The sequence below is a fragment of the Massilia sp. UYP11 genome (assembly GCF_050434805.1).
Taxonomy (GTDB): Bacteria; Pseudomonadota; Gammaproteobacteria; order Burkholderiales; family Burkholderiaceae_D; genus Telluria.
On sequence record NZ_JBNDJE010000018.1, the window covers coordinates 55,225 to 112,470 of the forward strand.

The window sequence follows — 57,246 nt, forward strand, 5'->3', positions numbered from 1 at the left end:
AGGCGCAGTGGGATTCGCTGGCGCTGGTCTCGACCATCGCCCTGGTCGACGACTGCTACAACGTCATGCTCGACGGCAGCGCGCTGGCCGCCTGCACCACGATCGCCGACATCGAGGCGCTGATCGCCCAGGCCGCGAAAGGCTGACCATGAACGCCGGACGTGAAGCGAAGGTCGCCGGCGCGCGCATCGCGGGCCTGGTGTCCTGCCTGCCGCGCGAACGGGTGGGCAACGCCGGCTTCGCCGAGCGCTTCGGCCAGGCCGCGGTCGACGAGGTGGTCAAGATGATCGGCGTGCAGTCGCGCCGCCGCGTCGCGCCCGGCGCCACCACGCGCGACCTGTGCCGCGTCGCCGGCGCCCGTCTGCTCGAGGGCCTCGGCTGGAGCCTCGACTCGGTCGACGCCGTGATCTTCGTGTCGCAGACCCCTGATTGGCGCCTGCCGGCCACCGCCTGCGCGCTGCAGGCCGACCTCGGGCTGCCGCCCGGCTGCATCGCCTTCGACGTCAACCTCGGCTGCTCCGGCTATCCGTACGGCCTGTGGCTGGCCCAGGGCATGGTCGCGGGCGGCGCCGCGCGGCGCGTGCTGCTGGCGGTGGGCGACACCGTCAGCCGCATCGTCGATCCGCAGGACCGCGCCACCGCCATGCTGTTCGGCGACGCCGGCACGGTGACCGCGATCGAGGCCGATCCGGACAGCCTGGCGCATTTCATCCTCGGCAGCGATGGCCGCGGCGCGGCCAACCTGATCGTGCCCCAGGGCGCATTCCGCGAGCACGTGGCGGGCGTCGATGCGCGCCTGGACGGGCGCGACCCGGCCGCCCTGTACATGGATGGCGGCGAGATCTTCAATTTCACGCTGCGCTCGGTGCCGCCGCTGGTGGCCCGCACCTTCGAACACGCGGGCATCGGGATGGAAGGGCACGACGCCTTCCTGTTCCACCAGGCCAATCTGTTCATGCTCAAGCACCTGGCGAAGAAGGCGAAGCTGGCGCCGGAAAAGGTGCCCTTCAATATCGACCGCTACGGCAATACCAGCTCGGCCTCGATCCCGCTCCTGATGACGACCGACCTGGCCGAGGCCCTGCGCAGCGGACCGCGGCGGCTGGCCATGTTCGGCTTCGGGGTCGGCTATTCCTGGGCTTCCGCCTCACTGGACGTGGGCCCGCTTGCGGTCTGCGAGACCATCGACACATGACGACTATTCCTGATACCGGCCTGGCCGGCACCTATCTCGTGACCGGCGCTTCGTCGGGCATCGGCCGCGCCACGGCCGAACTGCTGGCGCGCCGCGGGGCGCGCGTGATCGCGGCCGGACGCGACGCGGCCCGCCTGGATGCCACTGTCGCCGGCCTGGCAGGCAGCGGCCACGTGGCCGCCAGCGCCGCGCTGCAGGACGCCGACGGCGCCGCCGACTGGGTCAAGTTGCTGGTCGCGGACCACGGCCCCTTGCAGGGCGTGTTCCACGGCGCCGGCATCGAGGCGATCCGGCCGGTGCGCCTGCTGCGCCAGCAGCAGGTGGACGAGGTGATGGGGGGCTCGCTGTTCGCGGCGCTCGGCATCGCGCGCGCGCTGGCCGCACGCGGCGCCATGCCCGACGGCGCCTCGCTGGTGTTCATGTCCTCGGTCGCCGGCGCCGCCGGCCAGGCCGGCATGGCCGCCTATTCGGCGGCCAAGGCCGGCATCGAGGGCATGGTGCGCTCGCTGGCCTGCGAGTTCGCGCCGCGCAGGATCCGGGTCAATGCCATCGCCGCCGGCGCGGTGCGCACGCCGATGCATGAGCGCCTGGCGCGCGCCGGCACCGAGGCCTCGATGCAGGCCTACGAAGGCCAGCACCTGCTGGGCTTCGGCGAGCCGGGCGACGTGGCCGAGGCCGCCGCCTTCCTGCTGGGGCCGGGCAGCCGCTGGATCACCGGCACCGCCATGGTGGTCGATGGAGGCTACCTGTGTCGCTGAATCACGCATCCACGACAGCGCGCACGATCCTGGTGGGGGCGGGCGCCTTCGCCCGCGAACTCATCGACTGGTCGCTCGACGGCGCGCTGGAAGACGGCCGCGCCTTCACCGGCTTCCTCGACAGCAGCCCGGCCGCGCTGGACGGCTTCGGTTACGCGCTGGACTATCTCGGCGCGATCGACGACTTCGTCCCGCGCGAAGGCGACCGCCTGGTGATGGCGATCGGCGATCCGGCGGCCAAGGCGCGGCTGGCAAGCCTGCTCAAGGCGCGCGGCGCCCGGTTCGCGCGCCTGGTGCACCCGAGCGCCACCGTGGCGCGCAGCGCCGTGCTGGGCGAGGGCGTGGTGATCTGCCCGCAGGCGGTGGTGTCGAGCCATGCCCGGGTCGGCGACTTAGTCGCTGTCAATGCGCTCAGCGGCGTCGGCCACGACGTGGTGCTGGGCGCGTATTCGACCTTGAGCTGCCACGTTGACCTGACCGGCGCCGTGCAGGTGGGCGAGGGCTGTTTCTTCGGCAGCGGCGCGCGCGTGCTGCCCAAGGTCGCGATCGGCGCCGGGGCGCGCATCGGCGCCGGCGCCACCGTGATGCGCGACGTGCCCGAGCGCGCCGTGATGTACGTGATGCCCGCAAAGAAGCTCTGACATGGATTTCGACGCCCGATTGTTCCGCGAGCACTGGCACCTGCTCTGCCACCGCAACGAGCTGCCGCTGGCGGGCGACTACCTGCGCCTGCACACGCCGCTGGGCGAGCTGGTCGTCTTCAACGACGGCGGCGAGCTGGTCGCCTTCGACAACCTGTGCCCGCACCGCGGCGCGCGCATCTATCCCGACGCCGCCGGCAACCAGCCGCCCACCTGCCGCTATCACGGCTGGAGCTTCCATGGCGGCCGGGTCAGCGTGCCGCAGGCCGCGTCCTTCGCCGGCTGCGACCTGTCCACGGCGCGCCTGAACACGCTGCAGCTCGACTGGTGCGGCGACTTCCTGTTCGCCGCGGTCGCGCCGGCGCTGGCGCTGTACGACCAGCTGGGCGAGGCTGCCGGCCTGCTCGAGAACATCGGCTTCAATATCGCCGGCCGGCTCGATCTGAACACCTACGATTTCGGCTGCTACTGGGCGGTGGCGGTCGAGAACGCGCTCGAGCCCTACCATATCGGCATGGTCCATCCGGATACCCTGGGCACGCTCGGGCTGGAGGCCGGCGAGAACGTCTACCATGGCCGCAACTCGGTATGGCGCGCGCCGCTGGGCAATGCCCGCGTCGCCAGGCAGCTGCAGTCGTTCAGGCGCCATTTCGCCATCGACTACGCCTACGACGGCTACATTAGCATCTACCTGTTCCCGTTCACGATGATCTCGTCGACCTTCGGCTACTCGTATTCGCTGCAGCATTTCTTCCCGGCCGCGCACGGCGCCGAGACCACCCATTTCAGCAGCCGCCTGCTGGGCGCGCACCCGGCGAATCCGCGCTCGGCGCAGCTGCTGGCGCCGCTGTTCGCCTCGAGCGCCGAGATCAACCGCAAGGTGTTCGAAGAGGACCACCAGGTCTGCCGCCTGGTGCCGAAATCGAGCTGGAGTCCGGCGCCGCTGGCGTACGCCTCGGCGACCGAGGCAAAGATCGTCCATTTCCGCCAGTCGTGCCGCGACTGGCTGGCAGGGCTCTAGACTTCCTGCTCCCGCGCCGGCACGGCCGGCAGCAACAGCGCCAGCTCGGCCACGGTCCGGAACACGGCCGGGGTCAAGGCCTGGGCCGCGGCTTCGGCATTCGCGATCATGGCGTGGGTGCGCCCGACCGGCAAATGGCCGCGCAACTGCCAGCGCACGACATTCACCCCGGCGCGCGCCAATACTTCTTCGAGTTCCGGCTGCAGCCGGCGCAGGCGCGTCAGCGCGCGCGCATCCGGCGCGCACAGTTCGATCGCCACGCCCTGCGGCAGCGGTTCGACCTGGATCACCACCGGGGTGCCGTCGGCCAGTTCCAGCTCCAGGCGCAGGGCCGCGCGCGGGCGCCGGCGGCGTCCAGGCGGCTTGTCGGCGTCTTCCGCCAGCACCCCCAGGTGCTGGGCGGCCTGGCCGCCGGCATGCACCGTGAAGCGCCAGGCGTCCGGGTGGGCCAGCTGGTGCTCGGGGGCCCTCGCCACTTGCCCCTGCTGGGCCGCCGCCAGCATGGCCGGCGACAACTGGCCGGCGCTGGCCGCCAGCGCGCGGCTGGTCAGCTGGCTGCCGTGGTTGCGCACCTGGGCGCGCCAGCTGCGCGCGAGCTGCGCGGCGTCCTGCGGCGGATAGGCCAGCTGGCGTGCCAGCACTGCCTGGTCGGGACGCATGGCCGCGCCTTCGGCGCCGGCTTCGGCCGCCGCTGCCTGGCCATTGGCCGCGGCGGCGCCCGGCAGCGGCTGGGAAAACGGCAGCGGCGGTCCATCGCCGCCGAGCAGGGCGGCGGGCAGGGCGGCGGCCACGGCGCCGACCTGCAGCGCGGGCACGATGGGGGGAGGCAGGGCGGCGGGCAGGAGGGGCGGGATGGCCATGGCGGTCGTGGTCCAAAAAAGAAAAAGGCCAACCGCGCGGCTGGCCTTCTGGAATCTTGCCCGGGGTGAGGCCCGGGCGAGGTCCGGCTATGCGGTCATTACTGCAGCAGCGACATGACCATCGACGACATGCTGTTCGACTGCTTCAGCATGGCGGTCGACGCTTGCAGCAGCATCTGGTTGGAGGTCATGTTCGCGCTCTCGCTGGCGAAGTCGACGTCCATGATCTGACCGGTCGCGGCCTTGGTGTTGGTGCTGATGTTGGCCAAGTTGTTGTACACGTGTTCCAGGCGGTTTGCAGCGGCGCCCAGGCTCGAACGCACGGTGCTGACCGACGCCAGTGCGTCTTCCAGGGTCTGGATGGTGCTGTTGGCGTTCGTGGTCAGTTCGGTGCCGGTGGTAGCGGCGCTGTAGTTCGCCGACACGGCCGAGATGTCGGTGTCCAGGGTGCTCATCGCGGCGCTGAGGTCGACTTCCATGGTCTCGCTCGACGAAGCGCCGATCTGGAAGGTCATCGCCGATTCCACGGTGCCGCCGACCAGCAGCGTCTCGCCGCCGAAGGTGGTGTTCTTCAGAACATTGCTCAGTTCCAGGCCCAGTGCATCGTATTCCAGCTGCATGGCGTCCTTGTCGTCGTCGGTCGACGATGCATCGGCTGCCTGGGTTGCCAGATCCTTCATGCGGACCAGCATGTTCGACACTTCGTCCAGCGCGCCTTCGGCGGTCTGCAGCATCGAGGTCGAATTCTGGGTGTTACGCATTGCGACGGTCATGCCCGAGGTCTGCGCTTTCAGGCGCGAAGCGATCTGCAGGCCGGCGGCGTCGTCCATTGCCGAGTTGATGCGGTAGCCGGTCGACAGGCGGGTCATCGAGGTCGACAGGTTGCCCTGGGTCCTGGCGATCGAGTTCTGTGCGGACAGTGCAGCGTTGTTGGTGTGAAGGCTCAGCATGTTTAGCTCCTGGTAAGCAGGTAATTCGGTCAATCGGTCGGTGTTTTCGAGTGCGTCACTCGCTCTCACAGTAACAAGGCGACCAATTTCCCTGCGGCATTAAATTCTTTTTAGAAATTTTTTTGATGCCCGCTCCGGTCACGCCATCCCGTCCTGCCCGGCTGCGGCGGACGCCCCGGTATCGGCCAGGTCCTGCATCGTGATCTCGATCGGCGCCGCGTCCATCCCACGGCACCAGCGTTCCCACATGCGGCGCAGCGCCAGTTCGACGCCACCGCCAACGATGCCGGGGTAGCCGAGGATGGAATTGAGGAACCGCTCGCGCATTGTGCTGCGGATGGTCGCCAGCGCGGACAGGTTCTCGGCCAGCAGCTGGCCCAGCTTGACATAGGTCTCGGGGCTGTCGGTGACAAAGGTGTGCAGCCCCAGGTGGGTCATGTACGGCGCCGCAGCCTGGCTTGGATTGGTCTTGCCGACCGTGCCGAGGGTGGGCACGCCCATCCACAGCGCATGGCCGATGGTGGTCGAGCCGCTGTAGGGGAAGGGGCTCAGGCAGATGTCGACCTCATGGTGCTGGGCCAGATAGGCGCGGATGCCGCTGCGCTGGCGCATCAGCAGGCGCTCGCGTGGAATTCCCTCCCGGGCGAACCACTCGGTCAGCAGTTCATCGTTGCCGGCCACCAGGCCGCCGAGCAGCATCTTCGAGGTCGGCACTGCGCGCAGCAGCGAGGCCCAGAGTGCGATCACGCTAGGGCTGAGCTTGCTCGCGCGGTGGAAGCTGCCGAAGGTGAGGTAACCGTTGCTCAGCGCCGGCAGCGGGTTCACCGGTGGCGCGTCTGACGACGGCAGGAAGGGTGCGCCCAAGGGCAGCTTGACGATTTTCTCGGTAAACTGCTTGTCGTAACGCGTCCCAGGCACCATGAACCGGTCTTGCAGGATGTAGTCCATCGAGGCCAGGCCGGTGGTGCCGGCATAGCCCATCCATGTCGCCTGGACGGGAGCGGGTTTGCGCGCGAACAGGGGCAGGCGGTTCATGGCCGAATGGCCCGACAGGTCGATCAGGATATCGATGCCGTCCTTGCGGATCAGGTCTTCGGCGGTCGCATCGTCCATGTTCCAGATGACGCGCCAGGCATGGACATCGTTCTTGATCGCGTGCGTGATGGCGTCTTCGCGTGCGTTATTGTAATAGGCGTAGATCTGAAGCTGGGTGCTGTTCTTCAGTGCCGACAACGTCGGCGCCAGGAAGTTGGACACGGCGTGATTGTACAAGTCGGCCGAGACCAGTCCGACCCGCAGTACCCGCGCCGGATCCCGGTCGTTCGTGTGCGGCCGGCGCAATGCCTGCAAGCCGGGTTCCCAGCGTTCGCCGAAGGCGAGGTGCTCGCGCGTGAGCGCTTCTGCGTCGGTGCAGCAGTGGCTCAGGATGAACAGCAGGATGCTATGGTGCACCGCCGAAGGCGACACCTCGAGCAGCCGCCGCGCCGCTTGCAGGGCATGTTCCCATTCTCCGATCGTGAAGTGGCAATGCAGCAGGGTATTGAGGGCATTGCCGCTCTCAGGATTGCGCTCCAGCAATTGGCGCGCCACCCCGATGGCGTCCGGATAGCGTCGAAACTTTTGCAATACCGCGCGCAGCTCGTCGAGCAGGCTGTCGTCGCCGGGCGCGAGCGTGACGGCTTGTTCCAGCGTACGGATCGCTTCGTCGCCGTTGTCGAGTTGTTTGTGGCACAGCGCCAACTGGTGCAAGGCGCGGACGTGCTGCGGCTGAGCGGCGAGCACGCCCTCCAGGCAGGTGCGCGCCTCGATCAGGCGGTTGCCCTGGTAAAGCAGGCATGCCAGGTCGAAACGCGCGCCGGGCTCGTCCGGGGCCAGCGCCAGCACCCGCGCCATGATCTCGTCGACTTCGGCAGCGGCGCCGCGGGCGTTCATCACGCCGGCCAGGGTCAGCTGGATGGCGATGTCCTGTGGCGCCAGCTCGGCCGCGCGACGGGCGCTCGGCTCGGCCTCGTCCGCGCGGCCAAGGCGCAGCAAGGCGTCGGCCAGATGCTGGTGCAGGTCTGCCGCTTCCTGGAAGCGCAAGGCGACGCGGTAGCAGGCGACGGCTTCTTCATAACGGCGCAGGTCGAACAAGGCGCCGGCCAGCACTCCGTGCACCCCGCGCAACTTCGCATTGAGCTCCAGCGCCCGCTGCAATGCCTTGACGCCCTCCTCGAGTTGCAATTCCTTGAGCAAGGCAAGACCGAGCAGGGCGTTGGCGTTGGCATCGCGCGGATTGCGGCGCACGCCTTGACGGCGTTCGGCAATCCTGGCCGCGGCATCGGGTGGAATCATATTGTTCATGCATACAGGGCCGACGCAAATCGGCTTGCCTATGGGAAATAATGCTAATTGTAATTCGGTATGCCGGCACCATGCCTTGTTTGTTGCTGCATGGGAGCGTTTTTTTCGCCGCGCCGTCGTCGAGCGAACATGACTGCAGACACGAAGGCCAACGACCGGATCTGATGCCGTCATGCACGCCAGGGCGCCGCTTCCCCGGCGTGCAGGCGTGAGAGAAATCGAATCTGGTTCAACCATGCGCCAGGACATCGGTCGACTCGATACTATTTGGATAACACCAACTATCAAGGACAATCCGATGTCGACTGTCGTTACAGCAAACCCGGCATACCGCAGTGCGCCGGGCACGCTTCATACCATCCTGCTCGCGGGCAGCGTCTCGCTGTTCCTGGGCGCATTGCTGAGCGATCTCGCCTACTACAATACTTACCAGATTCAGTGGAGCAATTTTGCGTCCTGGCTGATCGCCGGGGCCGAGTTGCTCAGCGGACTCGCTCTGGTGTTTGCGCTGGTCAACCTGATCCGGGCGCCGCACAAAAAGGGCCATGTCCTGACCTACTTCCTGCTGCTCCTGGCCACCTGGGCGCTGGGGCTGTTCAACGCCTTCCAGCACGCCAAGGACGCCTGGGCCGTCATGCCGGCCGGCCTGGTGCTGTCGGCCATCGTCTTCGTCCTGGCCTGCCTCGCGGCCTGGGCCGGTCTCCAACCACGCGTGGGAGGTGCACCATGAAGCGATCGAGCACACTGGTATTGCTGGGCGTTAGCCTGCTCCTGGCTGGCTGCACCGAAGGCGAGGGCGCCAAGACGCTGTCGCTCGGTACCGACCCGAAACTGCCGGCGCCGCAACGCGGCATGTTGCCGAGCATGAAGATTGCCGAACCATCGCCATGGGGCGACCAGAAGCCGACCGTGCCGGAAGGCTTCAGCGTCACGGCCATCGCGACCGGCCTGCAAATCCCGCGCCAGACGCTGGTCTTGCCGAACGGGGACATCCTGGTGGCGGAAGGCCGCGGCGGCAATGCGGCCAAGCTCAAGCCGAAAGACGTGATCGCCGGCTACATCAAGGCCAAGGGCAATACCCAGGTCAAGGGCGGCAATCGCCTGACCCTGCTGCGCGATGCCGACGGCGACGGCCAGTACGAACTGAAAACCGTGTTCGCGGACAAACTGAACGCACCGTATGGCCTGGCGTTTGCCAACAACAAGATTTACGTGGCCAACCAGGATGAGCTGGTGAGCTTCGACTACCAGGAAGGCCAGACCGCGGCCGGCGGCGCGCCGACCTCGATCACCGAGCTGCCTTCCGCGATCAACCACCACTGGACGAAGGCGATGACCGTCAGCCCCGACGGACGTTACCTGTACGTCGGCATCGGCTCGAACAGCAATATCACCGAGCGCGGCATGGAAGCCGAAGTCGACCGCGCGATGGTATGGCAGATCGACGCCGCTGCCGGCACCTATAAACCGTATGCGACGGGCCTGCGCAATCCGACGGCGCTGGCGATCCATCCGGACACCGGGCAGCTGTGGTCGGTGGTCAACGAGCGCGATGAGCTGGGACCGGACCTGGTGCCGGATTACCTGACCTCGGTGCGCGAAGGCGGCTTCTATGGCTGGCCGTACGCCTACTGGGGCCCGAACGCCGATCCGCGGGTCATGCCGGGCGACCCGGAAAAGGTCAAGGCCACCATCAAGCCGGACTACAGCCTCGGCTCGCACGTCGCCGCCCTCGGCCTGCATTTCTCGTCGCCGGTGATGGGCGAGCAATTTGCCAACGGCGCCTTCGTTGGCGAGCACGGCAGCTGGAACCGGATTCCGCCGGTAGGCTACAAGGTGATCTTCGTGCCGTTCGCCAACGGCCGTCCGGCCGGCGAGCCGATCGACTTCGTCACGGGCTTCCGTGACGAGAACGGCAAGACGCGCGGCCGTCCGGTGGGCGTCACCGTCGATCCGCGCGGGGCCCTGATCGTCGCGGACGACCTGGCCAATACCGTGTGGCGGGTGAGCCGCAACCGTTGATGCCGTTGCCCGAGTGTGCGTAGTTCAACAGCCGCGTAATGAAAGCGGCTTGAGCGGCGCGCGCGCGGGCGCGCCGCGCAGGAACGTCAGCAGGTCATCGACGTAGTCCGCAGCTGAGCGCTTGACCCCTGAGCGCTCAGCTTTCTCATGCATCCGCACGGCATCCGAAGCGCGTCCAGATCGCGTCACAGATGCGGCGCAGCCAGGTTTGGCTTATCATTGCCGGTTCCCGACAGTATTCGTCGCCCGCACCGGCGGCGACCAGACTCTTCCAGCATGAGCACCACCTCGACCATTCCGGGCGCCGCCGCCCCTGTCCTGCCATCGCGCCGCCTGTCGGTCGCCCCCATGATGGATTGGACCGACCGCCACTGCCGCGTCTTCCACCGCCAGATTACCCGCCACACCTGGCTGTACACCGAGATGGTCACCACCGGCGCCCTGGTCTACGGCGACGTCGAGCGCCACCTGCGCTACGACGACGTCGAGCACCCGGTCGCTCTGCAGCTGGGCGGCAGCGATCCGGCCGACCTGGCCAAGAGCGCGAAGCTGGGCCAGCAATGGGGCTACGACGAAATCAACCTCAACTGCGGCTGCCCGTCCGAACGGGTGCAGAAGGGCGCGTTCGGCGCCTGCCTGATGAACGAGCCGCAGCTGGTGGCCGATTGCGTGAAGGCGATGCGCGATGCGGTGTCGATCGACGTGACGGTAAAACACCGCATCGGTATCGATTACGACGAGGAATATGGCTTCGTGCGCGATTTCGTCGGCACCATCGCCGCCGCCGGCTGCAAGACGTTCATCGTGCACGCCCGCAATGCCGTTCTGAAAGGGCTCTCGCCGAAGGAAAACCGCGAGATCCCGCCGCTGCGCTATGCGGTGGCCTATCAGCTCAAGCGGGAGTTCCCTGACCTCGAGATCCTGATCAACGGCGGCATCAAGAGCGACGACGAGATCGCGCTGCACCTGGAGCATGTCGACGGCGTGATGCTGGGCCGCGAGGCCTATCACAATCCCTGGACCATGGCCGACTGGGACCGGCGCTTTTATGGCGACCTCGATGCCGGCCGCCCGCGTTCGCGGGTCGAGGTGCTGGAAGCGATGATTCCGTATATCGAGGAGCAGCTGCGTCTGTACGGCCCGCTGGGCCTGAAGCTCAACAGCATCACGCGCCACATGCTGGGGCTGATGCAGGGCTTGCCGGGGGCGCGTTTATTCCGCCAGACCCTGTCCGACTCAAAAAAACTGGCGCTGGGCGACCCGCGCCTGCTACTCGACGCCGCCGCCAGGATGCCGGCCACGGCCTGAATCTATCCAAGCGTAACGAAAAGGCGTGCCTCGGCACGCCTTTTTCATTTCCTGTCGACAAATCGATACATCCGATTGTCAATACAACCACAGAAGTTTCAAAATTGCTTGCTGCGTGGAAATAGTCGTTCCATAATGCAGACCTGTTCCATATGTTGCACTGTATCAATCCTGTTGTTGTTCCGAAACAATTCGGTTGAGCAAGAGGTTTTCTGACTAGCCATATGAAATCTTGATTTATCCTGTCGGAAATACCTGAAGTCGTGGAGAAATAACGATTTCAGATGCGCTTCGCTGGGCGCTTGCCTCTCCGAGCGAGTTTCGATCAATAAGTTACAGGGAAAACACGAATGAATTTGAACAACATGAAGGTCGGTACCCGTCTGGCCCTCGGTTTCGCACTGATTCTGCTGCTGCTGGTGGCTGTTGCCGTAGTGGGTATCCTGCGCATGTCGCAGATCCAGCATCGCCTTGATCACGTGGTCAGCGTGAGTAATGTGTCGACCGGCCTCGTGATCGAGATGCGCAACAACGTCAACGATCGCCTGCAGTCGCTGCGCGTCCTGACCCTGATGGCCGACCCGGCCGACATGGAGCCAGAGATCGCCAAGTTCAAGGAGCAGACTGCCCAGTACAACGAAACCCAGCGCAAGCTGACTGCCCTGTTCGCATCGAACGGCAACGACCAGGAAAAAGCGCTGCTGGCCCAGATCAAGGAACACGAAGCCGCCGCCATGCCGGCGATCGCCCGCGCCACCGAACTCTATCTGGCCGCCAATGCCATGGACGCTACCCGCGTGATGGTGCGCGAAGTGCGCCCGGTGCAGCGCAAGTGGACCGACGCCCTGAACGCGCTGGCCGCCCAGGAAGAAAAACAGAACGCCCAGACCAAGGCCGAGGCCGAAGCGGCGTTCGCCAATGCCCGTAACTTCATGCTGGTCCTGCTGGCCCTGGCCGTGGTGCTGGGCGTGGCGGCGGCCGTCGTGATCACCCGCAGCCTGCTCAAGCAGCTCGGCGGCGAGCCTGGCTACACCGCCAGGATCGCCGGCAGCATCGCCAACGGCGACCTGTCGATCGCGATCGACACCAAGAGTTCGGACCGCGGTAGCCTGCTGGTCGAAATGAAGGAAATGCGTAATAGCCTGGTGGACATCGTGGGCCAGGTGCGCCGCGGCACCGAAACCATCGGCACCGCCTCGCGTGAAATCGCCGCCGGCAATATCGACCTGTCCTCGCGTACCGAACTGCAGGCCAGCTCGCTGGAAAAGACCGCCTCGGCGATGGAGCAGCTGACCTCGACCGTCAAGCAGAACGCCGACAACGCCCGTGAAGCGAATGCGCTGGCCGCCGCCGCGTCGGATGTGGCCCGCAAGGGCGGCGACGTGGTGTCGCAAGTGGTCGGCACCATGGGTGAAATCAATGGCTCTGCCAGCAAGATCGCCGACATCATCGGCGTGATCGATGGTATCGCTTTCCAGACCAACATCCTGGCGCTGAACGCCGCGGTCGAAGCGGCCCGCGCCGGCGAACAGGGCCGCGGCTTCGCGGTCGTGGCTTCCGAGGTGCGTAACCTGGCCCAGCGCTCGGCTGCGGCGGCAAAAGAGATCAAGACCCTGATCGACGATTCGGTCTCCAAGGTCGAGCGCGGCAGCAAGCTGGTCGGCCAGGCCGGCGTGACGATGGACGAAGTGGTATCGAGCGTCAAGCGCGTGACCGACATCATGAGCGAGATCGCCAACGCCAGCGCCGAACAGAGCGCCGGCATCGCCCAGGTCAACACCTCGATCATCGAGATGGATGGCATGACCCAGCAAAACGCCGCGCTGGTGGAAGAAGCCGCCGCGGCCGCCCAGAGCCTGCAGGACCAGGCCGGCGAACTGGCCCGCGTGGTCAGCATCTTCAAGCTGGAAGAGAGTGAGCAGTTCCAATTCGAGGCGCAGGCGCCCGTCGCGACCACCACCGCGGTGGTGGTCCGTCCGGCCGCGAAGCGTCCCGCACCGCCGGCGCCGAAAAAGCCGGCCGCCGCCAGCGCCGCGGTGAATCCGGAAGAGGCAGAAGTTGCGCCGAAGCCGAAAAAGGCAGCTGCCACCGTCGGCAACGACGAGTGGGAAGAATTCTAAGAACGCATTACCAAGCAATTTGCGCCGGCCAGTCGGGCGGCGTGTAGCGAAGCATCACGACATTCAACTCTTAAAAACCTTATCTGGGGAAACCATGAAAAACCTGTCCGCCAAGCTGTTCGTTGCACTGACCCTCACTGCTGCCGCCAGCGCCAGCTTCGCCGCCGAAACCCCGGCGTCGTTCGATCCGAAGAAGTGCACTATCGAATATCCGAAGTCGTCGCTGATGAACGAAGAGCAGGGCACGACCTCGGCCTCGTTCCTGGTCAACGCGGACGGCACCGTGGCGGAGTCGAAGATCGACAAGTCGAGCGGCTTCAAGAACCTAGACCGCGCACTGGTCAAGGGCCTGACCTCGTGCAAGTTCAAGCCGGGCACCAAGGATGGCGCACCGGCCCAGACCTGGACCAAGGTCGACTACGCCTTCAAGCTCGACTGATCCCTTCCCCCTTTGCACGGCCGGCTTCCATCGCCGGCCGTGTTTTTGCAGCGCCCGCTTTTCTCGCCTCCCGCCTCTCCCTGTTCCCTGTTCCCTGTTACAAGTTTGTAGCGGCATGTATCCGCTGTAAAGACTTCCTTCAGTTCATCTTTTTGGCGTCCCGTCTCGCTATAGTGGTTTCACACCAACCGAAACGGAGAGCACCATGAAAACCATTCTTGCCACCGCCGCCGCCATCCTGATCGGCAGCGCAGCATTCGCACCAGTGCAGGCCCAGGCCGCTCATCCGCGGGCCGACGTACTCGTCATCAAGAAGGCGCCGCCGGCGCCCCGCCGCGAAGCCGTGCCGGCCGCGCGCCGCGGCTTTGAATGGGTGTCGGGTTACTGGGACTGGAACGGCCGCCGTCATGAGTGGGTCGCCGGCCACTGGGAGCGTGTGCGTCCGGGCTATGCCTACCAGCGCGCGCAATGGCGCCAGGACCGCAGCGGCTGGCATCTCGACCGAGGCGGCTGGCAGCAGTCGCGCCAGGTGGCGGCCTACCGCGACCGCGATCGCGATGGCGTCCCCAACCGCCACGACGCCCGTCCGAACAATCCTTACCGCCATTGATGATGGCGAGCCTGGCGCGGCCCGGGCAGCGGCTCAGGAGGCGGCGAGATCGCCGCCGCACACCTGGTTGCGGCCCGAATGCTTGGCCTGGTAGAGCAGGGCGTCGGCCCGCTCCACCAGCGCAGTGGCGCTGCCCGCCGGCGCACCTGGGGCGCTGGTGTCGACGCCCACGCTGATCGTCACGATGCCGGCGCCATTGCCGGCATGCGCGATTGCGAGTGCCATCACCGCCTGGCGGATGCGCTCCGCCACCATCCTGGCGCCGGCCGGATCGGTATCCGGCAGCAGGGCCACGAATTCCTCGCCGCCATAGCGCGCGGCCAGGTCGGCCGGACGCACCAGGCAGTCCCTCAAGGTCTGCGCAACCTGGCGCAGGCAGGCGTCGCCGGCCACGTGGCCATAGGTGTCGTTGTAGCGCTTGAAGTAATCGACGTCGAACATCAGCAGCGACAATGGCGCGCCGCTCCTGGCCGCGCGCACGAATTCCATCTCCAGGGCTTCCTCGAAGCGGCGCCGGTTGGCGATGCCGGTCAGGCTGTCGTGGTCGGCCAGGACCGCCAGCGCGCGGTTATGTTCCTGCAGCAGTTCGCGCGCCTGCACCAGTTCGTGCTCGAGGTGGTCGCGGATCACGATCTGGCGCACCAGGCGCCGGCCGAAGTACAGCAGCAATGCAATGGCGACCGCCGTGAACACGGCCTGGCCAAGCACCGACTTCAGCCATTTTTCCAGGATGTCGTGTTTGCTCTGCGCGGTGGCGACGATCAGCGGATAGGTTTCCAGATGGCGGTAACTGTACAGCCTTTCGATGCCGTCGATCTTCGAGCGCAGCATGGCGGTACCGGCGGGGCCCGAGCTGCGATACATCTGGTGCACCGGACCGTTACTGATGTCGGTTCCGACCAGCTTCTCGTTGTGTGGCAGGCGGTAGATCAGGGTGCCGTCGTCGAGGGCCAGCATGATCACGCCGGACTGGCCGACGTCGAAGCTCTGGTACAGGCTCGAGAAATACGCGATGCGGATCGTGCCGAGCGCGACGCCGCCGAAGGTCCCGTCCGGATTGTTCAGACGGCGCGAGACCGGCAGCATCCATTCGCCGGTCGACCGGCTGCGCACCGGCTTGCCGACATGGACGAAGCGATCGGGATTCTTGACGTGGTACTGGAAGTATTCGCGGTCGTCGACCGTGTACAGCGGAAGGCGGTCTTCCGAGCTCATCAGCCAGTGGCCGTCGGGGCCGAACACGAACAGACCGTCCAATTCGTCGACCTCGGCCGCCATGTTCTTGAGATGCAATTGCAGGCGTGGGCGCCCCGCGCCCGTCATGCCATCGGTCTCGGCCCGCTCGACCACGCCCGCCAGCACCGTATCGACCACCCGCACCGCGCTTTCGGCCTGGGCCGCCAGCGCGTGCGACATATTGGTGGTGGCAACGGCCACCTCGGCCAGGCGCTCCTTGCGCGCGCGCCAGCCGTCCCACACCTGTAGTGCCGGCAGCAACAGGCACAGGGCGAGGATGAACAGTACGGCATTGCGTACGGCAGGGCGTTTCTCGGCGGTGAGGCGGGAGATTTCGGGATTGACGCGCTTGTTTGGCATGGATCGGGGAGTCGCCACTGGCTGCCGCGGTGTGGCGGCGAAAACGGCGACTGGAGTTTCTTTTGGAAAACTCATCAATTGTCGCACATCAGGCATCTTCCGGCGGGCCGGTCGTTGCATTTTGCGCCATTTCCCGTGGTCGACGCGAGATGCGGCAGGGTCGGGCGCTTTCCCGGCTGGCTTTCGTAAAACGGAAAAAAGCCACATGCCGGGCAGGTGGCCTTTGGTGGATCCCGGTGGGCGGCGGTAACAGAACCGCCGCCTTTATTTAGTCGGTCTTGGCCGGCGCCGGGCGCAGGCCCAGTTCGGTTTCGTACTTGATGATCTTGAGAACGCGCGAATTCGCGAAATATCGGGCGCAGTTGAGGGGTGAATAGAAGATGTCGGTCTTCCATTCGCCGGACAGCAGCTCCTTGCTGGTCGGATCGTCAGCCGGCTGCATGATCATGTCGGCCATGATGCGGTGCACGCCGTTCTTGTTCGGCCCCGATTCGTGCCACAGGGAGCTGTTCATCACGATGAAATCGCCCGGATGCAGCTCGGGCGTCACTTTGGGCCACCGGATCTCGAACGCCTCGGGGTTGATTTCACCCGCGTCGCCGAGATAGCCCAGCTTGTGCGAACCGGCGTGGAAGGTCATGCCGCCATTGTCTTCGTTGGCAATGCTCAGCGGGACGAACAGGCTGCACTTGTTCAGGTTGCCCAGGTGGTAGCAGCTGTCCTGGTGCAGGAACACCTTGCCCGAGCTGTGCGCATCCTTGATCACGAAGCGGTGATTGAACAGTGCCACGTTTTCGCCGAAGATCTGCTTGACGGTGTCGATAAACACCGGCTCGCGGTACATCCTGGCCAATGCCTCGGGCAGTTCCTCGGTCAGCGCCACCGGATTGGCGCGGTTGACGTTGCGGCCCTCGCTCAGCTTCCCGGCATGGAAATCCTGCCACACCTGCTGCCAGCGCGCGACGACCTGCTTGTCGATCGCCTGGCGCAGGATGAAGAAACCGGTTTCGGCATACACCTGCGGGTCGAACCGCTGCGCCGATACGTGCGCCAGTGCGCGTTCGACTCGTTCGATCGTGTTCATCGTGGCCTCAGATATAGCGGAACGCCAGTTCGTGATCCTCGACCCGCTTTTCCTTGTTGCACTTGGCGAGTACGTTGTAACGGATGGGGAACAGTTCACGTCCGGGCGACTCGAGGCTGTCGATGGTCTCGATGTCGAAGTCGCGCAGCAAGGCCTTCCAGCCATGTTCGGTGATGCGCCAGCAGTCTGGGATCGGCCCGTGGATGCGCCAGTTCAGGGGCGCCGAGATCAGGAGATGGCCACCATCCTTCAGGATGCGACGGATTTCCTTGACCGCCTCGAACGGGTTCAGCGTGTGTTCGATCACTTCCATGCAAACCACGCAATCGTAGGTGCTGTCGGCGATGAAGTCGTTGTGTTTGGTAATGTCGCCGACCAGGGTGGGCTTGTAGGTATCGACGATGTCGAAGGTGTCGACGGCGAAGTTCGTGAAGCTTTCCCGGACCAGCGAGCGTTCTTGCGGCCCGACCTCTAGCAGTCTTCCGCCGTGTGCCGACAGGCGGCGGGCGGTGGCGGTGACGAAGTCCGCCAGGTGCTGGCGGGCCAGCGAGAAGGTGTCGTTATCAAACTGGGAAGGGGTGGCCATAGGATTCGCTTTTCTTTAGAAATGCAACAGGGGACAGCCATGTCAACAGTGAGGATGGCGATCCAGGTAACAAGCCATGATAGCTGTTGCATTGCCTCGATGCAATGTCGAGCGCCGCGACTGTTGGGTTGTTGCGGAACGTCGGGTCGGAGTGTCAGTTTAACGGACCTGGGTTGCGCGAGCAGGCAACGGTGACTGGTCCCGAAACAGGTTGACAGTGACACGCATCGATATCGGATGCTCTGCTGTTCCAGAGACGTCCGATGATCTCGTTGAACCGCCCTGGGTTTTGTAGAGAGTGAAATGGACGCCTCCCGCCCGTAACGGACGAGGAGTCGAGGCGAGGTCAAGCCGGTGCGTCGGCAACCGGTCTGAATGAACAGTGTGAAGCGATCTGGTCGGGAGCCGCTCACCCGATCCGAGATTCAGGCTGTCGTGGTCCGCACGGACCTCGACGCCGCAATTGACGCCGCCAACCATGCCGCCGCTCGATAGCGCGCTGGCGGCGCCGTGCCCGGCGATCGCGCGGCCGACCGCCGACGACTATGACGCCTGGCAGGCCTGGGCCATCGACCTGCTGCACCAGTATGCTGAGTGCGCGTCGCGCCATGCGAAGACCGTGCAGGCCTGGCCGAAGTAGGGTACTGGCCGGCCCGCGGTCATTTCAACGGCCAGAACCAGATCGGCTTCGCCGCCCAGTAGCAGGCACGAGCGCAAGCCTGAAAGCTGCTCCCTGGCCGCTGCGCGATCAGGTCAATATGGCCGACCGGGCCGCCACCGATGCGGAAGAACGACGACGCCGTTGCGGTTGCCGATCCCGATGCGGGCTGCGTTCTCGTCGTGGTAGACCTCGGGCTTTCCCCAGACAACTTTCAGAATCTCCGAAAGCTTTGCCTGCCCTGGCTCGATATATTTCCCGGCCAGAGCGCCGCTCTTTGCCTTCATCCGTGCGCCAGGCAGCGGCACTCCCGCTCGCAGCAGCCCGTAGCTCATGCGGACCGCACACGTATTCATGTATGCGGGGTTGTTGCTCAAATCATCCCAGCCTATTTCGCTGTACAGCTCGTGGCGCGAGGAGTCAGCGGGGAAGTGCTGAAGCACTCGAAGAAAGCTGGGTCTCATGACTTGGCTCCGGATTTTTGGCATGGGTAGAGCTTGCTCACGACGGCAAGGGCCAGCTCGGCGGCGCTGCCCTTAAGTTGTTCTGGCGGCAGGCGCCTCATTTGACCGGCAGCTTCATAGCCAAGCTCATGTGCGACATGGTGTCCAGCCGGACACCACCGCACGCCAACCGTTCCGTCCAACACGCCATCCATGTAGCCCATTGCCCGCTCGCGGCGGATCGTAGCCAGATCGCTGTCGGGCAGGGGGCGCATATCGCGAACGAACTGCTCGCCGGTCATTGCGGGCACCGGCGGCGATGGCGGTAACGGCGTCGCGCTCGCTGTGGGCGCGGCCCACGCCAAAACGAATGCGCTGATCGCTCTTGCGGCGCCCCTGATTGGGGCTTTGGCTTTCTGTTGTCCCATCTGACCCCCTTTGTCGAACACCCATGTTCTCAGGGGTGTGCGCAATGCAAATTGGTAGAGGTCAACTATCGAGTGAATGAGGCGTTTGGCCAGGACGGGCGGCACACGGTCAATCCTGGGACGCTGGCTCCACAATATTCCGACGCTCGGACGGGCGCAGCAGCACGCGGTCAATTACTGCTGGCGAAACGCCCGAGTCGACCATCATCTGCTTGGCCGAAGCGTAGCCGATCAGCGGTAGGAGGATGAGGGGGACGTCGAAGCGGCTGGCGAGGCGCTGCTTCGTGAGCTGGACGCCGAGCCGGTAGTGCAGGAGCAGCCGAAGTTATAGACGCCCGTACGACCAGGCGCAACACGCAAAAAAGCCACCTCTAGGGTGGCTTCTTCGTTTCGGTTGTTGGAAAATTCCGATTTGCATTGGAAATTTCACTATCCGAAAAATCTAGACTCTTATAACCGCTTTAATCTAGACGAATTCTTGGGGTGGCTGATGGGGCTCGAACCCACGACAACAGGAATCACAATCCTGGACTCTACCAACTGAGCTACAGCCACCACTGACTTGCTTTTCTATCTCTGCATTGCCGAGACAGAACGAGATTATAAGGGCTTCTTCTGAAACTGGCAAATTTAAATGCGCACTCAGGATGCCGGGACGGGCGGCCAGCCTCTCGGCAGCGGCAGTTTCACCTCGTGCACCGGCGGATCGATGCCCAGCAGGCTGCGAAACGCCGCCGTCAGGGCGGTCGCGCTGGCGCTGGTGTAGCCGGTCAGGCTGGCGGGAAGGGGGGCGCAAGCGCCGCGCACGCGCAGCAGGCTCGCGCCGGCCAGCAGGCGTGCAAGCTGGCGCGCTACGGCGTCGCCGGTGTCGACCAGGGCCACGCCCGGGCGGCCGGCGTCGTTCAACACGCGCTCGATCGAGGCGCGCACCAGCGGGTAGTGGGTGCAGCCCAGCACCAGCGTGTCTGCTCCTTCAGCCAGCAGCGGCATGATGAAGCGTTTCAGCATCGCGCTGGTGGCGCTCGAATCGAGTTCGCCGAACTCGATCTGGTCGGCCAGGCCGACGCAGGGCTGCAGCAGGAACTCGGCGCCTGAATCGCGGTGGATCTGGTCGCGCAGCTGCAGGAACTTGGCGCCGCGCAGCGTGCGCTCGGTGGCCAGCACCCCCACCTTGCCGCTGCGGGTAAGGCTTGCCGCGGGCTTCAGGCCCGGTTCGACGCCGACGATGGGCATGCCGGGATGGCGTTCGCGCAGCTCGCGTACGGCGGCCACGGTGGCGGTGTTGCAGGCCACCACCAGCGCTTTCGCGCCTTGCGCGAGCAGGAAGTCGCCGATCGCCAGCACGCGCTCGACGACGATGTGTTCGGGTTTGTCGCCGTAGGGGGCGAAGCCGGTGTCGGCCAGGTAGAGCAGGCGTTCGTGCGGCAGCTGCGCCTGGATGTGGCGCAGCACCGAAAGGCCGCCGACGCCCGAGTCGAAGATGCCAATCGGAGCGTCGGGGAGAGTCATGATGGCGTGCGAATCAAGCGACGGTGATCGGCACGCCTTTCAGCGATTCGATCTTGGCCGACCATTCCTTCGGGCCGGTGTTGTGGACCGAGGTGCCGGTGGAGTCGACGGCGACGGTGACCGGCATGTCGGTCACGTCGAACTCGTAGATCGCTTCCATGCCCAGGTCTTCGAAACCGACCACCCTGGCCGACTTGATCGCTTTCGAGACCAGGTAGGCCGAGCCGCCGACCGCCATCAGGTAGGCCGACTTGTGCTTCTGGATCGATTCGATCGCCGCCGGGCCGCGCTCGGCCTTGCCGATCATCGAGATCAGGCCGGTCTTTTCCAGCATCATGTCGGTGAACTTGTCCATGCGGGTGGCGGTCGTCGGGCCGGCCGGGCCGACCACTTCGCTGCCGACCGGATCGACCGGCCCCACGTAATAGATCACGCGGTTGGTGAAGTCCACCGGCAGGCTCTCGCCCTTGGCCAGCATGTCCTGGATGCGCTTGTGCGCGGCGTCGCGGCCGGTCAGCATCTTGCCGTTAAGTAAGAGGGTCTGGCCCGGCTTCCACGATGCGACTTCTTCCTTCGTCAGGGTATTCAGGTCGACCCGCTTCGACTTCTCGGTGTCCGGCGTCCAGTTTACATCGGGCCAGGTCGACAGCGCCGGCGGTTCGATGTAGGCCGGGCCCGAGCCGTCCAGCACGAAGTGGGCGTGGCGGGTGGCGGCGCAGTTCGGGATCATCGCCACCGGCTTCGATGCCGCGTGGGTCGGGTACATATTGATCTTCACGTCCAGCACGGTGGTCAGGCCGCCCAGGCCCTGGGCGCCGATGCCCAGCGCATTGATCTTGTCGCACAGCTCGATGCGCAGCTCTTCGAGCTTGTTTTGCGGGCCGCGCTGGCGCAGCTCGAACATGTCGATGTCTTCCATCAGCGACTCCTTGGCCATCAGCATCGCCTTTTCGGCGGTGCCGCCGATGCCGATGCCGAGCATGCCCGGCGGGCACCAGCCGGCGCCCATCAGCGGCACGGTCTTGAGCACCCAGTCGACCAGCGAGTCGGACGGGTTGAGCATGACGAACTTGGTCTTGTTTTCCGAGCCGCCGCCCTTGGCCGCCAGCTTGACGTCGACCGTATCGCCCTCGACCAGTTCCATGTGGACCACGGCCGGGGTGTTGTCCTTGGTGTTCTTGCGCTCGAAGTGCGGGTCGGCCACGATCGAGGCGCGCAACTTGTTGTCGGCGAAGTTGTACGCGCGGCGCACGCCTTCGTTGACGGCGTCGGTCACCGAGCCGGTGAAGCCTTCGAAGCGCACGCCCATGCCCACCTTCAGGAACACGTTGACGATGCCGGTGTCCTGGCAGATCGGACGCTTGCCTTCGGCGCACATGCGCGAATTGGTCAGGATCTGGGCGATCGCATCCTTCGCGGCCGGGCTCTGCTCGGTCTCGTAGGCGCGTGCCAGGTGCTGGATATAGTCGGCCGGATGGTAGTAGCTGATGTACTGCAGTGCGGCCGCGACGGATTCGATCAGGTCTTCCTGGGTAATGACGGTTGCCATGGTGGGAAATCTCTCGTGATGGAGTGTCGGAGTATCGTTGTTGTTACTGCTTCAGTGCTTTTCGTTGTGCGTCATGGTGGTGATGCGGTCGGTCCACGAGATCGCCAGCGCCGACACCAGGAAGGCGACGTGGATCAGCGTCTGCCACATCAGGGTCTTCTCGTCGTAGTTGGCGGCGTTGATGAAGGTCTTGAGCAGGTGGATCGACGAGATGCCGATGATCGCCATCGCCAGCTTGGTCTTCAGGACCGACGCGTTCACGTGCGACAGCCATTCCGGCTGGTCAGGGTGGCCATCGAGGTGCATGCGCGAGACGAAGGTCTCGTAGCCGCCGACGATCACCATGATCAGGAGGTTCGAGATCATGACCACGTCGATCAGGCCGAGCACGACCAGCATGATGACGGTTTCGGTCAGGCGTTGCGGACGATTGCCGGACAGGCCGACGGCGTCAATGATATGGTTCAGCGAATCGACGTTGCCCATGGCGGCGCCGATCAGGTCAACGAGCTCGACCCAGAAGTGGAACACGTAAACGCATTGCGCCAGGATCAGGCCGAGGTAAAGCGGCAACTGCAGCCAGCGGCTGGAGAAGATCAGATTACTCAGTGGGGACAGCTTGCGGACTTGCTTGCTTGGTTCAAGGGCGGACATTGGGATGGAACTCCAGGGGGATGCGAAAAAAATTTCAGCTCAGCATTTTACACCGGAGCCTGTCGATACGGTGGGGCGCGCGCCGGCAAGGGCGGCACTTGCACGCTTTGCAACGGCTGGCGGTAGAATAAGGATGAATAAAAGGCGGACAAGCGCGGTCAATACCGATCCGCCAGGAGCCACTCTCGCCTGCCGGGACAGGCTCCAAGGGGTTTCCATGTAAGGGCTCAGTAAGCGAGCCCCCCTATGGTATCTGGCATAACCTACTACATTTAAAATGGAGACGAGCATGGCCGAGAACGAGACCACCCAAGAGCAAACCCAGGGCCTGCAGGAACACCGCGTGTTCCAGCCGCCGAAGGCGTTTGCCGACAAGGCCGCCATCAGTGGCATGGCCGCCTACGAAAAGCTGCGCGCCGAAGCAGCCAGCGACTACGAAGGTTTCTGGGCGCGCCTGGCGCGCGAACACCTTGACTGGCACAAGCCTTTCACCTCCACCCTCGACGAATCGAACGCGCCGTTCTACAAATGGTTCGCCGACGGCCAGCTGAACGCCTCGTACAACTGCCTCGACCGCAACCTCGAAAACGGCAACGCCGACAAGACCGCCATCATCTTCGAGGCCGACGACGGCTCGTCTACCCGCGTCACCTATCGCGAGCTGCACGAGCGCGTCTGCAAATTCGCCAACGCGCTCAAGTCGCGCGGCATCAAGAAGGGCGACCGCGTCGTCATCTACATGTCGATGTCGATCGAAGGCGTCACTGCGATGCAGGCCTGCGCCCGCATCGGCGCCACCCACTCGGTGGTGTTCGGCGGCTTTTCCGCCAAGTCGCTGCAGGAGCGCATCATCGACGCCGGCGCCGTGGCCGTCATCACGGCCGACGAACAGCAGCGCGGTGGCAAGGCGCTGCCGCTCAAGGCGATCGTCGACGAAGCGCTGAGCCTGGGCGGCTGCGACACCGTCAAGGACGTCATCGTCTACAAGCGCACCGGCGGCAACATCAACTTCAAGGAAGGCCGCGACATCTGGCTGCACGAGCTGGTGCAGGACCAGTCGGCCGAATGCGCGCCGGAATGGGTCGATGCCGAGCATCCGCTGTTCATCCTCTACACATCCGGCTCGACCGGCACCCCGAAAGGCGTGCAGCACTCGACCGGCGGCTACCTGCTGTGGGCCGCGCTGACGATGAAGTGGACCTTCGACCTCAAGCCCGAAGACGTCTACTGGTGCACCGCCGACATCGGCTGGATCACCGGCCACACCTATATCGCCTACGGCCCGCTGGCCGTCGGCGGCACGCAGGTGGTGTTCGAAGGCGTGCCGACCTTCCCGAACGCCGCCCGCTTCTGGCAGACCGTCGAGAAGCACAAGGTCAGCATCTTCTACACGGCGCCGACCGCAATCCGTTCGCTGATCAAGGCGTCGGACCTGGACGAGAAGGTGCATCCGAAGAACTTCGACCTGTCCAGCCTGCGCCTGCTCGGCTCGGTCGGCGAGCCGATCAACCCGGAAGCCTGGATGTGGTACTACCGCAATGTGGGCCAGGAACGGTGCCCGATCGTGGACACTTTCTGGCAGACCGAGACCGGCGGCCACATGATCACGCCCCTGCCGGGTGCGACCCCGATGGTGCCGGGTTCCTGCACCTTGCCGCTGCCGGGCATCATGGCCGCGATCGTGGACGAGGCCGGCGCCGACGTGCCGGACGGGCAGGGCGGCATCCTGGTCGTCAAGCGCCCATGGCCGTCGATGATCCGCACGATCTGGAACAATCCGGATCGCTTCCGCACCAGCTACTTCCCAGAAGAACTGGGCGGCAAATACTACCTGGCCGGCGACGGCGCGATCCGCAACAAGGACACGACCAACTTCACCATTACCGGCCGCATCGACGACGTGCTGAACGTGTCGGGTCACCGCATGGGCACGATGGAGATCGAATCGGCGCTGGTGGCCAACCCGATCGTGGCCGAAGCGGCGGTGGTGGGCAAGCCGGACGAGACCACGGGCGAGTCGATCTGCGCCTTCGTCGTGCTCAAGCAGGCGCGCCCGACCGGCGAGGAAGCGAAGAAGCTGGCCAACGAGCTGCGCGCCTGGGTGGGCAAGGAGATCGGTCCCATCGCCAAGCCGAAGGAGATCCGCTTCGGCGACAACCTGCCGAAGACCCGCTCCGGCAAGATCATGCGCCGCCTGCTGCGCGTGCTGGCCAAGGGCGAGAACATCACGCAAGACGTCTCGACGCTCGAGAATCCGGCCATTCTCGAGCAGTTGAAGGAATCGGCTTGAGCTACAATGCCTGAGCAACCTGCCTGCGCCAGCCCACAAGGCTGACGCAAGGCTTGCCCGCCTACTCGGGAGAGGGGCGGGCATTTTTTTTGAAGGGTCCCCCGGGAGGGTTGGCGACTGCAGTGGCGACGTGCGCCATCGTAGGGTGGACGGCCGTCCACGCGTTCAGCAAGGTATCCTCCTTGCGGTCCTTGTACTGCTGGGAATACTTGCTATAATAGGCGGCTTCGTGGGGTTCCCACGTTGACCCATCAGGAGAGATGGATGAGTGGTTTAAGTCGCACGCCTGGAAAGCGTGTGTAGGTTCATAGCCTACCGGGGGTTCGAATCCCCCTCTCTCCGCCAGGAATACCGAAAAGCCCCTATATCGGGGCTTTTTTATTTCTGCCTACCCCTATTTCTACCCACAGCGGCAGGAGTCGGGTCAGGTCTAACATCAAGGTCAGACATTCAGGGGCGGTCTGATATTCAGACACGGCGCCAGCTTTAACCAGGTCGGAGCGACGCGAGCGATAGGACCGGCTAGGGTCATATCATCATCTGAAGCTGTATGCATAGGCTCGCTAACGTTGTCGAGTTCGTTACCGAATGTCACCTCACCCTTTTCCGGATCCCTGTCCGCTGGGGAAAGTCCAGCTCAGTAGTGTCTACTGAAGTCGTAGCGCGTGGATCATCTGCTCGACGTTGGCGATCATCACATTCTCCAGTCCGACCTCGTAATACTTGACGCGCTGATCGTCTCCGTCAGCGCGCATGAACTCCAGCTTGGCCTTCGGAATGGTTTTCCCATCGAACAGGTCTACATGAGCAGGGGAGAGGACAGGTCTGCAAGCTTCGATAACGCCAGCGTACGGTGCTCACACCGCTCAGCGGTGTGGCCACTCCCTGTCGATGCGGTAGCGCTCCCTTGGCTGCACGACGCCCCACTGCGCCGAGGTGACTTCGATCCAACCTCGATGCGCAGAGTCCTGAGACTCGCCCTTGGTGCCGTCGATCTGCAGATAAACGTCGGTTGCCACGCGCTCCTCCTTGCTAGTGAAGGACGCAATTGTCATGGTGCACGTCGCCCGGTACGTTGACGTCGACTAAGTGACAACCAATCAATGGCAGCCGATCGCCTTCAAAAAGCGCTGTTCGACGAAGCATCACCGCATATTGCCCATAAATAATTGTCAACGACTGACTTTGTGAGTTGTCAATTTGTATTTGAACAGCGCTGAACATGGTAATGTGGGAAGCATATGCCCATCTGCCTGAACATTCTTCACCCTAGCGTTGCTCCGCGGACCATCTGAGCTGCTCGCGCCCCTACGGACATGAATAAATTCCCGAGAAAATCGCGACCCACGATCGGTGATGATTCATTTTCTGTGCCGCATGTGCCGATCGCTGCCGCCAACCAGTCGACCAGGCTGCTGCTCGTGGACGACGAGCCGCGCATGCTCGCGTCGCTGCACGAGTTGCTCAGCCAGCGTCATTTCGACATCGATACGGCAAGCACCGGCACCGACGCACTGGCATCCCTGTCCAGCACCCGGTATGACCTGGTCTTGCTCGACCTTAGCCTGGAAGACATGGATGGCCACCAAGTCATGGATTTCATCAACCACCACTGCATCGAAACCGACGTCGTCGTCATCAGTGGCAACGTCCAGATCGACGCCGCCATCGGGGCGATGCGGCGCGGCGCCCACGACTTTCTGCGCAAGCCATTCAGCCAGCAGGACTTGTTCAAGAGCATCGATCACGTGCTGACCCTGCGCCGGCTCCGGCAGGCCAACCGCGACATGGCGCATCGGCTGGAGATGTCCGAGCGCACCTACCGCTACATGGTCGATACGTCTCCGGATCTCATCTATATGGTCGAACCGGATGGACGATTCACGTTCGTCAATGAACGGGCCTGCCAGATGCTGGGCTACGATCGGCGCGAACTGATTGGCCAGCATTATTCGGTGCTGGTGCACGAGGAGGATTTCGCCAGGGCGCGCTATGCCTTCAACGAGCGGCGCTCCGGCGACCGGGCGTCGCGTGACGTCGAACTGCGCATGACTTACCGGCCCGGCGCGGCCCGGGTGGACAGCGTCGACGCATCGATCACCGTATCGCTCAACGCGGTCGGCATGCATCTCGATCACGTGGAGCCGGGCGGCTCGAGATATATCGGCACCTATGGCATCGCCCGCGATATCACGGCGCGCAAGCAGGCGGAGGCCATCATCCTTCATCAGGCCTACCATGACGTCCTGACCAACCTGCCCAACCGCCTGCTGTTCAAGGACCGTCTCGGACAGGCGATCCTGCAGTCCCGGCGCAACCAGACCGAGCTGGCGACCATGTTCATCGATCTCGATCGCTTCAAGCTCGTCAACGACACGTTCGGTCACGACAAGGGCGATGAACTGCTGCTGCAAGTGACGGCGCGCCTCAAGGGCTGCCTGCGCAAGGGCGACACGCTCGCGCGCCAGGGAGGCGACGAATTCACCGTCGTTCTTCCCGACCTGCACACCCGGGACGACGCGCGCGTGGTCGCCGACAAATTCCTGGAATGCCTGAATGCGCCGTTCGACCTGGGGGGGAGGGCGGCGACGATCTCCGCATCGATCGGCATCGCGGTCTTTCCCCATGATGGTGAAACGATCGATGAACTGCTGCGCCGCGCCGATGTCGCCATGTACACCATCAAAACGCGGGGCAAGAATGGCCAGGCGTTTTATGCCGACACGATGGAGCAGGGCGCCGGGTCCTGATCGGCACGCATCGGAAATCCACGCGACCAGATCGACGTGCGCGCAGGCGTCGCGCACACCCTCCCTGGCATGCATCCAGACACGGTACGCCGCTGACAGGACGCCGTGATCCAGGGTCTGCCAGGTTGCCGGTCTTGCGAATGAACCGCGATGCAAACGCCGGTTTCGGCGACCGTGGCGGCCGGCGTCCGGGCGCCGTGGCTGCGCCGCCGGTTCTTCCCCGATGCCGATACGATCGCGTACAATGCCCCTTCCCTCACTACAAAACACTCCAATGGAATGGCTACTTGACCCGAATATATGGGTCGGCTTGCTCACACTCGTCGTGCTCGAAATCGTCCTGGGCATCGACAACCTGATCTTCATCGCCATCCTGGCGGACAAACTTCCCCCGCACCAGCGCGACAAGGCACGGCTCCTCGGCCTGTCCCTCGCCATGATCATGCGCCTTGGCCTGCTGACGATGATTTCGTGGCTGGTCACGCTCACCGCACCCTTGTTCTCCGTCGGCACCCTGTCGTTCTCGGGGCGCGACCTGATCCTGCTGATCGGCGGTATCTTCCTGCTGGCCAAGGCGACCATCGAACTGCACGAGCGGGTCGAAGGCAAATCGCACGTCCAGAGCGGCAAGCGCGCATACGCGAGCTTCGCCGCCGTGGTGGCGCAGATCATCGTGCTCGACGCCGTGTTCTCGCTCGACGCCGTGATCACCGCGGTCGGCATGGTCGAACAACTCAGCGTCATGATGGCCGCCGTGATCATTTCGATGGGCGTCATGCTGTTCGCGTCGAAGCCGCTGACGCGCTTCGTCAACGCCCATCCGACCGTCGTCGTGCTGTGCCTGTCCTTCCTGCTGATGATCGGCTTGAGCCTGATCGCCGAAGGCCTGGGCTTCCACATTCCGAAGGGCTACCTGTACGCCGCGATCGGCTTCTCGGTGGTGATCGAGTTTCTCAACCAGCTGGCGCGCCGCAACTTCATCAAGCAAGAGGCGCACATCCCGCTGCGCGACCGCACCGCCGACGCCGTGCTGCGCCTCTTGGGCAGCAAGCGCGGGGCCGACCATCACGACGAACCGGAAGCCGAGGCGCAGGCAACCGAGGAACCGACGTTCGAGGCCGAGGAGCGCAACATGGTCAGCGGCGTGTTGAGCCTGTCGCAGCGCTCGGTGCGCTCGATCATGACCAACCGCTCGGAGATCTCGTGGATCAATATCGAGAATGACGCCGACACCATCCGCGCCCAGCTGCTGGCCACGCCGCACGGTTTCTTCCCGGTGTGCCGCGGCCAGCTCGACGAAGTGATCGGCGTGGCGCGCGCCAAGGACCTGATCGCCGACCTGACCCTGTCGGGCGCGATCGACCAGGGCCATATCCGCGCGCCGATCATCATGTCCGACGCCAGCGGCGTGCTGAGGGTGATGGACCGCCTCAAGCGCTCGCATGGCCAGCTGGTGATCATCGCCGACGAATACGGCACCCTGCAGGGCCTGGTGACGCCGATCGACATCCTGGAAGCGATTGCCGGCGAATTCCCCGACGAAGACGAGCAGCCGGTGGTGCAGGCGCTCGGGCCGGGCCGCTGGCGCGTCGACGGCACCGCCGACCTGCACTACCTGGAACAGGTGCTCGAGGTGGACGCCCTGGTGGGCGAGACCGACGACTACACCTCGCTGGCGGGCCTGATGCTGGAACGCTTCGGCACCCTGCCGAAGGTGGGCGACGCGGTCGAGATCGAAGGCTTCCGGTTCGAGGTGGCGCAGGTGCTGGAGCGGCGCATCGCCACCGTGATCGTGAGCCGGGTCGAGGACGAATACGCCCAGCCGCTCGACAAGGCCTGAGCGAACGACTTTCCCCGGTTGGAGGTTGACATGAAACAGCTGCAACGCGGCGAGCGCCTGCCGCTGGCGCAGTTGGCGCCCGACGGCGTCCTGCAGGCCGGCCTGTCGGCGCAGGGCCTGGCGCTGGACTTTGCCTGCTTCGCGCTCGACGCCGGCGGCAAGCTGGCCGACGAGCGCTACATGACCTTCTTCAATCAGCCGGCGACGCCGTGCGGCGCCGTGGCGCAAACCAGCGTCGGCCCTGATGCCGGGGGCTTTTCCTTTCGCCTTGCCAGCCTGCCGGCATGGGTCGAACGGCTCAGCATCGTGGCCAGCACCGACGGCGCGCCGATGTCGCAGTTGCAGGCGGGGCGCCTGCGCCTGGTGAGCGCGCAGGGCGAGATCGCGCGCTTCGACTTCGCCGGCCGCGACTTCACCGGCGAAAGGGCGGTCATGCTGGGCGAGCTGTATCGCAAGGACGGCGGCTGGCGCTTCATGGCGGTCGGCCAGGGCTTCAACGGCGGCCTGGACGCCCTGGTGCGGCATGTCGGCGGCGCGGTGGCCGATGAAACGCCGCCGCCTGCATCACCGGCTCCTGTCCCTGTTGCGGCCCCTGTTTCGGCCCCGGCATCCGCCGCGCCGCGCGCCGCCGCTGTCGACCTGGAAAAGCGCGTCGCGCAATCGGCGCCGCAGCTGGTCAACCTGGTCAAGTCGGCGGCGGTGTCGCTCGAGAAGGCCGGCCTGGCGCAGCACCGGGCCAAGGTCTGCCTGGTGCTGGACATCTCGGGTTCGATGAGCGCCTTGTACCGCAAGGGCCTGGTGCAGCAGTTCGCCGAGCGCATCCTGGCGCTGGGCTGCCGCTTCGACGACGACGGCGAGATCGACGTCTTCCTGTTCGGCCGCAACGTGCACCGCGGCGCGCCGATGGGCCTGTCGAACTGGTCGAACTATATCGAGCGCATCATCGACAAGCATCCGCTCGAAGGCGACACCCGCTACGGCGCCGCGCTCGAGGCGGTGCGCCGGCATTACTTCCCGGACGGCGGGGGCGGCGAGCGCAAGGCTCCGCTCAAGGCCGAGGTGCCGGTGTACGTGATGTTCGTGACCGATGGCTCGACCTCGGACAAGCCGCTGACCGAGCGCCAGCTGCGCTGGGCCAGCCGCGAGCCGATCTTCTGGCAGTTCATGGGCATCGGCAAGGGCCGCAAGTCGCGCGCCAAGGCCCTGGCCAACTTCGCCGACTCGGACTTTCCATTCCTGGAAAAGCTGGACGAACTCGATGGCCGCCTGATCGACAATGCCGACTTTTTTTCGGTAGCCTCGCCCGACGAACATTCCGACGGCGCGCTGTACGATCTCCTGATGAACGAATACCCGCAATGGGTCATCGAAGCGCGCCAGCGCGGTCTGATCGCCTGATCGTATCATTCCGGCATCGCTCGGCGAGGCGCTGGCATGACGAAATTCCAGCGGTGCCGCCTGGTGCATGCCCGCATGGGCGAGTAGCCATGCCTGGTGCATGTCAGCGTAAAGCCAGCTGAACGATAAACACAGGGGGAAATACCGCTCTTTTCATCGATTTGGCCCGCTCCGGCGCACGTTATTCTCTATGCAATATCAGGGCGACATTTCCCTGATCAATATACCAACAGGGGGAATGCCGTGTTTGAAGGAATCATCCAGCTCAGCCCCATGGGCGTCGGGCTGACCATGGCGGGGTCGTACATCATGACCGTCTTCGCCAGTGAGCTGTATCTGCACCGCTCGCGCAGCCACCGCGCCGTGACCTTTCATCCGGTCCTGTGCCAGCTGTTTCGCATGTGGATCTGGCTGACGACCTACGGCGTCACCGCCAAGACCTGGGTCGCGGTGCACCGCAAGCACCATGCCAAGTGCGATACCGTGGAAGATCCGCACAGCCCGCGCATCCATGGCCTGTGGACGATCCTGGGCAAGGGCACGCTGCTGTACCGCAAGGCGGCGCGCGACGCCGACCTGGTCAAGGCCTATGGCGTCGGCATCAGGGAAGACTGGATGGACGAGCACCTGTATACCAGGCACCGCTTCCGTGGCGCGCTGGTGTTCCTGGCGCTCGAACTGCTGGTGTTCGGCCCCGTGACCGGCTTCATGATCTGGCTGTTCCAGCTGTCGATCCTGCCGTTCTGGGCGTCGGGCTTCATCAACGGCATCTTCCACGTGGTCGGCTACCGCAATTTCGACACCAAGGAAGATTCGCGCAACTTCTTCCCGATCGGGATCCTCTTCGGCGGCGCCGAACTGCACAACAACCACCACGCCAACCCGGCCTCGGCCAAGCTGTCGATGAAGTGGTGGGAGTTCGATTCCGGCTACCTGGTGCTGCGCGCGCTGGCCTTCCTGCGCCTGGCCAGGATCAACCACGTCGGCCGCCTGCCTGCCGGCGACCAGTCGCGTGCCCGCCGCCATGCGGCCGGTTCGGCGGGGCAGTGAAGCCGGCGGCGATGCCCTGAGTTCTCCGCCGTGCCGGGCGGCGGGCGCTGAGGTTTGCATGGTAGACTGCGGCCGCATCTTCAATCGCGACCGTCGGCGTGTACCGCAGGTTCTCGCCGCATACACTCCCTGCCCATGCCGAGCACGCCCGTCCATCCCTTCCTGACGTTCCCCGGCCAGATGGCCACGCTGATCCGCGAGAAGGACTGGTCGACCACCCCGTTCGGTCCGATCGACACCTGGTCGACGGCGCTGCGCTCGGCGGTCAGCATCTGCCTCGGCTCGCGCTTTCCCATGGTGCTGTATTGGGGCGAAACGCGCGCCCTGATCTACAACGACGCCTGGGCGCCGGTGCCGGGACAGAAACATCCCTGGGCCCTCGGCCGGCCGGGCGTGGAAGTGTGGGCCGAGATCTGGGACATCATCGGTCCCATGTTCGACCACGTGATGGATACCGGCGAGGCGACGTGGTCCGAAGACCAATTGCTGCCGCTGAACCGCTACGGCTACGTCGAGGAGTGCTATTTTTACTACAGCTACTCGCCGGTCCGGGGCGAGGACGGCACGGTGGAAGGCATCTTCACCGCCGTCACCGAGACCACCGACCGGGTGCTGGCCGAGCGGCGCGAGCGCCTGCTGCGCGAGATCGCCGAGCGCGCGGCCCAGGCGCGCCATGCCGCCGAGGCGTGCCGCGCCGCCCTCGATACCCTGGCGGGCATGCCCGAGGAGGCGCCGTTCGCGCTGATGTACCTGTTCGACGCCGCATCCGGCACGTTGCGCCTGGCGGCCGGCGCCGGCGGCATCGTGCGGCCGGAACTCGCGCCCGCGGAGGCCGCGATCGGCGACGACGCCCCCTGGCCGTTCGCCGCCGCCTTGCGCGACGGCGCGCCGGCGCCGGTGGCCGGCCTGGCGCGGCTCGACCCGCCGCTGGCGGGCACGCCATGGCCCGAGCCGGTCGACGAGGCGCTCGTGGTGCCGGTGCCGAGCACCCGGCGCGACGCCCCGTTCGGCTTCCTGGTGGTGGCACTGAGCCCGCGCCGGCGCATGAACCGCGCCTACGGCACGCTGTTCGAGCGGGTCGCCGGGCACCTGGCGACCGCCGTGACGAATATCGAAGCCTACGCCGCCGAAAAGCGGCGCGCCGAGCAGCTGGCCGAGATCGACCGCGCCAAGACCGTGTTCTTCTCGAACGCCAGCCACGAACTGCGCACGCCCCTCACCCTGATGCTCGGGCCGCTCGGCGACATGCTCGAGACGGCCGAGCGTGACCTGCGCGAGCAGCTGACACTGGTCGCGCGCAACGGCCAGCGCCTGCTGCGCCTGGTGAACGGCCTGCTCGATTTCAGCCGCATCGAGGCCGGCCGCGACGACGCCCGCTTCGTCCCGACCGACCTCGCCGCGCTCTCGGCCGACCTGGCCAGCTCGTTCCGTTCGGCCTGCATGCGCGCGGGCCTGGCGCTGGTGGTCGATTGTCCGCCCTTGCCGGCGCCGGTGCACGTCGACCAGGGCATGTGGGAAAAGATCGTCCTGAACCTGCTGTCGAACGCGTTCAAGTTCACGCTCGAAGGCGCGATCCGGGTGACGGTGCGCGCCGCCGGGGGCCAGGCCGAGCTCGAGGTGGCCGATAGCGGCGTCGGCATCGCGCCGGCCGAACTGCCGAAGATCTTCGAACGTTTCCACCGGGTCGACGGCCAGCGCGGGCGCTCGGTCGAGGGCACCGGCATCGGCCTGTCGCTGGTGCGCGAGCTGGTGCGCCTGCACGGCGGCACGATCGACGCGGCCAGCCGCGAAGGGCAGGGCAGCAGCTTCGTCGTGCGCCTGCCGTTCGGGGTCGCCCACCTGCCTTCCGAAAAACTGTCGGTCGCCGCGCGCGGCGCGGCGCGCAGCAGCGCCTTCGTCGAGGAAGCGCTCGGATGGGTCGACGGCGCCGCCGCGCACGACGCCGCGGCGCAGCCCGGCGCCGAGGGCGCGCGCATCCTGCTCGCCGACGACAATGCCGACATGCGCGGCTACGTGTCGCGCATCCTGGTGCAGGCCGGATACCAGGTGCAGGCGGTGACCAACGGCGTCGCGGCCCTGGCCGCGGTGCGCGCCGGAGCGCTGCCCGAACTGGTGCTGAGCGACGTGATGATGCCCGACATGGATGGCTTCGCCCTGCTGCAGGCGCTGCGCGCCGAGCCGGGCGCCGACGGCCTGGTCGTGATTCTGCTGTCCGCGCGCGCCGGCGAGGAAGCGCGCGTGGAAGGCCTGGATGCCGGCGCCGACGACTACATGGTCAAGCCGTTCAGTGCGCGCGAGCTGGTTGCGCGCGTGGGCGGGGCGATCGCGCTGGCGCGCGTCCGGCGCGAGGCGGCCGCGCGCGAGCAGGCGCTGCAGACCGAGATCGAGACCGAGCGCGGTCGCGCCGCCCTGCGCGAGAGCCAGGCCCACCTGGCCACGCTGTTCGAGCAAGAGGCCGCGGGCATTGCCGAAGCCGGCATGGACGGGCGCCTGGTGCGCGTCAACGACCGCTATTGCGCGCTGGCCGGCTATCCGCGCGCGCGGCTGATCGGCATGGCAATGACCGACCTGCTGTGCCCCGACGACGTCGCCGAGGAGCGCGCCTTGCTGCACCGGCTGCGCGACACGGGTGCGCCCTTCATGGTCGAGAACCGCTACCTGCGCGCCGACGGCCGCATGACCTGGGCCAGCAAGGCGGTGTCGCTGGTGCGGGCCGGCGCCGCCAGCGAAGCGACCGGCATCGTCGCCGTCGTGCTCGACATCGCCGACCGCAAGCTGGTGGAACGGCTGCAGGATGCGGACCGCCGCAAGGACGAATTCCTGGCGATGCTGGCGCACGAGCTGCGCAATCCGCTGGCGCCGATCGGCGCGGCGGCGCAACTGCTGCAGATGATGAAGCCGGACGAGAGCCGCGTGCGCGAGACCAGCCGCATCATCGGGCGCCAGGTGGCGCACATGACGCACCTGATCGACGACCTGCTCGACGTGTCGCGCGTCACCCGCGGCCTGGTGGAACTCGACGACACCTTGCTCGACGTGCGCCAGATCGTCGCCGACGCGGTGGAGCAGGTGACGCCGCTGGTCGAGGCGCGCCGGCACCGGCTGGTGCTGTCGCTGGCGCCCGCGCCGACGCGGGTCGTGGGCGACAGGAAGCGCCTGGTGCAGGTGTTCGTCAACATCCTCGCCAACGCGGCCAAGTACAGCGACGATGGCGGGCGCATCGAGTTGATCACCAGCCTGGAAGGCGCCAGGGTCAAGGTGCAGGTCGTCGACGACGGCATCGGCATGACGCCCGAACTCGTGGCCAGGGCGTTCGATCTGTTCAGCCAGGGCGAGCGCACGTCCGACCGCTCCATGGGCGGGCTCGGGCTGGGCCTGGCCCTGGTCAAAAGCCTGGTCGAACTGCATGGCGGCGCGGTCGAAGCCGCAAGCGCCGGCCCCGGAGCCGGCAGCACCTTCACGATCCGCCCGCCGCGCGCGGCGGCGCAGGCCGGTCTTGACGAGCCGGCGCCGGCGCCGGCCCTGTCCGCCGGCGCGCCGCAACGCATCCTGATCGTCGACGACAATGCCGATGCGGCCGCGATGCTGGGCATGCTGCTCGAGGCGTCCGGGCACGAGGTCGCGATCGAGCATGATTGGCGCGGGGCGCTCGCGCGTGCGGGCGAATGGGCGCCCGGCGTCTGCCTGCTCGACATCGGCTTGCCCGGGATGGACGGCTACGGCCTGGCGCGCGAGCTGCGCGCGCGGCCGAACACCGCGGGCAGCCTGATCGTCGCGGTCACGGGGTATGGCCAGGAACAGGACCGACGGCGCTCGGAAGCCGCCGGTTTCGACCATCACCTGGTCAAGCCGGTCGACATGGCCCGCCTGGGCGCGCTGCTGGCCGCGCGCTGACTGCGTCCGAGCGTGCGCCCGAGCCGGCGCTGAGCCGCTGCCGAAGCCGCGGCGCTGCAGAGCCGCCGGTTGCCGGGTGGCCTGGGCCAACGCATGGGATACCGCAGGCACGAACAGAACGAACAGGAACGCCAGGAGCACGGCCCAGCCATACGGCGTTCGGGTTGTCCGGAGCCTGTGCATGTGAAAATTATTGCCTTGCCGATGCGGCGGCGTGCACGGGTGGGCAATTGGCCTGCCGCCCCGATCCTGCTACCATTGGCTGTCATTTCCCAAGGAGCGCGCGCGTGTAATACCTCATCGATGCCATTTTTTCTCGGTCTTCCCGGCATGGCTGCGGAAGTGTCCAGGCATCCTTGGAGTCTTGCATATGACGCATCCCATTCTGGCGCTCGACGGCGTTTCCCTGTCTCTGCCCGACGGCAGAATCCTGTTTTCAGACCTGCATCATCAGTTCGACCTGCGCCACACCGGCCTGGTGGGACGCAATGGCGTGGGCAAGTCGATGCTGGCGCGCGTGCTGGCCGGCGAGCTGGCGCCCACGAGCGGACGCTGCCTGCGCAGCGGGCGCGTGTCCTTTCTCTCGCAGCAGGCCGGCAGTGGCGGGGCGGACTCGGTGGCCGGGCTGGCTGGCGTCGCGCCGATCACGCACGCGCTGGCGCGCATCGAGGCCGGCAGCGTGGACCCGCATGATTTCGATGCCGTGGGCGAGCACTGGGACATCGCCGCCCGCCTGCGCCAGGCATGCCAGGCGCATGGCCTGCCGCACCTCGACCCCGACACGCCGGTGGCCGCGCTCAGCGGCGGCGAGGCGATGCGGGTGGCGCTGATCGGCGCCACGCTGTTCGATCCCGACTTCCTGATTCTCGACGAGCCGAGCAACCACCTCGATGCAGCGGGCCGCGCGGCGCTGGTGCAGCAGCTGCAGGCATGGCCCAAAGGCCTGCTGGTGATCAGCCACGACCGCGCGCTGCTGGACGCGATGGACTGCATCGTCGAGCTGTCCAGCGAGGGCCTGCGCAGTTACGGCGGCAACTACGCGTTCTACGAGGAGGCGCGCCGCCACGAGCAGGGAGCGGCGCAGGGCGCGCTCGATCATGCGCGCCAGGAATGGCGCCGCGACGAAGCCGCGCGCCGCGCGCAGCGCGAACGCCAGGACCGGCGCCAGGCGCGAGGCAACCGCGACGCCAGGCAGGCCAACCAGGCCGCGATCCTGCTCGGCCGCGGCAAGGACCGCAGCGAGGGCAGCGCCGGCCGCCTGCGCCAGCAACACGAGGCCGCGCGTGCGGAGCAGGCCGGGCGCGTGCGCGACGCCTTTGATCGGGTCGCCGCCGACGCCGCCGTGCGCATCCACGCGGCGGCAGTCGACGGCGCGGGCCAGCGCCGCGTGGCGCGCCTGGAACAGGTCGTGCTGCCCTGGGTGGCCGCGCCGCTGGAGCGCATCAGCGTGAGCCTGACGGGGCGCCAGCGGGTGGGCCTGGTCGGCCCGAACGGCAGCGGCAAGTCGACCCTGCTCAAGGTACTGGCAGGACGGCTCGATCCGCTTGCGGGCGAGCGTCGCCTGCCGGCGCACGTCGCCTGGCTGGACCAGCAGCTGGGCAGCCTTGATCCGCGCCGTTCGACGCTCGACCAACTGCTGGACGTGAACCGCAGCGCCGGGCAGGACATGCTGCGCACCTGGCTGGTCCAGCTGGGCCTGGATGCGTGCGCGATCACCCGGCCGGCCGGCCTGCTGAGCGGCGGCGAGCGCCTGAAGGCGGCCCTGGCCTGCGCGCTGTATGCCGACACGCCGCCGGCGCTGCTGCTGCTGGATGAGCCGAGCAACCACCTCGACCTGGCGTCGCTGGCGGCGCTGGAGGCGATGCTCAGCGGATACCAGGGCGCACTGGTGGTGGTGTCGCACGACCGCGTGTTCCTGGAGCGCATCGGGCTGACCCACCGCTTGTGCGCGCTGGACGGCGGCTGGCGCCTCGAGGAATGCTGAATCGGCCGCGATTGCTATAATCGTGGGTTGGCACACCACCTGAAGAACACCATGTTGCGCACCCTTGTGATTTCCCCGAACTGGATCGGCGACGCCGTGATGGCCCAGCCGCTGCTGCGCCGGCTCAAGGAGCTGGCGCCGGGGAGGCCGATCGACGTGCTGGCCCCGACCTGGGTGGCGCCGGTCTGGCGCGCGATGGCGGAAGTCGACACCGTGATCGAGTCGCCGTTCAAGCACGGTGCGCTGCAGTGGAAGGAGCGCAAGGCCTTCGCCAGGATGCTCGAGGCGCGCGGCTATGCCGACTCCTATGTGCTGCCCAATACCCTGAAATTCGCGCTCATCCCCTGGCTGGCCGGAATCCCGAAACGGGTTGGCTACAAGGGCGAGATGCGCTACGGCCTGGTCAACGTGATGCACCACGACGACAAACAGGCGCCGCGCCCGATGGCCCAGTTCTACCAGGCGCTGGCCGACGCGCCGGTACGACACCTGCCGCGCCCGGAACGCCTGCCGGAACCGGTCATGACGGTCGCCGCGGGCGAAGCCGAGGCTGCGATCGCGCGCCTCCAGCTGCCGGCCGGCGTCTTCGTCGCCTTCGCGCCGGGCGCCGAATTCGGCCCGGCCAAGCGCTGGCCGGCGACTTATTTCGCCGAACTGGCCCGGACCATCCTGGCCAACCGCCCGGACGCGCAGATCCTGCTGCTCGGTTCCCCCAAGGACCGCGCGGTATGCGACGAGATCACGGCCATCGTGCCGCAGGCGCACAACCTGGCCGGCTCGACGTCGCTGAGCGAAGCGATCGCATTGATCTCGGCCGCCGCCGCGGTGGTCACCAACGATTCGGGCCTGATGCACATCGGCGCCGCCCTGGGGCGGCCGCTGGTGGCGATCTATGGCCCCACCGACCCGCGCCACACGCCGCCGCTGTCCCAGCTGGCGCAGATCCTGTGGCTGCACATCGAATGCTCGCCCTGCCAGCAGCGCGAATGCCCGCTGGGGCACCAGAACTGCATGAAGCAGATTCTTCCAGCTGACGTGTGGCAGCCATTGCAACCCATGCTTGCCGGCGCCTAAACCAAGGCAGGAGCGGCGGCACAACGATATTGAAGAGGACTTAATTATGATTCTGGTTACCGGCGCAGCAGGCTTCATCGGCGCGAACCTCGTGCACGCGCTGTCGCAGCGCGAGCCGTTCAGCGTCTTCGCCGTCGACAATATGTCGCGTCCCGAGAAGTTCCACAACATCGTCGACGCCGAGATCGCCGACTATGCCGACAAGGAAGACTTCCTGGTGCGCCTGAAGGCGGGCGAATTCGACAACAAGTTCACCGCCGTGCTGCACCAGGGCGCCTGCTCCAACACGATGGAGACCGACGGCCGCTACATGATGAAGAACAATTACGACTACACGGTCGCCCTGTTCGAATTCTGCCAGCGCCAGGGCATCCCCTTCATCTATGCCTCGTCGGCCGCCGTCTACGGCGCCGGCACCGTGTTCCGCGAGGAGCGCCCGCTCGAACGTCCGCTCAACGTCTACGGCTACTCGAAATTCCTGTTCGACCAGTACCTGCGCCGCTACTGGCAGGCCAAGGGCCAGGACGCCGGCAGCCAGGTGGTCGGCCTGCGCTACTTCAACGTCTACGGTCCGCTCGAAGGGCACAAGGGTACGATGGCGTCGGTGCCGTTCCACCAGTATCACCAGTTCCTCAAGGACGGCAAGGTCAGGCTGTTCGGCGCCAACGAAGGCTATCAGGCCGGCGCCCAGATGCGCGATTTCATCTACGTGGAAGACGTGGTCAAGGTCAACCTGTTCTTCCTCGATCACCCGGACAAGCGCGGCATCTTCAACCTCGGCACCGGCCGCGCGCAGCCGTTCAACGACCTCGCGGTGGCCACCGTCAACGCCCTGGCCAATGAAGGCAAGCCGGCGCTGTCGCTGCAGCAGATCATCGACGGGGGCCTGCTCGAATACCTGCCGTTCCCCGACAAGCTCAAGGGCAAGTACCAGAGCTTCACCCAGGCCGACATCGCGGCGCTGCGCGCGGCCGGCTACGACGAGCCGTTCACCGATGTGGCGAGCGGCGTGGCGAAGTACATGGACTGGCTGCGCGCGCAGCCGGCGCGCTGAGCCCTTTTCAAAAGGCAGCCGCGAGCCGCGCCACAAGCTCGACGCCGATCCAGCCCAGCCGCGCCACCTGCCCACCGAACCCGGCGTGGGCTACCGGCTCCGGCTGGGGCAGTGAGTGTGTGGAGGGCTCAGCGCGCCAGTCCGTGGCCGCCAACCGGTTCGGTCTCGAACCGTTCGGCGAAGCCGGCGATCAGCGGCCGGCCTTTGGCGATGGCGGCCTGCACCGACGGCAGCGACAGCGAAGCCTTGTGGCTGGCCTGGTCTTTCCAGGTCTCGGTGATCCAGATCGCGTCGGCATCCTGCGCGTCTTTCGCGATCACGTAGGCCAGGCAGCCGGGCATGCCGGCGGTGCCGTCCAGCAGGAGGGCGATGAGTGCGTCGCGCTGGCCCGGCTGGGCGCGCATTTTTCCAATCAAACCGTACATCCTGGGCTGCTCCATATCGATGGTGGTGGTGGCGGGGCCGGCGTACGCGCCGGACAGCGGCGTGACGGCCAATGGGGTGATGGCCAATGGTGTAATCGCCAACCCTGCGATCGCCGTGCGGCGGGATACCGGCATATGCTTTCTCCTGGCGTCATTGCAGAGTGACCGACAGTATAAGGCCCTGTTGGTTTAAGATGGTTTTTTTCACCACACTGTCACGGAACTTCGATGCGACTTCATCCCCTCGCCCTGGCCGCCGGCGCCGCCATCCTCGCCTTGTCACAAGCGGCGCACGCCCAGCAACCGTCCGCCATATCGGAAACCGCGCTGCGCGCGCACATGTCGTTCCTGGCCGATGACCTGCTCGAGGGCCGCGGCACCGGCCAGCGCGGCGGCGACCTGACGGTGCGCTACCTCGAGACCCAGGCCGCCCTGATCGGCCTGAAGCCAATCCCCGGCGGCGGCTATCGCCAGAAGGTCGAGATCGAGGGCAGCAAGCTGCTCGAGGGCAGCGCGGTCTTCAGCGCCGGCGGCAAGACCATCGAGCCGGAACTCGGCAAGGGCATCGTGATGGGCACCAGGAGCGGAAAAGAGAACGTGGCGTTCGACGCGCCGCTGGTCTTCGTCGGCTACGGCGCCGCCGCGCCCGAGGAAAACTGGGACGACTACAAGGGTCTGGACGCCAAGGGCAAGATCCTGGTCATGATGGTCGACGATCCCCAGCCCACCGCCGAAGAACCGAACCGCTTCGCCGGCAAGGCCTATACCTGGTACGGCCGCTGGGTCTATAAATACGAGGAAGCCGCGCGCCGCGGCGCCGCCGGCGTGCTGTTGATCCATACCACGCGGTCGGCCTCGTACCCGTGGAGCGTGCCGGCCAACGGCTTCGGCAACGAGCGCTTCGGCCTCAAGGGCAACGGCAACCCGATGGAAGGCTGGCTGCACGAAGACACCGCGCGCGAACTGTTCGCCGCCGGCGGCCATGACCTCGACCAGCTGCGCGCCCAGGCCGAGCGGCGCGATTTCCGCCCGGTCGACCTGAAGGTGGCCGCGAAGGTCGCGCTGCGCTCGACCATCCGTCCGGTGGACCAGTTCAACGTGGTCGGCATCGTGCCCGGCAGCGACCCGAAGCTGAAGGAGCAGGCCGTCATTTATTCTTCGCACTGGGATCACTTGGGCGTGGCAGAAGCGAAACCGGGCGCCGACCCCAAGGCCGACCGCATCTACAACGGCGCGATCGACAACGCCTCGGGCACCGCCGCGCTGCTGGCGATGGCGGCCGAAGCCGTCAAGAAGCCGGCCAAGCGCACCCAGATCTTCCTGTGGCCGGCGGCCGAAGAGCAGGGCCTGCTGGGCGCCGCCGCCTACGTCGCCAAGCCGGTGTGGCCGCTGGCGCAGACCGCCGCCGACCTGAACCTGGACAGCCTGAACTTCGTGGGCCGCACCAGGGACATCGGCGTGGCCGGCGCCGAGCGCAGCTCGCTGTACGAGACCTCGCGGCAGGTGGCGAAGTCGATGGGCCTGAAGATCGCGCCGGCCGTTCCCGACCTGTCGGGGTCCTTCTTCCGCGCCGACCACTTCGCCTTCGCGAAGGCGGGCGTCCCGGCCTTCAACGTCGGTTCGGCCGTGTTCTCGGGCGACGGCCACTTCGAGTTCGAGCAAAACCAGCAAGCATCGAGCGCCCGGATGAAGGACTTCAAGAACCATTACCACCAGGTCACCGACGAATACGTCCCGGAATGGGACCTGTCGGGCATGGTGCAGCAGGCCCAGTTCACGCTCAACCTCGGCTACGCCGTCGCCAACGCGCCGGCCATGCCGACCTGGAACAAGGGCGAAGCCTTCGGCAGCGTGAAGCGCTGAATTGAAGCGCTGAATGTGAAGCGCTGAGCTAGGCCGCCGCGGCGCCGCCGACTGCCGCCAGGATCCGTTCCAGCTCGGCCATGTCGAGCGGCTTGACCAGGTGATGGTCGAAACCGGCGCGGCGGCTGGCTTCGCGATCCTCGGCCTGGCCATAGCCGGTGACCGCCACCAGCAGCGCGCCGGCGCTGGCCGGCTGCGCGCGCAGGCGGCGCGCCAGTTCGAGTCCGTCCATGCCGGGCAGGCCGATGTCGAGCAGGCAGGCGTCGGGTGCGAACGCCTCGGCGCGCGCCAGCGCCGCGAACGGGTCGTGCTCGAGCGCGACTTCGTGGCCGGCGGCGCCGACGTACAGCGCCAGCACCTGGGCCGCGTCGACGTTGTCGTCCACCACCAGCACCCTCAGCGCGCGCGCCGCTTCCACCCGCGCCGCGCCAGGGCCGGCGCCAGGCGCGCCGGCGTTGCGCCCGGCGCAGCGCGGCAGGGTCACCGTGAAGGTGCTGCCCTGGCCCTGGCCGGCACTCTGCACCGCCACGCTGCCGCCGTGCAGCAGGACCAGGCTGCGCACCAGCGCCAGCCCGATGCCCAGGCCGCCCTGGGTGCGGTCCGGCGTGCGCTCGCCCTGCACGAACATCTCGAAGGCGCGCTCCAGCTCGTGCGGCAGCATGCCGATGCCGTTGTCGGCGACGACGATGCGCAGTGTCGTTTCATCGAGTTCGAGCGCCACCGCGATGCGCCCGCCGGCGGCGGTGAACTTGACCGCGTTGTGCAGCAGGTTGCCGACCACCTGCACCAGGCGCTTGCGGTCGCCCATCACCCAGGCCGGCGCCGGCAGCAGCGCGGTCTCCAGGTGGTGCCGCTTCTGGCGCAGCGGCTCGCCCACCTGTTCCAGCGCCTCGAGCACCACCTCGTTGACGTCGATGCGGACCTTCGACAGCGCCACCAGGCCGCGCGTGACGCGCGAGACGTCCAGCAGGTCGTCGACCAGGCCGGCCATGTGGCGCGCCTGGCGCGCGATGATGCCGCTGATCTGGCGCGTGCGCGCCGGATCCAGGCCGTCCCGGCCCAGCAGCTGGGCGCCCGAGGCGATCGGCGCCAGGGGATTTCTCAGTTCGTGCGCCAGCATGGCCAGGAATTCGTTCTTGCGGCGGTCGGCCTCGCGCAAGCCTTCCTCGGCGTTGACGCGGTCGGTGACGTCCTGGATGGTGCCGCGCAAGGCCGTCACGCGGCCGTCGGCGTCGAGCACCGCTTCGCAGTGCAGGTCGATCCAGATGCGGTGGCCGTCGGCGTGCAGCACCTGCATCTGCAGGCGGCCATTGCCGCCGTCGCGCTCCAGCTCGCGCAGCAGGGCGTCAAGCCGATCCCATGAGTCCTCGGGCAGCAGGGTGCCGCGCTGCTGCGCGAATGGCGGCAGCGCGCGCCCGCTGATGTAAGTCACCGATTCCGAGGTCTCGATCGCGCCGGTGGCCAGCGTCAGGTGCCAGGTGCCGAAGCGCGCCATCCGGTGCGCGTCGCGCAGCTCGGCCTCCTTGACCGCCAGCGCCTGCGCGCGCTCGCCCAGCAGGCGCGAGGCGGCGCCGATCGCCTCGGCCACCTCGGCCGTCTCCTTGACGTAGGCATGGGCGAAGCGCGGGGGATCCTCGCCCTTGCCCAGTGCCACCGCCGGCGCCGTCAGGCCCTGGACCGCGCTGGCCAGCCGGCCGCCGATCTGCCACGCCAGCCACAGGCCGATCGCGAACAGCAGGGTGATGCCGGTCAGGAGCGCCGCCAGCGGCTCGAACATGGCCTCGTTCAGGTTCGCGCGCGGCACGCCGATCGCCACGTGCCAGCCGGTGGCGCGCGAGCGCGAGTAGAAGGTCAGCAGGGTCGTTCCTTCCTGCGAGACCGAGGGCACGATGCCTTCGGGTGCGCTCAGGATGGCGCGGTACAGGGGATCGGTGACGCGCTTGCCGACGAACAGCTCCGGGCTGAGGTTGCGCGCGAAGATGGTGCCGGCGGCGTCGATCACCGAGGCGCGCGCGCCGTCCGCCACCGCCTTGGGCGACAGCATGTCGTCGAAGTAGTCGGGCTGCACGCCGACGCTCAGCACGTAGGCGATGCGGCCGTCGACCAGCACCGGAACGTTGACGCTGACGGTGGGGCGCTTACCTACCGCGCTGGTGAACGCGTTCGAAATCGAGGGTTTGCCGCTGGCGAACACGCTCTCGAGCTGCTGCGCGCGTCCGACCGGGAGCCCGGCGCCATAGGGAAGGCTGGTGTTGAAGATCTGCTGCCCGCTGCGGTCGCGCAGGACGGCGCCCATGCCGGGGCCGGCCAGCCGCAGGGCTTTGCGCGCCTGGCGGTGCGCGCGCGCGAAATCGGCGCTTTGCAGCGCGTCGAGGGTCGACAGGGTCTGGGCGATTGCCTGCGCCTGCAGCAGCTTGCTGTCGACCGTGTGCACCAGCGCGCGCACGGTCTGCATGGTATTGCGCTCGTACTGGGCGCGGCTCTTGCGGTATTGATCGATGAACAACAGCGAGGCGCCGACCACGCCCGGCAGCAGGGTCGCCAGGACGAGCCAGAGCAGGTAGGCCCGCAGCGGCCTGCGGGTCATGATGGAGGAGGCGCCAATCACATTGCTTTCCGGAAGTTTTGAACTGGCGATTCTACGCGCAATCTTCCCCGGGCACACTGGCCGGCGCGGTCGCTCATGGCCGGCGCACGATGGCGCGCAATCGTCGCGCGGTAGCGGCGGCTCAGGGACGGCTGCGGCTGAACAGTGTCTTGTAGTAGATCACCGTCGCGTGCCAGCGGCCGTTCGGGGTGCAGGCGTATTCGGGCAGCTCGCCGACCCGCTGGTAGCCGGTCTTGCGGTACAGCGCTTCGGCCTCGGACCCGGCCGCCGTGTCGAGGTAGAGCAGGCCGCGGCGCAGCGCCAGCGCCTCGATCTCGAGCGCCTGCATCAGGGCGGTGCCGATGCCCCGGCGGCGCTCGGTGCAATGCACCAGCACCTTCTGCACCTCGGCGCGGTTGTTGCCGTTCGGTTTCAGGCACAGCGCGAGCTGGGCGCTGCCGACCAGGTTGCCGTCGCGCTCGGCCGCGAGCAGCACGCGCCGCCCGGCGCCGACCTCGTCCGCCACGGCCTGCCAATAGGCGTCGAGCTGGTCCTGGTCGAGTCCGTTAAGAAAGCCCAGCGAATGGCCATCGGCGACGGCGTCGAGCAGCAGCGTGGCCAGTTGCGGCTTGCGCTCGGCGATGGCGCGCGGGTCGAGTCGGCGGATGATCATGATGGCTCCTGGTTGGGTAGGTGGCGCACCGGATCGCAGTGCGGAGAAATTTTATTTCCGAAGCACAATTTATGCCAACTGGTATGGCACTGAGTTGGAAAGCCTGTTCAAAATCGTTGCTATCACGCCATAGTTAAACCTAAATTAGAACGAATTTCACGGGTATTGACACTTGTCCATCGACAGCCGCAAGCGGCGTCAGTAACGTATTTCCGTTGAGAAATTTATTGACGCAGCAACCATTGGACGGGAAACGATATGGAAACGAGCAACGAGAACGAAGTGCTGTCTTTCCGCCTCGGAAAGGAAGAGTACGCGATCAGCATCCTGAAGGTGCAGGAAATCCGCGGCTACGAAGCGCCCACGCGGCTGGCCAGCGCGCCGGCGCACCTGAAAGGCATCATCAACCTGCGCGGCGCCATTGTTCCGATCGTCGACATGCGCCTGAAGTTCGGCATCGGCGCCGCGGTGTATGACGCGTTCACCGTCGTGATCATCCTCAACATCGAGCACCACGTGATCGGCATGGTGGTCGACAGCGTCTCGGACGTGGTCACCCTGAGCCCGGAGCAGATCCGGCCCGCCCCCGAGATGCAGGCCACGCTGGACGGCAACTGCCTGCTTGGCCTGGGCACCGTGGACGAGCGGATGCTGATCCTGCTCGATATCGACAAACTGATGCAGTCCGACGAGCTCGGGCTGGTGGCAGAGCTGCCGCGCGCTGCCTGAAAGGGAACCGACATGACACTTGCACACCTGAATATCGGAAAACGGCTCGCCCTGGGCTATGGCGTGATCTGTGCCATGCTGGTGGTGATGATCGTGATGAGTAATGCAATGCTGGGCCGGATCAATGCCGGCACCGACGAGATCGTCAACGGCCGGATGCCGCGCATCGAGCTCACCAACAGGATGCAGATGGAGGTCAGCGATATCGCGATCGCCGTGCGCAATATGATGCTGAGCAGCGACGCGGCCGACCATGCGCGCCAGGTGGATGTCATCATAACGTCGCGCAAGGCAATCGACGAAATCCTGGCCCAGATGAAGGATGCGCTGACCAACCCGAAAGCGGTCGAGCTGCTCGAACAGATGAACAAGGAAGTCGTGTCATACAAGGCGGGCCAGGATGCAATGATCAAGCATATCGCCGCCGGCGACATGGAGGCGGCGCACGCGCTGCTGGCGGACGACTTGCGTCCGCTGGTGCGGCGGCTCAAGCAGGCGACCGGCGAACAGATCGCGCTGCAGAACGAGATCGCCACCCAGGCGGCGCGCGATGCCGATGCCACCTACCGCAGCACCAGCATGCTGATGTGGGGCCTGGGCGGCGCCGCGCTGGCGCTGGCGGCCCTGGTGGCGTGGCGGATCACCCGTTCCATCACCGAGCCCCTGGGCCGTGCGCTCCAGATTGCCAATACCGTGGCCGCGGGCGACCTGACCAGCCGCATCGAGGTCACCGCGCGCGACGAGACCGGCCAGCTGCTGCAGGCCCTGAAGAGCATGAACGAGAGCCTGGCGCGCACCGTCGGCGCCGTGCGCGTCGGCACCGACACCATCGCGGTGGCCGCCGGCCAGGTGGCGGTGGGCAGCCAGGACCTGTCGGGCCGCACCGAGCAGCAGGCATCGGCGCTGGAAGAAGCGGCGTCCTCGATGGAAGAGCTGACGTCGACCGTGCGCCAGAACGCCGACAATGCGCGCCAGGCCAATGTGCTGGCCACGGCCGCATCGAACGTGGCGGCCCGCGGCGGCGCCGTGATCGAGCAGGTGGTGGGCACCATGGACGCGATCAACGCTTCATCAAGCAAGATCAATGACATCATCGGCGTCATCGACGGCATCGCCTTCCAGACCAATATCCTGGCGCTCAACGCGGCGGTCGAAGCGGCCAGGGCCGGCGAGCAGGGCCGGGGCTTTGCCGTGGTGGCGAGCGAGGTGCGCAACCTGGCCCAGCGCTCGGCAGCGGCCGCCAAGGAGATCAAACAGCTCATCGGCGACTCGAGCGACAAGGTGGCCGGCGGCAGCCGCCTGGTGGCCGAAGCCGGCGCCACGATGGCGGAGATCGTCGACAGCGTGCGCCGCGTGACCGACATCATGGGCGAGATCAGTTCCGCCAGCCACGAGCAGACCGAGGGCATCGAGCAGATCAACGGGGTGGTGGCGCAGATGGACGAGGGCACGCAGCAGAACGCGGCCCTGGTCGAGGAGGCGGCGGCCGCGGCGGCGGCGCTGCGCGAGCAGTCGACCTTGCTGGCGCAGGCCGTGTCGGTGTTCCGGATCGACGGCGCGCAGATGCTGGCGGCGTCGAGCGCCGCGGTGGACGCGTCGCCGGCGGGCGCGGGGCCGGTGGTGGCGCCGGTGGCGCCGCCGGCGCGGCCGGTACTGGCCGCAGGCAAGCCACGTGCGCGCCCGGCTGCGGCGACATCGACGGCGAAGGCGACGGAGGCGGCGGGGGAGTGGGAAGCGTTCTGAGGCCGGAGGATTGACAGCCGCGACGGCAAGCCTGGCTTGCCGTTTTGCTGTTTTGATATGAATCATTACTAAAAACCTTGCATATCGTCCAGAAAATAGCTCGATCAGGCGGATATCCCCGATTCGTTAGCGTGCACACATCGTCATAGCAAGAACTTGAACGTACTCTAATTTCCATTTGGAAATATCTATTAATAGAATGGAAATGAGGAGTACGACCATGAAGTTAGCAAACCTGGGTATCGGCAAGCGCCTGGCGCTGGGTTTCGGCGCCGTCAGCCTGATGCTGGTGCTGATCAGCGCCCTGAGCAATGCCTCCATCCTGCGCCTGAACAACGGCACCAGGGAGATCGTCGAACACCGCATCCCGGCCATCGAGATGAGCAACCGGATCGATGCCCAGATCAGCATCATCGCCATCGCCGTGCGCAATATGATGCTCAACGACGATCCGGTCGACCGCCGGCTGCAGGTCGGGGCGATCGAGGACGCGCGCAAGGTGATGACCACCACCCTGGTCGAGATCGAGCCGACCCTGCTGGCGCATGCCGCCTCGATCGGCATCCTGCGCCGCATGGAAACGGCCAGCGCCAGCTATCTGGCCGGCGCCGACGAGCTGGTCAAGCTGATCCAGGCCGGCGAGGACGCGCAGGCCAGGGCTTATCTGCTCAACGAGCTGCGTCCGCGCCTGGGCGCCCTGAAAGAGGCCATCGGCGCCGAGCTGGCGCTGCAGAAACAGTTCAGCGAGGCGGCGGCGCAGGATGCGGCCGCGACCTACGGCAGCACCATCCGCCAGACCTGGGGCCTGGGCCTGTTCGCGCTGGCGCTGGCTGCGGGCATCGCCCTGTGGATCACGCGGTCGATCACCCGGCCGGTGGCGCGCGCGCTGGAAGTGGCCAATACCGTGGCCGCGGGCGACCTCACCAGCCGCATCGAGGTCACCACGCGCGACGAAATGGGTCAGCTGCTGCAGGCCCTGAAGACCATGAACGAAAGCCTGGCGCGCACCGTCGGCGCCGTGCGCGCCGGCACCGACACCATCGCGGTCGCCGCCGAGCAGGTCGCCGCCGGCAGCCTGGACTTGTCGAGCCGTACCGAACAGCAGGCGTCGGCGCTGGAAGAAACCGCGTCATCGATGGAAGAGCTGACCTCGACCGTGCGCCAGAACGCCGACAACGCGCGCCAGGCCAGCATGCTGGCCGCATCCGCGTCCGGCGTGGCCGCGCGCGGCGGCGACGTCATCCATCAGGTGGTCGGCACGATGGACGAGATCCAGGCGTCTTCGAGCAAGATCGGCGACATCATCGGCGTCATCGACGGCATCGCTTTCCAGACCAATCTCCTGGCGCTGAACGCCGCGGTCGAAGCGGCCAGGGCCGGCGAGCAGGGCCGGGGCTTTGCCGTGGTGGCGAGCGAGGTGCGCAACCTGGCCCAGCGCTCGGCGGCGGCGGCCAAGGAAATCAAGGGGCTCATCGGCGACTCGAGCGACAAGGTGGCCAATGGCAGCCGGCTGGTGGCCGAGGCCGGCGCCACGATGGACGAGATCGTCGACAGCGTGCGCCGGGTGACGGACATCATGGCCGAGATCAGCGCGGCGAGCCGGGAGCAGACCGACGGCATCGAACAGATCAACGGGGCGGTGGCGCAGATGGACGAAGGCACGCAGCAGAACGCGGCCCTGGTCGAGGAAACCGCCGCCGCATCGAATGCGATGCAGGAGCAGGCGGCGCGGCTGGCGCAGGCAGTGGCGGTATTCCGGATCGCCGCCGCCCCGGCTGCCGCAGCGCCGAGGGCGGCCGTGCGGGCGCCGGCGTCGCGCCGCCCGGCGGTCGCCGGCCCTGCCGCAGCCGGGGCGGCGGCGTTCTGAGCGATTGTCCGACCAGCGCGAACCGGACGGCCAAATCGAGCCGCTGCACCCGTCGGCTGTCGATGACGCCGAATGTGATGCGCAGCAAGTGCTCAACAGAAGCGACTCGCCCGCCATCGCGCCCGATGCCAGCCGAGGTAGTTGGGTAGCCGGCGCGACGCCACGTCATGAAAGCGCCAGCCATTCCTTGAAGCGTCGGTGACAGCCGTTGACGTGCTGGACATGGAGGGCGCCCCCGACGGCCTTGCGGACCCGTTCGCCGGCGCCGGCATTGACGGCCTGGTGCGCGACGCCGAGGGGCACGCGCGAAGGCATGGGCGGCGCTGGCGTCCGTGACCAGCAGCGCCTGGGGCGCATCCACAGCGAACGAGGACAGCGCCAAATAAAAACGGCAAGCCGCGAGGCTTGCCGTTGTTGTGCTTCGTGCCGGGTGACGCACACCCGGATCGAGGCGGCGTCGTTTAGAACGAGTGACGCAGGCCGACGTTGTAGACCTGTGGGTCCGAACCGAAGGCGGTTGCTGGCAGGGCGACGGTGCCTGCTGCCGAGGTCAGCGAGAACACGCCGTTGCTGTTGTTGCGCAGCTTGGCGTACGACGCGTACACGTTGGTGCGCTTCGACAGGGTGTAGGTGTAGGCCAGGGTGACTGCCTTGCCTTCCGTATCGCCCAGCTCCTGCTCTTGCTGCTGGTAGTTCAGGTAGACGCGGCTGGCGCCGAAGCCGTACGAAATACCGGCGTTCATCTGCTCGTACTTGTTGTCGATGCGGTTGGCGAATTCAGGATCGGCTGCCATGTAGCCGCCACGCAGTTCGAAGTCGCCGAACTTGTAGCCCAGGCCGAAGTTGTATTCCTTGCTGTCGCCCGATGGCAGGTCTTCGCGGTTCTGGTAGCCAGCGCCGACGTAGAAGCCCGCGTTCGCGTATTCCAGCGCCACGCCGGTGATGTCGCCGGTGTCTTGCGTGGTGGTCTCGTTACGCTCGCCCGCGCCATAGGCTGCGCGCAGAGTGAAGCCGTTCAGCGCGTTGCTCTGGTAGTTGACCGAGTTGTCCAGGCGACGGGTCAGGCGGTTGGTGCCGAAGGCTGCCAGGTTGGAACCGTAGAAACCCTGGCCCAGGATGTCCGATGCGCCAGCGACGGCGGCGATCGGGCCGTATTCGCGGCCGACGGTCACGGTGCCGAAGGCGCCTTGCAGGCCGACCACGGCGCGGCGGTCGAACAGACGCGAGTTGGTCGCGCCGGTGTCGGCAGCGATGGCGGCTTCGATGTTGAACAGTGCTTTCAGACCATTGCCCAGGTCTTCGGTGCCACGGAAGCCGAGACGGCTTGCCGACTGGGTGCCCGACTGCACGACGGTGCGGCTGCTTTCGCCTGGCGCATCGTTGTTTTCGACGCCGATCGAGGCGTCGATCATGCCGTACATGGTGACGCTGGTTTGTGCTTGAGCCGCCAGCGGGAGTGCCGACACGAGGGCGATGGCAAGGATTTTGTGCTTCATGGATGTCTCTCCAGTGTTTGTTTGTGAAATAGCATATTCATGATGACATGCCAGACGGACATTTGTCATCGGTCCCCAACCAATCGAAACGAGGGCGAAACCCCCAATTGACAAGCGCGAATCGACCTCGCACGCCGCCGTTTTCATAGGAGAACCCTGTATTGGCGGGCTCCGTGCGAAGTAACCCGGGGGACATCGGAGGGCCTAAAAAAATTGCTGATAATCAATTTATTGCGTTGCAATAACGCCACATTTTCGCCATTGACATCTGCTGCGGTGCGCAATAACGGTGCGAATCCCCACTGCCGCTGGTGTAGCGGCGGCGGCCGGCGCGGCGCGCATGGATGCCCGCGCACGCTGTTGCCGGGTACCAGATAGGCCTCGTCTGCCTGTGGCCCTTGCACTATGCATATGCGCTTTTTGCACCGCGGTAGTGCATCGTCTCCGCACCCGCCGGCGTGGCCCGGCGCAACAGACTTGACAGTCGCCTCGATACGTCGATGGTGTCGGAGCCATGGGGGCAGGCCGCTTTCGATGTGCGACGGGGCGCCACGACCAGGCCGGCGCGGATGCCGACCTGATCGCTTCAGCGTGTGGTCCAAGTCGGCGCGGCCGGCCTCGGCGCCATGCTACGATCACGGCGTCGATGGCCCCGGCCACGATTCGCTTATTGATATGGACGACATTCCAGAGGACCGATACGACGTGCAAACCGGTATCACGCAAGCGCCATTCGGCCGACTGCCCGACGGCAGGGCCATCACCCAGTTCACGCTGACCAATGCCGGGGGCATGGTGGCGAAGATCATCGACTTTGGTGGCGTCATCACCGAGCTCCATGCGCCCGACCGCGACGGCAACTTCGCCGACGTGGTGCTGGGCTTCGGTTCGCTTGAGCACTACCGCACGGACAGCCCCTATTTTGGGGCGCTGATCGGCCGCTACGGCAACCGCATCCGGCATGGACGCTTCACGCTCGACGGACAAGAAGTGCAGCTCCCGGTCAATAACGGCAACAACCACCTGCATGGCGGGCCGGATGGCTTCGACCGCGTCAAATGGGAGGCAGCGGTGATTGGCGCCAGCCTGCGCCTGCGGTATCGCAGCGTCGATGGCGAGATGGGCTATCCGGGCAACCTCGATGCGACCGTCACCTACACGCTCCTCGACACCAACGAGCTGGTGGTGTCGTTCCACGCCGTCACCGACAAGGCGACGCCGGTCAACCTGACCCAGCACAGCTACTTCAACCTGGCCGGCGACGGCGACATCCTCGGCCACGTCCTGAACATCGAGGCCGACGCCTTCGTGGCCATCGATGCCGAATCGATCCCGACCGGCGAGCTGACGCCGGTGAGCGGCACGCCGTTCGATTTCCGCACGCCGCGCCCGATCGGCGAGCGCATCGGCTGGCCGGACGAGCAGCTGGGCCATGGCGGCGGCTATGATCACACCTTCGTGCTCGACAAGCCGCAGGGCAAGGCGTTGCGCCGCGCCGCGCGCGTGTACGAGCCGGGTTCCGGGCGGGTGCTGGAATTGTGGACCGAGGAGCCGGGCGTACAGTTCTACAGCGGAAACTTCCTCGACGGTTCGCTTGCGGGCAAGGGCAGGACGTACCCGCACCGCAGCGGCTTGTGCCTGGAGCCGCAGCATTTCCCCGATTCGCCGAACCAGCCGCAATTTCCGGACGTGATCCTGCGTCCGGGCCAGGTGTACCAGACCGAGTCGCGCTTTCGCTTCCTGGTGGAGCCGGGCGCATGATGGAGGTGCTGCAGGGCGCCGGGCACGAGCTCGGCGAATGCGCGCTGTGGTGCGAGCGCACCGGCCGGCTGCTGTGGACCGACATCCCGGCCGCCACCCTGTGGTCGCATTCGCCTTCGACCGGCCGCACCGCCAGCTGGAAGATGCCCGAGCGCCTGTGCAGCTTCGCGCTCACCGGCAGCGACGATCGCCTGCTGCTGGGGCTTGCCTCCGGCCTGGCCTTTTTCACGTTCTCGACCGGCAAGGTCACGCGCATCGTCGACGTCGAAGCGGATGATCCCTCGACGCGCCTGAACGACGGACGCTGCGACCGCCAGGGACGCTTCGTGTTCGGCATGTTCAACCAGGACGAGAATCCGAAGCGCGCGGTGGGCGGCTTTTATCGCCTGAACCTCGACCTGTCGCTGGAGTCGCTGCCGCTGCCGAAGGCGGCGATCGCCAACAGCATCTGCTTCAGCCCCGACGGCCGGCGCATGTATTTCGCCGACTCGCAAGAGAAGGCCATCCTGTACGCCGACTACGATCCCTGCAGCGCCCGGGTCGGGCGCGTGCACACCTTCGTCGCGGCCGATGCCGCGCCGGGCGAGCCGGATGGCGCCACGGTCGACGCCGAGGGTTTCCTGTGGAGCGCGCGCTGGGGCGCGGGGCAGGTGCTGCGCTTCGCCCCAAGCGGCAAGCTGGATCGGGTAGTCCCGCTGGCCGCGCCGCAGCCGAGCTGCCCGGCGTTCGGCGGGCCCGGCCTGTCGACGCTGTTCGTCACCAGCGCCCACGCGGGCATGACGGCGATCGACCGGGCTGCGGCGCCGCTGTCGGGGGCGGTGTTCCAGCTGCCCCTGGACGTGCGCGGCTTGCCCGAAGCGCGCTTTCTTCACCGCTGAGCGTTGCCGTGGGCGGCCGCAACCGCCGGGCTCGATTCAATTGTGTCATCGACACAACCACCAAAAGTCACGGATGTGTAACGGGCGCAGCCTGTTTCGTTTGCTCGCTATAATCGCCCACGATAAGAAAAATGTTGGCGGCCGGGCAATAAGAACGCTTCGGGAAACGTTCCAGTGTATCAAGCCCAGCCAGCTTTGCGAGAACCATACTGGGCAATCCTGATGAGCAATCTGAGCAGTTTCCCGCCGGCGGCCGTCGGCGGCTTGGCGCTGGGAGAGCCGGCGCAGTCCGAGCCACACGCCTGGCCCGAGGGCCTGCGCGCCATCTTCGACCTGATCCTGGCATCGCGCTTTCCGATGTTCCTGGCCATCGGCCACGACCTGCGCCTGTTCTATAACGACGCCTATTCCGACTTGCTCGGTGACAAGCACCCGGCCGCGTGCGGCGCGCCATACGCCAGCGTCCGGCCCGAATTGTGGGAGCGCATGCGGCCCTATTTCGCACGCGTGCTGGCCGGCGAAGCGACCCAGCTCCAGCACGCCCTGATGGAATTCGAGCGCAACGGCAAGCGCGAGCGGCGTTTCTTTTCCATCTCGCTGTCGCCGGTGCGCCATGCGGGGCAGGTGGCCGGCGTCTATTGCGTGTTCACCGAGACCACGTCCGACGTGCTGTCCGAGCACCGCCACGCGTTTCACCAGAAGCTGGGCGAGACCCTCGACGGCCTGGATGACGCCGCCCACATCATCAAGGCCACCAGCGCCATGACCGGGCAGACCCTGGGCGTGGCGCGCGTCGGCTATGGCGAGATCGATCAAGCGGGCCGTACCGTGAACGTCGACCGCGACTGGACCGACGGCCGCATGGCCAGCCTGGCCGGCATGTCGCATGCGCTGGACGACTTCGGACCCGGGATCGCCGCCATGCTGCGCCAGGGCCGCACCGTGCGCATCGACGACGTCGCGGCCGACGCCCACTCGGCGCCATGCGCCGCGGCCTATGCCGGCATCGGCGCGCGCGCCGCGGTGATCGTGCCGATCATCGAAGAAGGCCGCCTGTCGGCCGTGTTCTACCTGCACGAACCGTCCGCGCGCCACTGGACCGAGCAAGAAACCGCGATGGCCGAGGACGTGGCGCGCCACACGCGCGAAGTGGTGCGCCGCTCGCGCCTCGAGGAAACCCTGCGCGACGAGTCCCGGGTGCTGGAGGCCGTCAACCGCACCGGCCAGGTGCTGGCCTCGACGCTCGACCTGGCCACGCTGTCGCAGGCGGTCACCGACGCCGGCACGGAGCTGAGCGGTGCGCGCTACGGCGCCTTCTTCCACCATGCCGACGGCGAGCGCGAACCCTTGCGCTTGTACGCGCGGTCGGGCGCCGCGTGCGACGGGTTCGAGCGGATCGGGCCGCCGCTGTCGGCCGAGATTGTCCGCCTGGTGATGCAGGGCCACGGCGCGCTGCGCAGCAACGACATCGGCAGCGACCCGCGCTATGCCTCCCTGGCGGCCTGCGGCATGCAGCCGGGCCACCTCGCGGTGCGCAGCTTCCTGGCGGTGCCGGTGGTCTCGCACTCGGGCCGGGTGCTGGGCGGCCTGTTCTTCGGCCATCCCGACGCCGGCGTGTTCAGCGAGCGCACCGAACGCATCGTGTCCGGCATCGCGGCCCAGGCCGCGGTGGCAATGGACAACGCCCAGTTGTACGAAATCGCCCAGAAGTCGGCGCTCGAGCGCGACGCGCTGCTGCAGAGCGAGCGCGCGGCGCGCGTGCAGGCCGAGCGCCTCAGCCACGCCAAGGACGAATTCCTGGCCATGCTGGCGCACGAGCTGAGAAATCCCCTGGCGCCGATCAGCAGCTCGGCCAGCCTGCTGAGCATGCAGTTCGCCACCGAGCCGCGCATCTGCCAGACCAGTTCCATCATCAGCCGCCAGGTCAAGCACATGAGCCGCCTGATCGACGACCTGCTGGACGTCTCGCGCGTGACGCGCGGCCTGGTCAAGCTCAAGCTGGCGACGGTCGATTTTCGCGAGGTCGTGACCGGGGCGCTCGACCAGACCCGCCCGCTGGTGCTGGAAAAAGCGCACCAGGTGCGGGTGGAACTGCCGGAGGCCCCGGTCTGGGTGCGCGGCGACCAGACGCGCCTGGTGCAGAGCGTGGCCAATATCGTCAACAACGCCGCCAAGTACACGCAGAAAGGCGGCCAGCTGGCGCTCAGGCTCGAGGTGGTCGATGGCCGCATGGTCTTGCGCGTGCGCGACAACGGGTCCGGCATGCCGCCCGACCTGGTGCCGAGCGTGTTCGACCTGTTTACGCAAGGCGCGCGCACGCTGGCGCGCTCGCAGGGCGGCCTCGGGCTGGGCCTGACGCTGGTCAAGCGCCTGGTCGACCTGCACGAGGGCGAGGTGGCGGCGCACAGCGACGGCGTCGGCTTCGGCAGCACCTTCACGCTCACCTTGCCCTGCGTGACGCTCGCGTGCGACGGCAGTGACGTGCAGCCGGGCGACCCCGAGGCCGCGCGCGCCGTCCTGCAGCGCAAACTGCGGGTGCTGATCGTGGACGACAACAGCGACGCCGCGGACAGCCTGGCCAACCTGCTGCAGGTGCAGGGCCACGCCACCTCGGTCGAGTACGACGCCCAGTCGGCCCTGCGCCGCGCGCGCGCCGAGCGGCCCGACGTGATGCTGATCGATATCGGCCTGCCCGACGTCGACGGCTACCAACTGGCGCAAGAGCTGCGGTCCCTGCCCGAGACGGCGGCCACGGTGCCGGTCGCGGTGACCGGCTACGGCCAGGCCAAGGACCGCGAACGGGCGCTGCAGGCGGGCTTCGCCCATCACCTGGTCAAGCCGGTCGACATGACGGCGCTGGTGCGCGTCCTCGAGTCCAGCGCGGCGCTCGCGGCGGTGGCGGAAGCGGCGTCCGGCCCCGTGGCGCCCAGGCCGGCTTCGGCGTCCGAATCCGAAGAGACGATGGCGCCGGCCTGAATCGACCGCCGGACCACGGCCGTCCGGGGCGGGGGCTTTTTACAGTCAGCTCGAACTTGCTCATTGTTGCGCGGTCTTATGCAATATGAGCAAGCTTGTTTCGATCAGAGTCGCCGCCAAGGCGCTTGGTGTCTCGGCCA

43 protein-coding genes, 2 tRNA genes and 2 pseudogenes (1 of these 47 only partly in view) are annotated in these 57,246 nt (G+C 66.4%); 29 read left to right on the plus strand and 18 right to left on the minus strand.

The features are described from left to right. The 5 genes in view from ABIB38_RS19620 to ABIB38_RS19640 are tightly spaced (at most 2 nt apart) and all read left to right on the plus strand, a layout consistent with a single transcriptional unit that may run on beyond the window. Positions 1–146, plus strand: the 3' portion of a protein-coding gene (locus ABIB38_RS19620; RefSeq protein WP_429206387.1) for an acyl carrier protein. 85 nt of this gene lie to the left of the window's left edge; 146 of the gene's 231 nt are visible here — the last part of the coding sequence; its start codon lies beyond the left edge, outside the window; it ends in the stop codon at positions 144–146. Between the two features lie 2 nt (positions 147–148). Next, the gene (locus ABIB38_RS19625; protein ID WP_429206388.1) at positions 149–1,195 is read left to right on the plus strand and encodes a ketoacyl-ACP synthase III; all 1,047 of its coding nucleotides are present in this window, start codon (positions 149–151) and stop codon (positions 1,193–1,195) included. Continuing rightward, positions 1,192–1,953, plus strand: coding sequence for an SDR family NAD(P)-dependent oxidoreductase (locus ABIB38_RS19630; protein WP_429206389.1), 762 nt, complete (start codon positions 1,192–1,194; stop codon positions 1,951–1,953). Before ABIB38_RS19625 ends, ABIB38_RS19630 begins: the two co-directional genes overlap by 4 nt. Next, positions 1,944–2,594 (plus strand): NeuD/PglB/VioB family sugar acetyltransferase, encoded by a 651-nt coding sequence (locus ABIB38_RS19635; RefSeq protein WP_429206390.1) that lies wholly within the window; start codon positions 1,944–1,946, stop codon positions 2,592–2,594. Before ABIB38_RS19630 ends, ABIB38_RS19635 begins: the two co-directional genes overlap by 10 nt. Before the next feature lies 1 nt (position 2,595). Continuing rightward, positions 2,596–3,615: an aromatic ring-hydroxylating oxygenase subunit alpha gene (locus tag ABIB38_RS19640; RefSeq protein WP_429206391.1), complete on the plus strand. Its 1,020-nt coding sequence runs from the start codon at positions 2,596–2,598 to the stop codon at positions 3,613–3,615. Here ABIB38_RS19640 and ABIB38_RS19645 read toward each other — a convergent pair. The 3 genes from ABIB38_RS19645 to ABIB38_RS19655 all read right to left on the minus strand — a co-directional run bounded on the left by ABIB38_RS19645 (position 3,612) and on the right by ABIB38_RS19655 (position 7,759). Continuing rightward, positions 3,612–4,475: a hypothetical protein gene (locus tag ABIB38_RS19645; RefSeq protein WP_429206392.1), complete on the minus strand. Its 864-nt coding sequence runs from the start codon at positions 4,473–4,475 to the stop codon at positions 3,612–3,614. The two genes, ABIB38_RS19640 and ABIB38_RS19645, sit on opposite strands and share 4 nt — an antisense overlap. A 98-nt stretch (positions 4,476–4,573) precedes the next feature. Then, entirely contained in the window at positions 4,574–5,425 is an 852-nt protein-coding gene (locus ABIB38_RS19650; RefSeq protein ID WP_429206393.1) for a flagellin, read from the minus strand. Positions 5,426–5,563: 138 nt separating this feature from the next. Continuing rightward, positions 5,564–7,759: a tetratricopeptide repeat protein gene (locus ABIB38_RS19655; protein ID WP_429206394.1), complete on the minus strand. Its 2,196-nt coding sequence runs from the start codon at positions 7,757–7,759 to the stop codon at positions 5,564–5,566. 307 nt (positions 7,760–8,066) lie between these two features. On the opposite strand from ABIB38_RS19655, the gene ABIB38_RS19660 reads away from it, so the two are divergent. The 6 genes from ABIB38_RS19660 to ABIB38_RS19685 all read left to right on the plus strand — a co-directional run bounded on the left by ABIB38_RS19660 (position 8,067) and on the right by ABIB38_RS19685 (position 14,267). Further along, complete coding sequence (locus ABIB38_RS19660; protein WP_429206395.1) at positions 8,067–8,498, plus strand: DUF2231 domain-containing protein; 432 nt, start codon at positions 8,067–8,069, stop codon at positions 8,496–8,498. After that, a complete protein-coding gene (locus ABIB38_RS19665) occupies positions 8,495–9,790 on the plus strand; it encodes a PQQ-dependent sugar dehydrogenase (RefSeq protein ID WP_429206396.1) in 1,296 nt (431 codons plus the stop codon). The genes ABIB38_RS19660 and ABIB38_RS19665 overlap by 4 nt, the downstream gene beginning before the upstream one ends. Positions 9,791–10,066: 276 nt before the next feature. Further along, positions 10,067–11,098, plus strand: a complete 1,032-nt coding sequence (dusA, locus tag ABIB38_RS19670; RefSeq protein WP_429206397.1) for a tRNA dihydrouridine(20/20a) synthase DusA — start codon at positions 10,067–10,069, stop codon at positions 11,096–11,098. Positions 11,099–11,448: 350 nt separating this feature from the next. Beyond that, the gene (locus ABIB38_RS19675; RefSeq protein WP_429206398.1) at positions 11,449–13,218 is read left to right on the plus strand and encodes a methyl-accepting chemotaxis protein; all 1,770 of its coding nucleotides are present in this window, start codon (positions 11,449–11,451) and stop codon (positions 13,216–13,218) included. A 94-nt stretch (positions 13,219–13,312) separates the two neighbouring features. Beyond that, positions 13,313–13,657 (plus strand): energy transducer TonB, encoded by a 345-nt coding sequence (locus ABIB38_RS19680; protein ID WP_208279792.1) that lies wholly within the window; start codon positions 13,313–13,315, stop codon positions 13,655–13,657. A 205-nt stretch (positions 13,658–13,862) separates the two neighbouring features. Further along, complete coding sequence (locus ABIB38_RS19685) at positions 13,863–14,267, plus strand: YXWGXW repeat-containing protein (protein WP_429206399.1); 405 nt, start codon at positions 13,863–13,865, stop codon at positions 14,265–14,267. A gap of 33 nt (positions 14,268–14,300) precedes the next feature. On the opposite strand, the gene ABIB38_RS19690 is transcribed toward ABIB38_RS19685, so the two are convergent. The 3 genes from ABIB38_RS19690 to ABIB38_RS19700 all read right to left on the minus strand — a co-directional run bounded on the left by ABIB38_RS19690 (position 14,301) and on the right by ABIB38_RS19700 (position 17,533). Next, positions 14,301–15,863 (minus strand): sensor domain-containing diguanylate cyclase, encoded by a 1,563-nt coding sequence (locus ABIB38_RS19690; protein WP_429206400.1) that lies wholly within the window; start codon positions 15,861–15,863, stop codon positions 14,301–14,303. A gap of 268 nt (positions 15,864–16,131) precedes the next feature. Continuing rightward, positions 16,132–16,947 (minus strand): phytanoyl-CoA dioxygenase family protein, encoded by an 816-nt coding sequence (locus ABIB38_RS19695; RefSeq protein ID WP_429206401.1) that lies wholly within the window; start codon positions 16,945–16,947, stop codon positions 16,132–16,134. Positions 16,948–16,954: 7 nt separating this feature from the next. Beyond that, a complete protein-coding gene (locus ABIB38_RS19700; RefSeq protein WP_429206402.1) occupies positions 16,955–17,533 on the minus strand; it encodes a methyltransferase domain-containing protein in 579 nt (192 codons plus the stop codon). Between the two features lie 478 nt (positions 17,534–18,011). On the opposite strand from ABIB38_RS19700, the gene ABIB38_RS19705 reads away from it, so the two are divergent. Then, on the plus strand, positions 18,012–18,173 hold the full coding sequence (locus tag ABIB38_RS19705) for a hypothetical protein (protein ID WP_429206403.1): 162 nt from the start codon (positions 18,012–18,014) through the stop codon (positions 18,171–18,173). 113 nt (positions 18,174–18,286) lie between these two features. Here ABIB38_RS19705 and ABIB38_RS19710 read toward each other — a convergent pair whose 3' ends face one another. The 6 genes from ABIB38_RS19710 to ABIB38_RS19735 form a co-directional block, all read right to left on the minus strand. Next, positions 18,287–18,655, minus strand: a complete 369-nt coding sequence (locus ABIB38_RS19710) for a T6SS effector amidase Tae4 family protein (RefSeq protein WP_429206404.1) — start codon at positions 18,653–18,655, stop codon at positions 18,287–18,289. Then, positions 18,652–18,936 carry a Rap1a/Tai family immunity protein gene (locus ABIB38_RS19715; protein ID WP_429206405.1) on the minus strand — a complete coding sequence of 95 codons (285 nt, stop codon included), beginning with the start codon at positions 18,934–18,936 and terminating at the stop codon, positions 18,652–18,654. The genes ABIB38_RS19710 and ABIB38_RS19715 overlap by 4 nt, the downstream gene beginning before the upstream one ends. A gap of 605 nt (positions 18,937–19,541) precedes the next feature. Beyond that, positions 19,542–19,617, minus strand: a tRNA-His gene (locus ABIB38_RS19720). A gap of 87 nt (positions 19,618–19,704) precedes the next feature. Beyond that, complete coding sequence (murI, locus tag ABIB38_RS19725) at positions 19,705–20,571, minus strand: glutamate racemase (protein ID WP_429206406.1); 867 nt, start codon at positions 20,569–20,571, stop codon at positions 19,705–19,707. A gap of 13 nt (positions 20,572–20,584) precedes the next feature. Next, positions 20,585–22,120 carry a fumarate hydratase gene (locus ABIB38_RS19730; RefSeq protein WP_429206407.1) on the minus strand — a complete coding sequence of 512 codons (1,536 nt, stop codon included), beginning with the start codon at positions 22,118–22,120 and terminating at the stop codon, positions 20,585–20,587. Between the two features lie 51 nt (positions 22,121–22,171). Next, entirely contained in the window at positions 22,172–22,774 is a 603-nt protein-coding gene (locus ABIB38_RS19735; RefSeq protein WP_429206408.1) for a TIGR00645 family protein, read from the minus strand. A 289-nt stretch (positions 22,775–23,063) separates the two neighbouring features. Between ABIB38_RS19735 and acs the strand changes: the two genes are divergently transcribed. Together acs and ABIB38_RS19745 are read left to right on the plus strand one after the other, a co-directional pair. Further along, the gene (gene acs, locus ABIB38_RS19740; RefSeq protein ID WP_429206409.1) at positions 23,064–25,064 is read left to right on the plus strand and encodes an acetate--CoA ligase; all 2,001 of its coding nucleotides are present in this window, start codon (positions 23,064–23,066) and stop codon (positions 25,062–25,064) included. Between the two features lie 254 nt (positions 25,065–25,318). Further along, a tRNA-Ser gene (locus ABIB38_RS19745) sits at positions 25,319–25,409 on the plus strand. Between the two features lie 302 nt (positions 25,410–25,711). Here the strand turns inward: ABIB38_RS19745 and ABIB38_RS19750 are convergent. Next, positions 25,712–26,119: pseudogene (locus ABIB38_RS19750) on the minus strand (type VI secretion system tube protein Hcp). Between the two features lie 261 nt (positions 26,120–26,380). On the opposite strand from ABIB38_RS19750, the gene ABIB38_RS19755 reads away from it, so the two are divergent. The 8 genes from ABIB38_RS19755 to rfaD all read left to right on the plus strand — a co-directional run bounded on the left by ABIB38_RS19755 (position 26,381) and on the right by rfaD (position 40,108). Next, the gene (locus ABIB38_RS19755) at positions 26,381–27,814 is read left to right on the plus strand and encodes a diguanylate cyclase domain-containing protein (protein WP_429206410.1); all 1,434 of its coding nucleotides are present in this window, start codon (positions 26,381–26,383) and stop codon (positions 27,812–27,814) included. 274 nt (positions 27,815–28,088) lie between these two features. Further along, positions 28,089–29,654 carry a TerC family protein gene (locus tag ABIB38_RS19760; protein WP_429206411.1) on the plus strand — a complete coding sequence of 522 codons (1,566 nt, stop codon included), beginning with the start codon at positions 28,089–28,091 and terminating at the stop codon, positions 29,652–29,654. 30 nt (positions 29,655–29,684) lie between these two features. Continuing rightward, entirely contained in the window at positions 29,685–31,052 is a 1,368-nt protein-coding gene (locus ABIB38_RS19765; RefSeq protein ID WP_429206412.1) for a VWA domain-containing protein, read from the plus strand. A gap of 243 nt (positions 31,053–31,295) precedes the next feature. Next, positions 31,296–32,102 (plus strand): fatty acid desaturase, encoded by an 807-nt coding sequence (locus ABIB38_RS19770; protein WP_429206413.1) that lies wholly within the window; start codon positions 31,296–31,298, stop codon positions 32,100–32,102. A gap of 135 nt (positions 32,103–32,237) precedes the next feature. Continuing rightward, a complete protein-coding gene (locus tag ABIB38_RS19775; protein WP_429206414.1) occupies positions 32,238–35,996 on the plus strand; it encodes an ATP-binding protein in 3,759 nt (1,252 codons plus the stop codon). A 370-nt stretch (positions 35,997–36,366) separates the two neighbouring features. After that, complete coding sequence (locus ABIB38_RS19780; protein WP_429206415.1) at positions 36,367–37,980, plus strand: ABC-F family ATP-binding cassette domain-containing protein; 1,614 nt, start codon at positions 36,367–36,369, stop codon at positions 37,978–37,980. 51 nt (positions 37,981–38,031) lie between these two features. Next, positions 38,032–39,054: a lipopolysaccharide heptosyltransferase II gene (gene waaF, locus ABIB38_RS19785; RefSeq protein ID WP_429206416.1), complete on the plus strand. Its 1,023-nt coding sequence runs from the start codon at positions 38,032–38,034 to the stop codon at positions 39,052–39,054. A 43-nt stretch (positions 39,055–39,097) separates the two neighbouring features. Continuing rightward, positions 39,098–40,108: an ADP-glyceromanno-heptose 6-epimerase gene (gene rfaD / locus ABIB38_RS19790; RefSeq protein WP_429206428.1), complete on the plus strand. Its 1,011-nt coding sequence runs from the start codon at positions 39,098–39,100 to the stop codon at positions 40,106–40,108. A 128-nt stretch (positions 40,109–40,236) separates the two neighbouring features. Here the strand turns inward: rfaD and ABIB38_RS19795 are convergent, their stop codons facing one another. Further along, positions 40,237–40,668: a putative quinol monooxygenase gene (locus tag ABIB38_RS19795; RefSeq protein WP_429206417.1), complete on the minus strand. Its 432-nt coding sequence runs from the start codon at positions 40,666–40,668 to the stop codon at positions 40,237–40,239. Positions 40,669–40,761: 93 nt separating this feature from the next. On the opposite strand from ABIB38_RS19795, the gene ABIB38_RS19800 reads away from it, so the two are divergent. After that, positions 40,762–42,396, plus strand: a complete 1,635-nt coding sequence (locus tag ABIB38_RS19800; RefSeq protein WP_429206418.1) for a M28 family peptidase — start codon at positions 40,762–40,764, stop codon at positions 42,394–42,396. 28 nt (positions 42,397–42,424) lie between these two features. On the opposite strand, the gene ABIB38_RS19805 is transcribed toward ABIB38_RS19800, so the two are convergent. Together ABIB38_RS19805 and ABIB38_RS19810 are read right to left on the minus strand one after the other, a co-directional pair. After that, a complete protein-coding gene (locus tag ABIB38_RS19805; protein WP_429206419.1) occupies positions 42,425–44,983 on the minus strand; it encodes an ATP-binding protein in 2,559 nt (852 codons plus the stop codon). 142 nt (positions 44,984–45,125) lie between these two features. After that, positions 45,126–45,656: an N-acetyltransferase family protein gene (locus ABIB38_RS19810; RefSeq protein ID WP_429206420.1), complete on the minus strand. Its 531-nt coding sequence runs from the start codon at positions 45,654–45,656 to the stop codon at positions 45,126–45,128. 258 nt (positions 45,657–45,914) lie between these two features. Here ABIB38_RS19810 and ABIB38_RS19815 point away from each other — a divergent pair, with 258 nt between their 5' ends. The 3 genes from ABIB38_RS19815 (at position 45,915) to ABIB38_RS19825 (ending at position 49,995) form a co-directional block, all read left to right on the plus strand. Then, the gene (locus ABIB38_RS19815) at positions 45,915–46,385 is read left to right on the plus strand and encodes a chemotaxis protein CheW (protein ID WP_429206421.1); all 471 of its coding nucleotides are present in this window, start codon (positions 45,915–45,917) and stop codon (positions 46,383–46,385) included. A gap of 12 nt (positions 46,386–46,397) precedes the next feature. Beyond that, positions 46,398–48,128, plus strand: coding sequence for a methyl-accepting chemotaxis protein (locus ABIB38_RS19820; protein ID WP_429206422.1), 1,731 nt, complete (start codon positions 46,398–46,400; stop codon positions 48,126–48,128). 220 nt (positions 48,129–48,348) lie between these two features. After that, positions 48,349–49,995 carry a methyl-accepting chemotaxis protein gene (locus tag ABIB38_RS19825; protein ID WP_429206423.1) on the plus strand — a complete coding sequence of 549 codons (1,647 nt, stop codon included), beginning with the start codon at positions 48,349–48,351 and terminating at the stop codon, positions 49,993–49,995. A gap of 58 nt (positions 49,996–50,053) precedes the next feature. Here ABIB38_RS19825 and ABIB38_RS19830 read toward each other — a convergent pair. Next, a pseudogene (locus tag ABIB38_RS19830) lies at positions 50,054–50,344 on the minus strand (IS1595 family transposase); the annotation flags it as partial. Positions 50,345–50,456: 112 nt separating this feature from the next. Beyond that, on the minus strand, positions 50,457–51,491 hold the full coding sequence (locus ABIB38_RS19835; RefSeq protein WP_429206424.1) for a porin: 1,035 nt from the start codon (positions 51,489–51,491) through the stop codon (positions 50,457–50,459). Between the two features lie 705 nt (positions 51,492–52,196). Here ABIB38_RS19835 and ABIB38_RS19840 point away from each other — a divergent pair. The 3 genes from ABIB38_RS19840 (at position 52,197) to ABIB38_RS19850 (ending at position 57,106) form a co-directional block, all read left to right on the plus strand. Next, positions 52,197–53,252 carry an aldose epimerase family protein gene (locus ABIB38_RS19840; RefSeq protein WP_429206425.1) on the plus strand — a complete coding sequence of 352 codons (1,056 nt, stop codon included), beginning with the start codon at positions 52,197–52,199 and terminating at the stop codon, positions 53,250–53,252. Then, positions 53,249–54,130 (plus strand): SMP-30/gluconolactonase/LRE family protein, encoded by an 882-nt coding sequence (locus ABIB38_RS19845; RefSeq protein WP_429206426.1) that lies wholly within the window; start codon positions 53,249–53,251, stop codon positions 54,128–54,130. Before ABIB38_RS19840 ends, ABIB38_RS19845 begins: the two co-directional genes overlap by 4 nt. A 222-nt stretch (positions 54,131–54,352) precedes the next feature. Beyond that, positions 54,353–57,106, plus strand: coding sequence for a GAF domain-containing protein (locus ABIB38_RS19850; RefSeq protein WP_429206427.1), 2,754 nt, complete (start codon positions 54,353–54,355; stop codon positions 57,104–57,106). The last annotated feature ends 140 nt before the right edge of the window (positions 57,107–57,246 follow it).

Excerpts from the sequence above, each read along its gene's own strand:
- ABIB38_RS19625 (WP_429206388.1), top strand. The coding sequence starts at position 149 with ATGAACGCCGGACGTGAAGCGAAGGTCGCCGGCGCGCGCATCGCGGGC.
- ABIB38_RS19630 (WP_429206389.1), top strand. The coding sequence starts at position 1,192 with ATGACGACTATTCCTGATACCGGCCTGGCCGGCACCTATCTCGTGACC.
- ABIB38_RS19640 (WP_429206391.1), top strand. The coding sequence starts at position 2,596 with ATGGATTTCGACGCCCGATTGTTCCGCGAGCACTGGCACCTGCTCTGC.
- ABIB38_RS19645 (WP_429206392.1), bottom strand. The coding sequence starts at position 4,475 with ATGGCCATCCCGCCCCTCCTGCCCGCCGCCCTGCCTCCCCCCATCGTG.
- ABIB38_RS19650 (WP_429206393.1), bottom strand. The coding sequence starts at position 5,425 with ATGCTGAGCCTTCACACCAACAACGCTGCACTGTCCGCACAGAACTCG.
- ABIB38_RS19655 (WP_429206394.1), bottom strand. The coding sequence starts at position 7,759 with ATGATTCCACCCGATGCCGCGGCCAGGATTGCCGAACGCCGTCAAGGC.
- ABIB38_RS19660 (WP_429206395.1), top strand. The coding sequence starts at position 8,067 with ATGTCGACTGTCGTTACAGCAAACCCGGCATACCGCAGTGCGCCGGGC.
- ABIB38_RS19665 (WP_429206396.1), top strand. The coding sequence starts at position 8,495 with ATGAAGCGATCGAGCACACTGGTATTGCTGGGCGTTAGCCTGCTCCTG.
- dusA (WP_429206397.1), top strand. The coding sequence starts at position 10,067 with ATGAGCACCACCTCGACCATTCCGGGCGCCGCCGCCCCTGTCCTGCCA.
- ABIB38_RS19675 (WP_429206398.1), top strand. The coding sequence starts at position 11,449 with ATGAATTTGAACAACATGAAGGTCGGTACCCGTCTGGCCCTCGGTTTC.
- ABIB38_RS19680 (WP_208279792.1), top strand. The coding sequence starts at position 13,313 with ATGAAAAACCTGTCCGCCAAGCTGTTCGTTGCACTGACCCTCACTGCT.
- ABIB38_RS19685 (WP_429206399.1), top strand. The coding sequence starts at position 13,863 with ATGAAAACCATTCTTGCCACCGCCGCCGCCATCCTGATCGGCAGCGCA.
- ABIB38_RS19690 (WP_429206400.1), bottom strand. The coding sequence starts at position 15,863 with ATGCCAAACAAGCGCGTCAATCCCGAAATCTCCCGCCTCACCGCCGAG.
- ABIB38_RS19695 (WP_429206401.1), bottom strand. The coding sequence starts at position 16,947 with ATGAACACGATCGAACGAGTCGAACGCGCACTGGCGCACGTATCGGCG.
- ABIB38_RS19700 (WP_429206402.1), bottom strand. The coding sequence starts at position 17,533 with ATGGCCACCCCTTCCCAGTTTGATAACGACACCTTCTCGCTGGCCCGC.
- ABIB38_RS19705 (WP_429206403.1), top strand. The coding sequence starts at position 18,012 with ATGCCGCCGCTCGATAGCGCGCTGGCGGCGCCGTGCCCGGCGATCGCG.
- ABIB38_RS19710 (WP_429206404.1), bottom strand. The coding sequence starts at position 18,655 with ATGAGACCCAGCTTTCTTCGAGTGCTTCAGCACTTCCCCGCTGACTCC.
- ABIB38_RS19715 (WP_429206405.1), bottom strand. The coding sequence starts at position 18,936 with ATGACCGGCGAGCAGTTCGTTCGCGATATGCGCCCCCTGCCCGACAGC.
- murI (WP_429206406.1), bottom strand. The coding sequence starts at position 20,571 with ATGACTCTCCCCGACGCTCCGATTGGCATCTTCGACTCGGGCGTCGGC.
- ABIB38_RS19730 (WP_429206407.1), bottom strand. The coding sequence starts at position 22,120 with ATGGCAACCGTCATTACCCAGGAAGACCTGATCGAATCCGTCGCGGCC.
- ABIB38_RS19735 (WP_429206408.1), bottom strand. The coding sequence starts at position 22,774 with ATGTCCGCCCTTGAACCAAGCAAGCAAGTCCGCAAGCTGTCCCCACTG.
- acs (WP_429206409.1), top strand. The coding sequence starts at position 23,064 with ATGGCCGAGAACGAGACCACCCAAGAGCAAACCCAGGGCCTGCAGGAA.
- ABIB38_RS19755 (WP_429206410.1), top strand. The coding sequence starts at position 26,381 with ATGAATAAATTCCCGAGAAAATCGCGACCCACGATCGGTGATGATTCA.
- ABIB38_RS19760 (WP_429206411.1), top strand. The coding sequence starts at position 28,089 with ATGGAATGGCTACTTGACCCGAATATATGGGTCGGCTTGCTCACACTC.
- ABIB38_RS19765 (WP_429206412.1), top strand. The coding sequence starts at position 29,685 with ATGAAACAGCTGCAACGCGGCGAGCGCCTGCCGCTGGCGCAGTTGGCG.
- ABIB38_RS19775 (WP_429206414.1), top strand. The coding sequence starts at position 32,238 with ATGCCGAGCACGCCCGTCCATCCCTTCCTGACGTTCCCCGGCCAGATG.
- ABIB38_RS19780 (WP_429206415.1), top strand. The coding sequence starts at position 36,367 with ATGACGCATCCCATTCTGGCGCTCGACGGCGTTTCCCTGTCTCTGCCC.
- waaF (WP_429206416.1), top strand. The coding sequence starts at position 38,032 with ATGTTGCGCACCCTTGTGATTTCCCCGAACTGGATCGGCGACGCCGTG.
- ABIB38_RS19795 (WP_429206417.1), bottom strand. The coding sequence starts at position 40,668 with ATGCCGGTATCCCGCCGCACGGCGATCGCAGGGTTGGCGATTACACCA.
- ABIB38_RS19800 (WP_429206418.1), top strand. The coding sequence starts at position 40,762 with ATGCGACTTCATCCCCTCGCCCTGGCCGCCGGCGCCGCCATCCTCGCC.
- ABIB38_RS19805 (WP_429206419.1), bottom strand. The coding sequence starts at position 44,983 with ATGACCCGCAGGCCGCTGCGGGCCTACCTGCTCTGGCTCGTCCTGGCG.
- ABIB38_RS19810 (WP_429206420.1), bottom strand. The coding sequence starts at position 45,656 with ATGATCATCCGCCGACTCGACCCGCGCGCCATCGCCGAGCGCAAGCCG.
- ABIB38_RS19815 (WP_429206421.1), top strand. The coding sequence starts at position 45,915 with ATGGAAACGAGCAACGAGAACGAAGTGCTGTCTTTCCGCCTCGGAAAG.
- ABIB38_RS19820 (WP_429206422.1), top strand. The coding sequence starts at position 46,398 with ATGACACTTGCACACCTGAATATCGGAAAACGGCTCGCCCTGGGCTAT.
- ABIB38_RS19825 (WP_429206423.1), top strand. The coding sequence starts at position 48,349 with ATGAAGTTAGCAAACCTGGGTATCGGCAAGCGCCTGGCGCTGGGTTTC.
- ABIB38_RS19835 (WP_429206424.1), bottom strand. The coding sequence starts at position 51,491 with ATGAAGCACAAAATCCTTGCCATCGCCCTCGTGTCGGCACTCCCGCTG.
- ABIB38_RS19845 (WP_429206426.1), top strand. The coding sequence starts at position 53,249 with ATGATGGAGGTGCTGCAGGGCGCCGGGCACGAGCTCGGCGAATGCGCG.
- ABIB38_RS19850 (WP_429206427.1), top strand. The coding sequence starts at position 54,353 with ATGAGCAATCTGAGCAGTTTCCCGCCGGCGGCCGTCGGCGGCTTGGCG.